Source organism: Pseudoduganella lutea, from assembly GCF_004209755.1.
GTDB classification, from domain to species: Bacteria; Pseudomonadota; Gammaproteobacteria; order Burkholderiales; family Burkholderiaceae_D; genus Rugamonas; species Rugamonas lutea.
Genome location: NZ_CP035913.1, coordinates 172,015 through 229,685 on the forward strand (window position 1 = coordinate 172,015; position 57,671 = coordinate 229,685).

46 protein-coding genes and 1 pseudogene (2 of these 47 only partly in view) are annotated in these 57,671 nt (G+C 65.6%); 19 read left to right on the top strand and 28 right to left on the bottom strand.

The window, feature by feature from the left end:
• The 13 genes and pseudogenes from EWM63_RS00725 to EWM63_RS00780 form a co-directional block, all read right to left on the bottom strand.
• On the bottom strand, positions 1-207 hold the start of the coding sequence (locus tag EWM63_RS00725) for a DUF2325 domain-containing protein (protein ID WP_130184837.1). Its footprint begins 375 nt before the window's first position; 207 of the gene's 582 nt are visible here — the first part of the coding sequence; its start codon is at positions 205-207; its stop codon lies beyond the left edge, outside the window.
• Positions 208-471: 264 nt separating this feature from the next.
• The gene (locus tag EWM63_RS33035; RefSeq protein WP_371861232.1) at positions 472-930 is read right to left on the bottom strand and encodes a TonB-dependent receptor domain-containing protein; all 459 of its coding nucleotides are present in this window, start codon (positions 928-930) and stop codon (positions 472-474) included.
• 61 nt (positions 931-991) lie between these two features.
• A pseudogene (locus EWM63_RS00730) lies at positions 992-2,629 on the bottom strand (TonB-dependent siderophore receptor); the annotation flags it as partial.
• 219 nt (positions 2,630-2,848) lie between these two features.
• Positions 2,849-3,175: a DUF3325 domain-containing protein gene (locus tag EWM63_RS00735; RefSeq protein ID WP_165390706.1), complete on the bottom strand. Its 327-nt coding sequence runs from the start codon at positions 3,173-3,175 to the stop codon at positions 2,849-2,851.
• Entirely contained in the window at positions 3,168-4,733 is a 1,566-nt protein-coding gene (locus EWM63_RS00740) for a PepSY-associated TM helix domain-containing protein (RefSeq protein WP_130184840.1), read from the bottom strand. Before EWM63_RS00740 ends, EWM63_RS00735 begins: the two co-directional genes overlap by 8 nt.
• A gap of 6 nt (positions 4,734-4,739) precedes the next feature.
• A complete protein-coding gene (locus tag EWM63_RS00745) occupies positions 4,740-5,033 on the bottom strand; it encodes a hypothetical protein (protein ID WP_130184841.1) in 294 nt (97 codons plus the stop codon).
• Entirely contained in the window at positions 5,017-7,164 is a 2,148-nt protein-coding gene (locus EWM63_RS00750; RefSeq protein WP_130184842.1) for a TonB-dependent receptor, read from the bottom strand. The genes EWM63_RS00745 and EWM63_RS00750 overlap by 17 nt, the downstream gene beginning before the upstream one ends.
• A 153-nt stretch (positions 7,165-7,317) precedes the next feature.
• Entirely contained in the window at positions 7,318-8,082 is a 765-nt protein-coding gene (locus tag EWM63_RS00755) for an SDR family NAD(P)-dependent oxidoreductase (RefSeq protein WP_130184843.1), read from the bottom strand.
• The gene (gene fucP, locus EWM63_RS00760; RefSeq protein ID WP_229487653.1) at positions 8,075-9,379 is read right to left on the bottom strand and encodes an L-fucose:H+ symporter permease; all 1,305 of its coding nucleotides are present in this window, start codon (positions 9,377-9,379) and stop codon (positions 8,075-8,077) included. The genes EWM63_RS00755 and fucP overlap by 8 nt, the downstream gene beginning before the upstream one ends.
• A 136-nt stretch (positions 9,380-9,515) precedes the next feature.
• On the bottom strand, positions 9,516-10,388 hold the full coding sequence (locus EWM63_RS00765; RefSeq protein WP_130184844.1) for a fumarylacetoacetate hydrolase family protein: 873 nt from the start codon (positions 10,386-10,388) through the stop codon (positions 9,516-9,518).
• Positions 10,389-10,435: 47 nt separating this feature from the next.
• Complete coding sequence (locus EWM63_RS00770) at positions 10,436-11,479, bottom strand: aldo/keto reductase (RefSeq protein WP_130184845.1); 1,044 nt, start codon at positions 11,477-11,479, stop codon at positions 10,436-10,438.
• Positions 11,479-12,702 carry a UxaA family hydrolase gene (locus tag EWM63_RS00775; protein ID WP_130184846.1) on the bottom strand — a complete coding sequence of 408 codons (1,224 nt, stop codon included), beginning with the start codon at positions 12,700-12,702 and terminating at the stop codon, positions 11,479-11,481. The genes EWM63_RS00770 and EWM63_RS00775 overlap by 1 nt, the downstream gene beginning before the upstream one ends.
• A gap of 2 nt (positions 12,703-12,704) precedes the next feature.
• Positions 12,705-13,040, bottom strand: a complete 336-nt coding sequence (locus EWM63_RS00780) for a UxaA family hydrolase (RefSeq protein ID WP_130184847.1) — start codon at positions 13,038-13,040, stop codon at positions 12,705-12,707.
• Positions 13,041-13,263: 223 nt separating this feature from the next.
• Between EWM63_RS00780 and EWM63_RS00785 the strand changes: the two genes are divergently transcribed.
• From EWM63_RS00785 to EWM63_RS00795, 3 genes are all read left to right on the top strand, one after another.
• Positions 13,264-14,280, top strand: a complete 1,017-nt coding sequence (locus EWM63_RS00785) for a pectinesterase family protein (RefSeq protein ID WP_130184848.1) — start codon at positions 13,264-13,266, stop codon at positions 14,278-14,280.
• A 145-nt stretch (positions 14,281-14,425) separates the two neighbouring features.
• Positions 14,426-18,166, top strand: a complete 3,741-nt coding sequence (locus EWM63_RS00790; protein ID WP_130184849.1) for a TonB-dependent receptor — start codon at positions 14,426-14,428, stop codon at positions 18,164-18,166.
• Positions 18,167-18,532: 366 nt separating this feature from the next.
• Positions 18,533-19,627: a calcium:cation antiporter gene (locus EWM63_RS00795; RefSeq protein ID WP_130184850.1), complete on the top strand. Its 1,095-nt coding sequence runs from the start codon at positions 18,533-18,535 to the stop codon at positions 19,625-19,627.
• On the opposite strand, the gene EWM63_RS00800 is transcribed toward EWM63_RS00795, so the two are convergent.
• Together EWM63_RS00800 and EWM63_RS32780 are read right to left on the bottom strand one after the other, a co-directional pair.
• The gene (locus tag EWM63_RS00800) at positions 19,600-19,803 is read right to left on the bottom strand and encodes a hypothetical protein (protein ID WP_130184851.1); all 204 of its coding nucleotides are present in this window, start codon (positions 19,801-19,803) and stop codon (positions 19,600-19,602) included. The two genes, EWM63_RS00795 and EWM63_RS00800, sit on opposite strands and share 28 nt — an antisense overlap.
• 141 nt (positions 19,804-19,944) lie before the next feature.
• Positions 19,945-20,067 carry a hypothetical protein gene (locus EWM63_RS32780; protein ID WP_259772499.1) on the bottom strand — a complete coding sequence of 41 codons (123 nt, stop codon included), beginning with the start codon at positions 20,065-20,067 and terminating at the stop codon, positions 19,945-19,947.
• Positions 20,068-20,106: 39 nt separating this feature from the next.
• Between EWM63_RS32780 and glf the strand changes: the two genes are divergently transcribed.
• The 6 genes from glf to EWM63_RS00830 all read left to right on the top strand — a co-directional run bounded on the left by glf (position 20,107) and on the right by EWM63_RS00830 (position 26,538).
• Positions 20,107-21,261, top strand: a complete 1,155-nt coding sequence (gene glf / locus EWM63_RS00805) for a UDP-galactopyranose mutase (protein ID WP_130184852.1) — start codon at positions 20,107-20,109, stop codon at positions 21,259-21,261.
• A gap of 227 nt (positions 21,262-21,488) precedes the next feature.
• Positions 21,489-21,914 carry a MarR family winged helix-turn-helix transcriptional regulator gene (locus tag EWM63_RS00810; RefSeq protein ID WP_229487655.1) on the top strand — a complete coding sequence of 142 codons (426 nt, stop codon included), beginning with the start codon at positions 21,489-21,491 and terminating at the stop codon, positions 21,912-21,914.
• 6 nt (positions 21,915-21,920) lie between these two features.
• The gene (locus EWM63_RS00815; RefSeq protein ID WP_130184854.1) at positions 21,921-23,960 is read left to right on the top strand and encodes an FUSC family protein; all 2,040 of its coding nucleotides are present in this window, start codon (positions 21,921-21,923) and stop codon (positions 23,958-23,960) included.
• Complete coding sequence (locus tag EWM63_RS00820; RefSeq protein WP_130184855.1) at positions 23,957-24,166, top strand: DUF1656 domain-containing protein; 210 nt, start codon at positions 23,957-23,959, stop codon at positions 24,164-24,166. Before EWM63_RS00815 ends, EWM63_RS00820 begins: the two co-directional genes overlap by 4 nt.
• A complete protein-coding gene (locus EWM63_RS00825) occupies positions 24,156-25,085 on the top strand; it encodes an efflux RND transporter periplasmic adaptor subunit (protein WP_130184856.1) in 930 nt (309 codons plus the stop codon). The genes EWM63_RS00820 and EWM63_RS00825 overlap by 11 nt, the downstream gene beginning before the upstream one ends.
• 10 nt (positions 25,086-25,095) lie before the next feature.
• The gene (locus EWM63_RS00830) at positions 25,096-26,538 is read left to right on the top strand and encodes an efflux transporter outer membrane subunit (protein ID WP_229487656.1); all 1,443 of its coding nucleotides are present in this window, start codon (positions 25,096-25,098) and stop codon (positions 26,536-26,538) included.
• Positions 26,539-27,114: 576 nt separating this feature from the next.
• Here the strand turns inward: EWM63_RS00830 and EWM63_RS00835 are convergent.
• The 9 genes from EWM63_RS00835 to EWM63_RS00875 all read right to left on the bottom strand — a co-directional run bounded on the left by EWM63_RS00835 (position 27,115) and on the right by EWM63_RS00875 (position 39,011).
• Positions 27,115-29,175 (bottom strand): PAS domain-containing sensor histidine kinase, encoded by a 2,061-nt coding sequence (locus EWM63_RS00835; RefSeq protein WP_165390707.1) that lies wholly within the window; start codon positions 29,173-29,175, stop codon positions 27,115-27,117.
• Between the two features lie 154 nt (positions 29,176-29,329).
• Positions 29,330-30,442, bottom strand: a complete 1,113-nt coding sequence (locus EWM63_RS00840) for a protein NO VEIN domain-containing protein (protein WP_130184858.1) — start codon at positions 30,440-30,442, stop codon at positions 29,330-29,332.
• Between the two features lie 587 nt (positions 30,443-31,029).
• Positions 31,030-31,509, bottom strand: coding sequence for a hypothetical protein (locus EWM63_RS00845; RefSeq protein ID WP_130184859.1), 480 nt, complete (start codon positions 31,507-31,509; stop codon positions 31,030-31,032).
• Positions 31,510-31,587: 78 nt separating this feature from the next.
• Complete coding sequence (locus EWM63_RS00850; RefSeq protein WP_130184860.1) at positions 31,588-31,875, bottom strand: hypothetical protein; 288 nt, start codon at positions 31,873-31,875, stop codon at positions 31,588-31,590.
• 137 nt (positions 31,876-32,012) lie between these two features.
• Positions 32,013-33,623 (bottom strand): EAL domain-containing protein, encoded by a 1,611-nt coding sequence (locus tag EWM63_RS00855; RefSeq protein WP_165390708.1) that lies wholly within the window; start codon positions 33,621-33,623, stop codon positions 32,013-32,015.
• A gap of 210 nt (positions 33,624-33,833) precedes the next feature.
• Positions 33,834-35,465, bottom strand: coding sequence for an amidohydrolase family protein (locus EWM63_RS00860; RefSeq protein WP_165390709.1), 1,632 nt, complete (start codon positions 35,463-35,465; stop codon positions 33,834-33,836).
• Positions 35,466-35,604: 139 nt separating this feature from the next.
• Positions 35,605-36,444, bottom strand: coding sequence for an amidohydrolase family protein (locus EWM63_RS00865; protein ID WP_130184863.1), 840 nt, complete (start codon positions 36,442-36,444; stop codon positions 35,605-35,607).
• On the bottom strand, positions 36,441-37,571 hold the full coding sequence (locus tag EWM63_RS00870; protein WP_130184864.1) for a mannitol dehydrogenase family protein: 1,131 nt from the start codon (positions 37,569-37,571) through the stop codon (positions 36,441-36,443). Before EWM63_RS00870 ends, EWM63_RS00865 begins: the two co-directional genes overlap by 4 nt.
• 279 nt (positions 37,572-37,850) lie before the next feature.
• Positions 37,851-39,011 carry a hypothetical protein gene (locus tag EWM63_RS00875; protein WP_130184865.1) on the bottom strand — a complete coding sequence of 387 codons (1,161 nt, stop codon included), beginning with the start codon at positions 39,009-39,011 and terminating at the stop codon, positions 37,851-37,853.
• A gap of 260 nt (positions 39,012-39,271) precedes the next feature.
• Here EWM63_RS00875 and EWM63_RS00880 point away from each other — a divergent pair, with 260 nt between their 5' ends.
• From EWM63_RS00880 to EWM63_RS00890, 3 genes are all read left to right on the top strand, one after another.
• Positions 39,272-41,614 carry a DOMON domain-containing protein gene (locus EWM63_RS00880; RefSeq protein ID WP_207221212.1) on the top strand — a complete coding sequence of 781 codons (2,343 nt, stop codon included), beginning with the start codon at positions 39,272-39,274 and terminating at the stop codon, positions 41,612-41,614.
• Between the two features lie 121 nt (positions 41,615-41,735).
• On the top strand, positions 41,736-41,987 hold the full coding sequence (locus EWM63_RS00885; protein WP_130184866.1) for a hypothetical protein: 252 nt from the start codon (positions 41,736-41,738) through the stop codon (positions 41,985-41,987).
• 85 nt (positions 41,988-42,072) lie between these two features.
• Positions 42,073-42,570, top strand: coding sequence for an arsenate reductase ArsC (locus tag EWM63_RS00890; protein WP_130184867.1), 498 nt, complete (start codon positions 42,073-42,075; stop codon positions 42,568-42,570).
• A 20-nt stretch (positions 42,571-42,590) separates the two neighbouring features.
• On the opposite strand, the gene EWM63_RS00895 is transcribed toward EWM63_RS00890, so the two are convergent.
• Together EWM63_RS00895 and corA are read right to left on the bottom strand one after the other, a co-directional pair.
• The gene (locus EWM63_RS00895) at positions 42,591-42,878 is read right to left on the bottom strand and encodes a hypothetical protein (protein WP_130184868.1); all 288 of its coding nucleotides are present in this window, start codon (positions 42,876-42,878) and stop codon (positions 42,591-42,593) included.
• Between the two features lie 237 nt (positions 42,879-43,115).
• On the bottom strand, positions 43,116-44,084 hold the full coding sequence (gene corA / locus EWM63_RS00900; RefSeq protein WP_130184869.1) for a magnesium/cobalt transporter CorA: 969 nt from the start codon (positions 44,082-44,084) through the stop codon (positions 43,116-43,118).
• A 26-nt stretch (positions 44,085-44,110) separates the two neighbouring features.
• Between corA and EWM63_RS00905 the strand changes: the two genes are divergently transcribed.
• The 4 genes from EWM63_RS00905 to EWM63_RS00920 all read left to right on the top strand — a co-directional run bounded on the left by EWM63_RS00905 (position 44,111) and on the right by EWM63_RS00920 (position 50,540).
• Positions 44,111-44,320 (top strand): hypothetical protein, encoded by a 210-nt coding sequence (locus tag EWM63_RS00905; protein WP_130184870.1) that lies wholly within the window; start codon positions 44,111-44,113, stop codon positions 44,318-44,320.
• Between the two features lie 223 nt (positions 44,321-44,543).
• Positions 44,544-47,720 (top strand): TonB-dependent receptor, encoded by a 3,177-nt coding sequence (locus EWM63_RS00910; protein WP_130184871.1) that lies wholly within the window; start codon positions 44,544-44,546, stop codon positions 47,718-47,720.
• Positions 47,721-47,822: 102 nt separating this feature from the next.
• Positions 47,823-49,496 (top strand): glycoside hydrolase family 43 protein, encoded by a 1,674-nt coding sequence (locus EWM63_RS00915; RefSeq protein WP_130184872.1) that lies wholly within the window; start codon positions 47,823-47,825, stop codon positions 49,494-49,496.
• A gap of 12 nt (positions 49,497-49,508) precedes the next feature.
• Positions 49,509-50,540, top strand: coding sequence for a glycoside hydrolase family 43 protein (locus tag EWM63_RS00920; RefSeq protein ID WP_207221213.1), 1,032 nt, complete (start codon positions 49,509-49,511; stop codon positions 50,538-50,540).
• Positions 50,541-50,554: 14 nt separating this feature from the next.
• On the opposite strand, the gene EWM63_RS00925 is transcribed toward EWM63_RS00920, so the two are convergent.
• Positions 50,555-53,131 carry a family 20 glycosylhydrolase gene (locus EWM63_RS00925; protein ID WP_229487657.1) on the bottom strand — a complete coding sequence of 859 codons (2,577 nt, stop codon included), beginning with the start codon at positions 53,129-53,131 and terminating at the stop codon, positions 50,555-50,557.
• A gap of 24 nt (positions 53,132-53,155) precedes the next feature.
• Positions 53,156-54,484 (bottom strand): sugar MFS transporter, encoded by a 1,329-nt coding sequence (locus tag EWM63_RS00930; RefSeq protein WP_130184873.1) that lies wholly within the window; start codon positions 54,482-54,484, stop codon positions 53,156-53,158.
• A 302-nt stretch (positions 54,485-54,786) separates the two neighbouring features.
• On the opposite strand from EWM63_RS00930, the gene EWM63_RS32890 reads away from it, so the two are divergent.
• The 3 genes from EWM63_RS32890 to EWM63_RS00945 form a co-directional block, all read left to right on the top strand.
• Complete coding sequence (locus tag EWM63_RS32890; protein WP_130184874.1) at positions 54,787-56,334, top strand: methyl-accepting chemotaxis protein; 1,548 nt, start codon at positions 54,787-54,789, stop codon at positions 56,332-56,334.
• Positions 56,335-56,933: 599 nt separating this feature from the next.
• Positions 56,934-57,437: a hypothetical protein gene (locus EWM63_RS00940; RefSeq protein ID WP_130184875.1), complete on the top strand. Its 504-nt coding sequence runs from the start codon at positions 56,934-56,936 to the stop codon at positions 57,435-57,437.
• 27 nt (positions 57,438-57,464) lie between these two features.
• On the top strand, positions 57,465-57,671 hold the beginning of the coding sequence (locus EWM63_RS00945; protein WP_130184876.1) for a hypothetical protein. The gene runs 816 nt beyond the window's last position; 207 of the gene's 1,023 nt are visible here — the first part of the coding sequence; it begins with the start codon at positions 57,465-57,467; the stop codon falls past the right edge of the window.

A 57,671-nucleotide genomic window follows, 5' to 3' on the forward strand; every position in this document is an offset into this window, starting at 1 on the left:
GGCTCGATCCTCCTTCGCCCAGGCCAGCGCGGTATCCCGCCGGATCAGCTCCGCGCGCAGCCGCATCGCCTCGGCATCGAGCCGCCCGATCTCGCGGGCCTGCACCTGCAATTGCTCGGTGCAGCGCACCTGCACGGCGCCGTAGGCACGCAGCAGCGCGGCATGTTCCTGGAGCAGTTGGTCGAAATCGTCGGCGGTTACCTGCATCGTGTGTTCCTTTCTGAAGCCCTGGCCTGAATGCCCATACCATTCTAATTGCGAATGATTCTCATTACAACAACAATGATCATCATGCAAGCGGTACTTTAAATTCCCCTTAATGGCGTGCGAAATTGCGAATGACTGGCGTTCTGGCCACTGGCCGAGGTTCGCGCGTCCAGGCACGAAGGTGCCCGCGCGGTCGGGCAAGCACGGACCGAACCGCCCTTGTCACCATCGGCCCGATCCGTCGCGGACTCGATGCGTCTTGCCTTAATAGTCGAAGCGCGCGTTGACGGACACCTGGCGCGGCGCACCGATCTGCAGCGTGTTCGAGCTTGTCGAATACCAGTAGGCGCGATTCGCCAGGTTGTTCACCTGCACGCGGAACGTTACGTAGTGGTCGCGGATGCGCGTGCGGTACGCGCCGCCGGCGTTCACCAGCGTCACTGCCGGCACCTCGAACGTGTTGGCACTGTTCACCTTCTGCGCGCCGACGTAGCTGGCATCCGCATGCAGCGAAAGACCGGCCACTTGCGGCACTTTCGCGTTCACGCCCAGCACGGCCTGGAAGCGCGGCGTGCTCTCGATGCGGTTGCCCACGATCGCCGGCGTCGTGGCACGATACTCGGCATCGAGCCAGGTGGCGCCAGCGTTGACGGTCAGCCAGCGTTGCAGGTCGGCGTGGCCATTCACTTCCAGTCCCTGGTAACGCAGTTCGCCGGCCTGCACGTAGATGCCCTGCGGGTTGCTGCTGTAGTCCGCGTAGGCCGCCCCCCCGCTTGACGCGGAACACGGCCGCGGAAGCGCCCCAATTGCCCTGGTCGGTCTTCACGCCCAGTTCGGCCTGCCGGCTGGTCAGCGGCGGCAGCGACTCGTTGGCGTTGGCATACGTGGTGGCGACCGTGCCGCCATCTTCCAGCGCTTCCACGTAGCTCGCGTAGACAGTGGTGTTCGACGAGGGCTTGTACAGCAGCGCGACGGTCGGCGTGGTCGGTTTCTCGTGATAATCCGACGTCTGCGCCCCGGCCGCGTTCCAGTTCAGGTTGCGGTAATCCATCCAGCGCACGCCGGCCAGCACCGACCAGTGCTCGCCGATGTCGATGTTGTCGCTGGCGAACAGCGACTTCTGCGCGTAGTCCGAAATCTTGAACACGCGCGGGTCGTTGAAGGATGTGTCGACCAGTGCCGGCGGCGGCGCATACAGGTTGCCCACCGTGTTCGGACCGAACAGGCTCAATGCCGACTGCACGTTCAGCATGCGGGTCAGTGTCTGGCGGCCCGCGCCGAACGACACGCGGTGCCTCAGCGCGCCCGTGGTGAAGCCGCCTTCGACGAGCGCGTTCACCGCGTGGTAAGTCAGTTCCGGCCGGTAGAACGGATTCAGGCGGTTGCTGTAGTTGCCCGAGCGGCTCGTCAGATACAGCGTTTCGATCGAGCTGTCGATGCGCTTGAGCGAATAGCCGTAGTTGACGTTCAGCTTCCAGTCGCGGTTGATCCGCCAGTCCAGCGCGGTGGTGCCCATGTACATCGTCGAGTCGTAGTACGTGGTCGGGTAGGCGCCCAGGTCGGCCTGGCCGTCCAGCGCCACTGGCAGGCCAACGCTCGCCGCCGGATACGCCTGCAGCGACACGGTCGGCACGCCGCCCAGCAGGTCGCGCTCCTGGTACAGGAAATTCGCACTCCACGTGACGTCCTTCGCCAGCCGGGCACCCAGCGCCAGCGATGCCGCGTCGCGTTTCAGTGACGCGCCGTTATAGGTATCGCCTTCTTCGTGCGCCAGGTTCAGGCGATAGCCGAAGCGGTTATCCGCGCCGGCCCTTCCGCCAACGTCGATGTGCTCGCGCACCAGACCACCGCTTGTGTAGCCGGCGGAAGCGCTGAACGTACGCTCCTCGGTCGGCCGCTTCGTCACGTAGTTGATGATGCCGCCCGGCGCCGCGAAGCCGTACAGGAAGCCCGTTGCCCCCTTCAGCAGCTGCACCGATTCCACGGTTTCCAGCGGCAGTTCCACGCCATACATCTGGAACGGCTGGCCGTCGATCTTGTAGCCGTTCGTGAAGTCCAGCGTCAGGCCACGTACGTTGATCGCATACGAGCTTTGCGTGTAGGTGCCGCCTTTCGTGCTGACGGATGCATCTTCGGAAAAAACGTTGGCCAGCGTGGTGACCTGCCTGTCCTCGAGCTGTTCACTGCCGACGGTGGCCGTGGCGAACGGCGTTTCCAGGTCGGACAGCGAACCGAGCGCGCCGCGCGAGCGGGCCTGTTTCGCTTCGCTTTCACGCTCGCCGGTGACGGTCACGGTCACGGTCAGCATGGCGCCGACGGTGGCTTCCTGCGCAATGGCATGGAAATGCGGCACGGTGGCAAAGAGGCCGGCAACGAGCAGGCCAAGGCGCCGGCGAGGGACGCCCGGAAGGGATGCATGCATGGTGGTTCCTGATGATTGTTCTAACGGGATCGCCTGCCGGCGAAACGGCTGCGGGATTCGGCAGGCGCAACGCGGCGGAACACTCGTCAGGTGTGCGGCACGATCGCGACAGGCACGCAAACACGGGGGCGCATCCAGCGTGGATAACGCTGAGTGGCTTGACTGATTCGCATCATAAAAGGCCAAAACCCATTGATGAAGGAATAAAAACGAGGATTGTTATACCGAATCGCACATAAAGAAGGCCAGCGGCGCCAACCAGTGCGGTCGCCACGCCAGCGTGAAGGCGATGCCCTTTCCACCAGCAGCCACCAGCAGGATCCAAAGCAGCGTGCCGAAACCGGCGCCATGCCAGGCAATGCACGGAGCCAGCGCACCGGCAAGCAGCATGGACGCGACAACGCGTGCCCTGCGCACTGCACGGGGTGACGGGAAAGGCAGCAGCCCGCCAGCCTGGGACCAGTGCTCGCGCTGCGACAGTGCCAGCAGCGCACAGCCGGTGCAGCACATGAGCAAAGCGCCGAATGTGGCCAGCAGGTCAGCCATCGGCACTGCCCTGGCTTTTCGCGCCGATGCGTCGCGCGGCATGCCACGCAAGGCCTGCCAGGGCCAGCAGCGCCGTATCGATGCCCGCGACCGCATGCATGCCGTCCAGTAGTGCGCGCGGCACGTGGTCGCCCGTCGTGACCCAGTTCATCAGCACCGCGGCAACGGCAAGCGCCGCAATGGCCAGCAACTGCCCGCGCCAGGCCGCCGTGCGGCACAGCCACGCATGCGCGAAGGCCGCCAGCCACACACCGTAGAACGCGGCGCGTTCAAGTGCGGAACGGTCCCAGCCCGGCAGCATGGCATCCGCGGGCAGCACCCGGTTCGCTACGAGATACGCGAGCGTGGCCAGCACGATGCCGGTCATGCCGCCGATCGCCAGCGCTTCCACGAGCCTTACACCACCGAGCGCGTCGCGCGCATGCCGGCCGCGGCGCGCCTCGATCCAGAACAGAAAGCCGGTGGCGACCAGCACGCAGCCACCCAGGCCGCCGGCAAGGTACAGGGCGCGCAGCGTGCCATGGTCGAAGCGGGCGAAATGCACGCCCGAGAACACGCGTTGCACCGTCATCAGCGGGCCGGCTTCGAAGCGCCACAATGGCCTGCCGGTAGCGGCATCGAAATAGAGCTGGTCGAGGTTCATCGTTACCTCCCGCGCATAGGAACGCCGGAACTCGACGACGGCGGCCGCATCGCCCGGCTGCCACACCCGCACGAAATATGGCGCGCGCCCGCCCCACTCCCGTTCGGCAACGGCCCGCATCGCATCCAGGGAGGCCAGCGCACCGGGCTTGCCTTCCTTCTTGCGGGTATGGCGGCCGTATGCCTCCGCCATGAAGGCGGCCTTCGCCTTCGGGCCGCCGCCATAGACGCCCACGTGGGCCTGCGGGAAGTACACCGTGATGAAGATGACGAGGCCGGACAGCGCCAGCATGCAATGGAACGGCAGCAGCAGCACGCCGGACAGGTTGTGCAGGTCCAGCGCGCTGCGCGGCAGGCGCTTGCGGGGCCGGAATGTGAACAATTGCGCGACCAGCTTTCTGTGGATCACGATGCCCGACGCGAGCAGCGCCAGCATCGCCATCCCGGCCAGGCCCACCAGCCACTTGCCGGTGCCCCGCCACGACAGGTGCAGGCTGTAATGCAGCGGCACCAGGAAGCCTGAAGCCCCGTCCGTGCCCTGCTCCGGCAGCAAGCGATAACGCAAGGGGTCGACGAGCCGCGTGTGTTCTTCGCCGCCGGGCAGCCTGTAGCTGAACGCGGCCACGGGCGTGCGCGAAGTGGGCAGGTCGATGCGCCACTGCGTGGCGTCTCGCGGCAGCAGCGGCAGTACCAGCCGGGCCGCCCGGTCCAGCGACACGGGCGCCGCTGCCGTTGCCGTTGCCGTTGCCGTTACCGATACGGGCGCGAGGCGCGTATCCGGCATCATCCACTGGTCGATTTCGCCCCAATAGAGGATCAGCGTGCCCGTCCAGAAGACGGCGAACAGCACGGCGCCGAGCACCACGCCGGCCCACGTGTGCAGCCAGGCCATCGACTTGCCGAACGTCGATCCCATGCGCGTTCAGCCGGCGGCAAGCCCGGCCAGCGCCAGCGCGCCGGCCAGCGCGCCCAGTACGAGCCACAGGGTGCGCACGCGGCGCACCGCGAATCCCCACACCAGCAGCACCAGGTACAGCGGAAAACCCAGCATCGCCATCAGCACCACCGCTTCCGAGCGCACCATGCCGGCCCCGGCCAGCAGTGCGGCACCCGTGGTCACCGCCAGCGCGGTGCACGCGTAGCCGCCGCCGATCGCGCCGACCAGGCGCAATGACAGGCGCAGCACCGGGCGCACCCCGTCAGAACCGCAGCGCATAGCCGAGGCTCACCGTGCGGCCACGCCCGGCGAAATAGCGTTTCGGCTCGACCAGCGCGCTTTGCGAGAAATACGTGATGTACATACGGTCGAATACATTGGACACCGCGAAGCGCAGTTCGCCATGTGGCACCTTTCCACCCTCCCGCAACTTCCAGTTCGCGCTGGCGTCCACCAGCGTGTAGCCGCCGAAGTTCATCGCAGGATCGTCGAACGTGTCGCTGAACGCATGCTGCGCCTGCACGAACGACGACAGCCGGCCGTTCCAGTCCGCCGTCCAGCTGGCGATCACGCGGTCGGGTGCCACGTTCAGGCCATCGAGCCTGGCGTCCAGCGTACCGTCGGCATCGCTGTCGTAGCGCCCATTGGTGCGGGCATAGGCGATGCGCGCGCGGTGCGCCTTGCCGAAGCGGTACCCTGCAGCGGCATCGAACCCGTCGATGCGGGTCTTTTCGCGCGCCATGACGAATGCGCCGTTGACGGTGGCCACGCGCGCGCCCAGGTCGGAGCGCGAGCGGAACCAGCTGGCATCCAGGTCCCACGCGCCTTCGCGTATCCGCACGCCGGCCTCCGCGCTGCGGGTGAGGATCGGCTGCAGGTCGCGCATGCGGGCCACGCTGACACCGGGCGTATTGATCGAACGGAGCACGCGGCCGATGTCCGGCATGCCGAAACCTTCCGAATAGCTGGCAAACAGACTGACCGGCTGCAACGGCTTGAACACGAGGCCGGCGTTCTTGAGCGTTTCGTTGAAATCGAGCTTGCCGCCCTCCACGGCCACGCGGCGGAACGAAGCCAGCGTCGTGTAGCTGTCGATGCGCACGTCGGAGCGTTCGCGGCGGATGCCCGCGTGCAGCGCCAGCGCATCCGTTACCTGCGCTTCGCCCTGCAGGAACAGCGACAGGTTACGGAATGCCGATGGCGGAACGTAGTTGCGCCCAGTGCCGTACAGATCCTGTTCGCCCTTGTCGTACAGCGTGTCGAAGCCGCCGGTCAGCTTCAGCCGGCCGTCCAGCAGGTCGGATTTCGTCAGCCCCACCTTGCTGCCGTACTTCGACGCCACGATGCGCGACTGGTCGTACAGCGTGCCAGCGGGCGCGATCAGCGGATCCTGGAACGTGGCCGAGTTGTCGGCGCCAAACAGGCCCTCGAATTCCTGGTTGAAGACCATCGCCGACAGCTCCATGCCGGCGAGGCTGGCGTGGCGGTAGGTCAGCGCGGTCGTCCACACGTCGTTCCACGGCGGCGTGCCGGGAGGGTTGCCTTCCACCGACACGGTCGGGATGCCGCGCGCGCGGTCGCCCGCCACCGCCAGGTAGCCCGCCTTCGATTTCAGCCGGTAGCGGTTGACCGACAGCTGCAGGCGCTGGTCCGCGTCGATGTCGTAGCCCAGCTTGGCCAGCACGTCGTAGCTGCGCGAGTCCATCAGGTCGCCCTGGGTATTGTCCGTGCCGAGCGGCCTGCCCTGCCCATCCAGGTGCAGGCCCTGGTCTTCGTAACTGAGCGCGAAGAGGTAATCGAAGGCATCGCCGCGGCCTTCCAGGCGGTACGCGGCCTTGTAGTTCATCGTGTTATTGCCAATGCTGCTGCCGATATCGGTGGTGGGCAGCGTCGCCTGCACGTCGAGGGACTGGCTGAGCGTATCCTTGCCTGGCCGGCGCGTGACGATGTTGATCGTGCCGCCGGTCGCCCCCAGGCCGTTCACGGCGTTGGCGCCCTGGATCACTTCGATGCGTTCGACCAGCGCATAGTCGATCGTGTGCGCTTCACGCCCGGTGGGCCGCAGCGGGTTCGATTGGGGAACGCCGTCGACGAGGATCAGCGGTGTGCGCCCGCGCAGCGTTTCGGCGCTGCCCGTCATCTTCCCGCGGCTGGGCGCGAACGAAGGCAGCAGGCTGGCCAGCACGTCGGAGGAATTGCCGGAGATGGCCAGTTGCCGCGCGATGTCTTCCTTGCCGATCACGAGCACCGTCTGCGGCGCATCGTCGGCGGTGAGGTTGGAGCGGGTGGCGGAAACGACGACGGTCGCGGCCTCCGGGTCGGCCTGGGCGAATGCGCCCTGGGACACGAGCACCGCAAGCACGGCGGCGAGCTGCGCGCCGCCGTGGCGCGGCAAAGATGATGACGGCATGCGTTTCCTCAGCGGACATCCACGACGAACGACCCGGTGTCGGACGGCGGTGTGGATGGTCGATTGTCGGCTGGCGGAAGCTGGAGGCTGGCTGAATCGGCGATGTTAGCGCAAGCAATGCTTTTTCGTCAACGCTTCCATCGAGGGAGCCGGTCAGGAATTGAGCGTGATGAACCCGCCGTCGATCGGGTAATCCGTGCCGGTGATGAACGATGCCTCGTCGCTGCACAGGTACAGCGCCAGCGCCGCCACCTCGTCCGGCTGCGCCATCCGCCCGATCGGCTGGGTCTTCGACAGCTTGTCGAACATCTCCGCCTCGCGGCCCGGATAGTTCTTCGCCAGGAACCCGTCGACGAATGGCGTGTGGACGCGGCCCGGCGAGATCGAATTGCAGCGTATGCCGTCGTGGATGTAATCCTTGGCCACCGACAGCGTCATCGCCATCACCGCGCCCTTGCCGGTGGAATAGGCGAAACGGTCTGCCACGGCGACCCGCGCCGCGACGGACGCCATGTTCAGGATCACTCCGCCGCCATTGGCCCGCAACTGCGGGATGGCCGCGTGCAGGCAGTTGTAGACACCCTTCACGTTGACGGCCATCACCCGGTCGAAGTCCGCCTCGGCGGTCGTGTCGGCCTTGCCGACGTGGGCGATGCCGGCGTTGTTGACGAGGATGTCGAGCGGGCCGATGGCGGCAAAGGTGGCCAGCACGTCGGCCTGCGACGTCACGTTGCACGCGTGGACCGTGGCCGTGCCGCCATCGCGGCGGATCTCTTGGGCCACCTCGCGGGCGGCGTCTTCGCCGATGTCGAGCACGTGGACGGCGGCGCCGCGAGCGGCGAACGTTTTCGCGATGGCGCGGCCGATGCCGCTGCCGGCGCCGGTGATGACCGCCTTCTTGTCGTTCAGGTTAAACACGTTTCAAGGCTCCGTTCGTAAGGGGTGGAATGGGCGCCAGGCGGTCCGCGGCCAGCACCGTGCGGGCAAACCAGGCGACAACGAGGAAGCATGCCAGCGGCACGCCGTAGGCCAGCTGCAGGCTGTGCGTGGCATCGCTGACGAAGCCGAACGCCAGCGGCAGCAGCGCGCCGCCGACGATGGCCATGATGATCAGGCTGCTGCCCATTTCCGTGCTGGCGCCCGCATCGGCGATGCCGAGGGCGAAAATGGTGGGGAACATGATCGACATGAAGAACACCATGCCGATGACCGCCGCCACGCAGGCCATGCCACTGGCGAACATCGTCACCACCGACAGCAGCGCGCAAAGCAGCGCATAGACGAGCAGGAGGCGCGCCGGCGCCACGTATTTCATCGCGCAGGTGCCGGCAAAGCGGCCGACCACGAACGCGACGCCGCACCCCCAGCCCAGGTAATCGGCGGCGGCGACCTGCGACAGCCCGGCCGCGCTGGCGGCAAACAGGATGAAGAAGCTGAACACGCACACCTGCGCACCCACGTAGAAGAACTGGGCGATGACGGCCCGCCGGATCGGCCCGTGCCGCCAGGCGCGCCCGATGGCGCCGGCCACGCGTTCATCCGGATCGGCCGCCTTGCGCTCCGGCTCGGGCAACCGGATAAAATAGAACACGACGGCGATGGCGAAGATGACGAGGCCCAGCACCAGGTAGGGGCCCTTCACGCTGGCCGCTTCGGCCGCCAGCGCGGCCTGCTGCGCGGTTGCCGTCATCGCCTGCAACTGCTGGTCGCTCGCCCCTTCGACGAGGATCAGCCGCGCCCCCACGATCGGCGCGACGGCGGCGGCCAGGCCGTTGAACGACTGCGCCAGGTTCAGGCGCTGCGTGGCCCGTTCCGGCCGGCCGAGCAGTGAAGCATACGGATTGGCGGCCGTTTCCAGCAAGGTCAGCCCGCAGGCGATGATGAACAGCGCGGCCAGGAAGACCGCGTAGCGGTGCGTGTCGGCCGCCGGCAGGAACAGCAGCGAGCCGATGCCGAACAGCAGCAGGCCGGCGATGATCGTGCACCGGTAACCGGCCCGGCGGATCAGCAGCCCGGCGGGCAGCGCCATCACGAAGTAGGCGATGTAGACGGCTGAATCGACCAGCGCGGCCTGCAGCACCGTCAGGCTGAACGAACGGCGCAGGTGCGGGATCAGGATCGGATCGAGGTTATGGACGAAGCCCCACAGGAAGAACAGCGTGGTGAGCATCATGAAGGCGAACTTGTAGGAACGCCGGGCGGTCGGTACGGTCATGTCTGATGTCTCCAGTGGGGCCGCGTACATTGCGCGGCCTTGTTTTCGTGTCAGGACAGGCACCCTGCGGCTGCCGCGCCGGTGCCACGGCGCGGCGGCGGGACGTCATGCGTCGATCATGTCATGCTTCGATACGTCATGCATCGAGCAATTCCTCGTTCCAAGCATGCACGACCTGCCGCTGTTCGCCCAGTCCGGCGATCCCCAGGCGCATCACGTCGCCGGCGCGCAGGTAGACGGGATCGGGCTTCTGGCCAAGGCCCACGCCGGGCGGCGTGCCGGTGCTGATGATGTCGCCCGGGTACAGCGTCATGAAGCGGCTGATGTAGCTGACCAGCTGCGCCACCGTGAACACCATCGTGCGCGTGCTGCCCTGCTGGTAGCGCTTGCCATTGACCTCGAGCCACATGTCGAGGTTCTGCGGGTCCGGCACCTCGTCGGCCGTTACCAGCCACGGGCCGACCGGGCCGAACGTGTCGCAGCCTTTGCCTTTATCCCACTGGCCGCCCCGCTCCAGCTGGTACTCACGCTCGGACAGGTCGTTGACGACGCAGTAGCCGGCCACGTAGTCGAGTGCCTTGTCCTCGTCCACGTAGCGGGCGCGCGTGCCGATGACGACGCCCAGTTCCACTTCCCAGTCGCTCTTCACGGAATCGCGCGGCAGCACCACCGCGTCGTTCGCGCCGACGATCGCGCTGGTGGCCTTCATGAACAGTACCGGTTCGCTCGGCACGGCCATGCCCGATTCGGCCGCGTGGTCCGAGTAGTTCAGGCCCACGCAAATGAGCTTGCCGGTGTCGGCAACGATCGGTGCCAGCCGGGCTGCCGCTGCCGGCGCCACGGCGGGCAGCGCGCGCCAGTCGAGCGCCTTCAGGCGCGCCAGCGACTCCCTGCCCAGGTAAGCCGATTCCACGTCCGGAATATAGCCGGACAGGTCGCGGATCCGCCCTTCCGGGTCCAGCAGGCCGGGTTTTTCATCGCCCTTCGGGCCATAGCGCAGCAATTTCATGGGTTTCCTTTACGGGTTACTGGTCACATCGAATGATTCAGAAAGGTTCAAGCCGGCACCGGCGCGCGTGGGTCGATCAGGCCGCGACCGGCCAGCGCGCCCCACAGGTCGGCCGGTATCGGCTGCGCAAACCAGGCGGCGTTCTGGCGCAACTGCGCCACGCTCTGCGCGCCGGGAATGCACGACACCACGGCCGGGTGCGCCATCGGGAACTGCAGCGCGGCCGCCGGCACCGACACCCCGGCCTCGCGGCACGTTGCGTCGATCGCCTGGACGCGGGCGACGACATCGGCCGGCGCGTCTTCGTAATTGAACTTGCGGGTGCCCGCCAGGATGCCGGAATTGAACGGCCCGCCGATCACGATGCCGATGCCGCGTTCGGCGCAGCGGTCCAGCAGCGGCTCCCTGGAAGCCTGTTCCAGCAGCGTGTAGCGCCCGGCCAGCAAGGCGCAATCGAGGTCGCACGCATCCATCGCATCGGCCACCGCTTCCCACTCGTTCACGCCCAGCCCGAAGGCCCGCACGCTGCCCTCGTCGCGCAACTGCGTCAGGGCACGAAAGCCGCCGCCATCGGTCAGCTGGTTCCAGTAGTGCTCGTGGCGCCCGTGGCCGCCGTGTGTCGTGCGGCCGATGTCGTGCACATACAGGATGTCCACGCGGTCCATGCCCAGGCGCTGCAGGCTGTCCTCGTGCGAGCGGCGGATGCCGTCGTACGTGTAGTCGAACACGGGGCGGAACGGCAGCGGCGCGCCCCAGCCGCAGTCGCCCGGGTTCACGGTGGGATCGGGCCGCATCAGGCGCCCGACCTTCGTGCTGACCACGTAGTCGGCGCGCTGCCGCTGCCGCAATGCCGCGCCGAGCCGGTGCTCGGACAGCGTGAAACCATAGTACGGCGCCGTGTCGAAGTAGCGGATGCCAAGATCCCAGGCCGCGTCGACGATCGCCCGGGCATCGGCATCGTCCATCGGCTCGTACAGGCCGCCGAGCTGGGCGCAGCCCAGGCCCATGCAGGTCAGTGGCAGGGGCCCGGCACCGCGCCCTGCACTGCGCCCTGCACTACGCCCAATCATGCGCGTGTCATGGACATTCATCAGGCGGCCTTCAACGGGTAGCATCCGGGGCCGGACGGCTCGAACTGCTTGTAGGTGAGGATGAATTCCTGGTGGCCGAGCGCTTCCGAGCAGGTTGGCTCGCCGTTCGCCACGCGCGCCACCAGGTCGACGATCTCGTCGCCCACCTGCCGCAGCGACGCCTGGCCAGTCAGGATCCGGCCGGCGTTCACGTCCATGTCCTCGGCCAGCCGCTCGTAGGTGGCGGGATTCGCGCACACCTTGATGACGGGGGCGATCGCCGAACCGACCACCGAGCCGCGCCCGGTGGTGAACAGCGTGACGTGGGCGCCGCAGGACAGCAGCTCCACGATCTCGGCGTTGTCCGAAATGTTCGGAAAACCAAAGCGCACTTCGCCGTCGGGCACCACGTCCAGCAGGTACAGGCCGCCGACCTCTGGCAGGTCCCCCGGCTTGAGGATGCCGACGATCGGCGACGCCCCGCTCTTCGCATACGCACCCAGCGATTTTTCTTCCTGCGTCGTCAGCCCGCCATCCGCATTGCCGGGCGCGAAGCTGCCATGGCCCAGCACCGTGTAGTAGCGCGCCGCCTTGTCCACGCAACGCACGATCGCGTCGCCCAGTTCGGGCGTGGCGGCGCGCCGTTTCATGTGGAATTCGCAGCCAACCAGTTCGCCCGTTTCCTCGAAGATGCAGGTGGCGCCGGCGCCCACCAGCTGGTCGAACGCCACGCCCACAGCGGGATTGGCCGTGATGCCGCTCGTGCTGTCCGAACCGCCGCAGATCGTGGCCACCACCAGTTCCTCCATCCCCATCGGCACCCGCGGCTGCGCGGCCAGCGCCTCGAGCGCCCAGCGCACCCATTCCACGCCATCGGCCACGCTGGTGCGCGTGCCGCGGTTTTCCTGGATCGTGATGGTGTGCACCGGCCGGCCGCTGGCCGCCACGGTCTCTTCCAGGCCGCGGCGATTGAAGCTCTCGCAGCCCAGCGATACGATCAGCGCGGCACCCACGTTCGGGTGCGTGACGAGCCGCTTCATCATGCGGTCGGCGTAATCGTTCGGATAGCAGCCGGGAAAGCCGATCAGGTGCACGGGCTGGCCGTGGAAGGCGTTGACGACGAGGCGCGCAACGTGGTGCGCGCATTCGACCGTGTACACAACGACCACGACATTGCGAATGCCCTTTCGGCCATCGTCGCGCAGGTAGCCGGCCAGTGCCGGCGGTGAGGAACGATCGTTCATGATCAGTGGGAGCTCCCGATGAAGGACTTGCTGTCGTCGTCCAGGGTATAGGTGGGAATGTAGTCGCTGGCGAGGTTGTGCGTGTGCAGGATCGCGCCCTGCGCCACCGGCGCCGTGACGGAGCCGATCAGCGCGCCATAGCGCAGCACCTTGTCGCCGGGGTGCAGCGCCACGCGGGCGACCTTGTAGCCCAGCGGCACGGCTTCCGGCAGGATGACGCGGGCCCCGTCGATCTCCACGGCGTCGCCGGCGGCAAGCTGCAGCCGCGCGATCAGGCAATTGTCCTCGGGGGACATCAACAGCAGATGGGGCGCCGCCGGCGCGGGATCTGGATGCATCGCAAGCTCTCCGTTGGAGTCGATGCCATCAAATGTATTAAATATATTCAGTACCGTCAACGAATTTCTGCGGCGATGGTTACAGCAATCATTCGCGTGATTGATTGCGCAAACATATTTACGACACTGTTGCACGCGAAGCCAGAAAACGTTTTACTTCAGCGGGACATCTTCCTAGAATAAATAGAACAAACACAACGAACCATCCCCCTTCGGAGGAGACATGAATATCGCAACCACGCGCGCCCTCGTCGGCGCTTCCCTGCTGCTGTTCGGCTGCCTCGACGCGCTCGCCGGGGGCCGCACGATCGTTGTCGCCGCGGACGGCAGCGGCGACGTGCGCACCGTGCAGGAAGCGTTTACCGCGGTACCGGACAACAGCGCCGAACGCACGGTGATCCTCGTAAAGCCGGGCGTGTACGACGGCCAGAAAATCCTGCGCAAGGAAAAGAAGAACGTGACCCTGCAGGGCGAGGTGGCGGACGCCACGATCCTCACCTGGCACGTCAACACGAACGAGGAACAGCCGCCCGGTACCGATCCGCGGCACAAGGGCACGGCGCTCGTCGTGCTGGCGGATGACTTCCGCGCCGACAGGCTGACGTTCCGGAACACATCGGGCGACCATGGCCAGGCACTGGCCTTGCGCATCGACGGCGACCGCGCGGTGGTCACCAACAGCCGCCTGCTGGGATGGCAGGATACGGTGATGCTGAACCATGGCCGCCACTACTTCCGCGACACGTACATCGAAGGCCGCGTCGACTTCATCTACGGCAGCGCCACGGCGGTGTTCGAGCGCTGCGAGATCCGCAGCAAGAACGGCGGCTATGTCACGGCGGCCAGCACGCCGCCGGAACGCCGGCACGGCTTCGTGTTCATCGACAGCCGGCTGACGAACGATCCGGCGCCCTGGGTCGACCCCACGGGCAGGATCGAAGCGAAGGCACCCACGCCGCTGGCCTACCTGGGCCGGCCCTGGCGGCCGCACGGCGCCGTCGCATTCATCGACACCGAGATGGGGGCGCACATCCGGCCCGAGGGCTGGAACAACTGGGGCAAGCCGGACAACGAAAAAACCGCCCGCTACGTGGAATACAACAGCCGTGGCGACGGCGCCAATCCCGGCAAGCGGGCCGGCTGGTCGCGGCAGCTGACGGATGCCGAAGCGCGGGAGTACACGGCCGCGAACATCCTTGGCGGCAGCGACGGCTGGCGGCCGCTCCATGGGTTGAAGTGACCTGCCCGGCGCCGCCATGAGCGGCGCCGTGACGACACGGCCGCGCACCGGCGGCCCACCGATCCGTTTCACCGAAAAAAGCAGCGCCATACGCGGCCGGCCCCGGCACGCCCGCACACAACATCAAACCGCATTGGAGGAGACCATGTACCAGCACAGCAGCCGCAATCCCGGTAGCACGCTCAGGGTTAAACGTTTAACGCACGCCGTCTCGCTGGCGCTTGTTTCGCTGGTTGCCAGCCAGGCTGCGCTGGCCCAGCAAAGCACAGGCGCGCCGGCCGAACCGGCCGCGAACGGCGCGATCCAGCGCGTCGAAGTGGTGGCGACGCGCGCCTCGCAGCAGTCGGGCATCGAGCGCAAGAAGAATGCCGCCACGGCGATGGATTCGATCGTGGCCGAGGACGTGGGCTCGCTGCCCGACCGTAACGTGGGCGAAGCCATTTCGCGCATGGCGGGCATCGTGCTCGACCGAGGTGACTATGGCGAAGGCGTGACGGTGTCCGTGCGCGGCAATGGCGCCGACCTGACCCGCGTGGAACTCGATGGCCAGAGCGTGCAGTCGGCCGGCGGCACCGATGCCGGCGCCACAGGCGGCGCGAACAGCCGCGGCACGGAATTCCGCCAGCTGTCCGCCGATCTGATCAAGAGTGTCGACGTCGTGAAGGGATCGACGGCCGACATGACCGAGGGCGCGCTGGGCGGCGGCATCGTCATCAAGACCCGCACCGGCCTGGACTTCAAGAAGCCGTTCGCCTCGCTGCGGCTGGGCGGCAGCCACAATTCGCTGGACAAGAAATGGAAGCCGGACGCCAACCTGATCCTGGCGAACAAATACCTCGACGGGCGGCTCGGCCTGATCCTGAACGCCTCGCACAGCACGCTGAACAACGAGGCGCATTCGATGCAGGTGTCGCAGACGGCCCAGCAGGGTTATTACCGCCTGCTGGATTTCGACGGTTCACCGGAGAAGACGTACAGTTTCCTGCCCAGCACCGTGGCCAGCGACGACAGCACGGCCACCACGCCGATCCTGCGCACGCCGATGGGCGGCACGAACTTCCTGAATTCGGAATCGCCGCTGTCGCTGATCACCAAGTCGGCGGGCGCGCAGACGAAGCAGGATTGCCACAACCTGTTCCCCGACCTGTCGGCCGCGCAGCTGGCACTGATTCCTTCCGGCAGCCAGGGCGCGGCGCGGGCGCAGCGCGGCAACGAGCTGCTCACCTGCCTGAACCAGTGGAACGACTACACGCCGTCGAACGTGCGCTACTTCATCAAGAAGGAACACGACCGCAAGGACAACCTGGACCTGCGCGGCGACTTCAAGGTGAACAACAAGCTGACCGTCTATGCCAAGGGCAGCTTCAACCGCCGCGAAACGCGCATCGAGCAGATGACCTACCAGCTGGGCCTCGTGAAAAATCCGAACCAGCTGCCCAACCCGCTGGTCACGCCGGGCTACACGGGCGCGGTCTTTGCCGACGATGCCATCAACAACGTGCGCAACGTGGTACTCGGCTCCGGCTTCTTCCATTACCCGGGCGGCTACTCCACGCGGTCGAACAACTACGTCATTCCCGGCGCCGTCACCAACATCGATCCGGCTTCCGTGCTCGTCGACCCGAGCCACCACCTGACCCGGTTCACGGTCTCCGATGGCCAGGCGATTCCCGACCAGACGCTGGAATTTGCCCGCACCATCAGCCGCTACCTGCAGACGGGCGGCACCTACCGGAACGATGGCCTGACCGCCGAATTCTTCTTCGCCGACGCGCGTTCCGACTTCCGCCGCGTGCAGCAGCGCATGAGCTATACGCTCAACACGGGCCCGACCACGTTCGAACTGGACCCCAGCGGCCTGTGGGGCTTCAATTTCCCGGCCGGCGTCAACCAGGCCGACCCAGCCGGTTACGCGGCGCTGTTCCCGCGCACCGTCGGCGGCGCCGCGCTGGGCAACACCAACACCATCTTCCGGCCGAACTATGCGGCCGCCGTGCAGCCGCTGCGCACGATGGCGACCGGTATCCTGTGGCTGCCGCAGATCCGCGAGACGGGCGAGCGCACGGCCAAGCTGGACGTGACGTACATGACGCCGGAAGGCATTCCGTTCTTCAAGCGCTTCAAGGCCGGCTTCAACCTGCGCGACAGCTACAGCAATTCCTGGGAAGGCGGTGCCGGCGACCGCATGGTCAAGGCACCGATCGGCACCTATGGCAAAGAGGGTTACGTGCCGGGCGTATACTTGCCGCAGGCCCGTGTCGACAACCGCTTCGAAGGCTGCCAGAACACGCCCGCGTCGCTGGCGCCGGGCGGCGACGCCTGCCAGTACGGCATGAATCCGCCGGGCGACCCGCGCAGTGGCCGCGACAGCACGCTGGTGCTGTCGCAGCAGGATTTCCTCAACATCATCCAGCAGACGCTGACCAAGCCGGCCACCGGCACTTCGTTCTTCCACGGCGCCAAGGACCGCCCGGCAATCCTGCCGCAGAACTGGATGGGCATCGACATCGCGAAGGCCGTCGAGCTCACCAACTTCGCCAACCGCAACTGGGATTGCGTGCAGACCTGCACCGGCACCGACGGCAAGGTCTACGACCAGCCCGTGAACAAGCTGCAGGAACGCATCGATGCGTTCTACCTGATGACCGATTTCGGTCTCGACCACGTACCCTTCACGAACCGCGCATTGCCGTTCGGCCTCGAATTCGATGGCAACATGGGCGTGCGCTACGTGCGCAGCCGCGTCAGCGGCACCGGCACGATGACGTTCACGTCGTATTCGAAGACGGCGCTGTACGATCCGGAAGACCCGAACAACTCCGCGGGCTACGTGCAGTCGTCGATCGTGCAGAACACGGCGGTCGATGCCACCACGACGGACGTGCTGCCCAGCCTGAACCTGGCCACCTGGCTGCGGCCGGACGAACTGGTGCTGCGCTACAGCGTGGCGAAGACCGTGGCGCGCCCGCCCATCCAGCAACTGCTGCCGGCCAGCACCTGCATCTACGACGAACGCGCCGCCGACCTCGATGCCGATGGCACGCAACGCTGCAACGGCACGATCGGCAACCCCGCCCTGCAGGCGCGCAAGAACGTCAACCAGAACGTGTCGCTGGAGTGGTACCCGAACCGCGACACGATGTTCAGCCTGGCCTGGTTCAACCAGAAGGGCAAGGTGGGCCAGTTCATCACCGAGGGCGTGAGCGGCGGCCAGCTGTTCGCCGGGTCCGACCTGGTGGACCCGCAGACAGGTGTCAAGCTGTCCGACCTGCCGTTCAACTATTCCACGTATGTGAACGGCCCGGTCTCGACGCGCAACGGCGCCGAGTTTTCCACGAAGACGGCCTTTACGTTCCTGCCTGGCCTGCTGAGTTTCACCGGTTTCGATGCCAACTACACGAAGGTGAAATCGAAGCACGTGACCGCGTCCATCGTCGACCTGCTGACCGGCACGGCGCTGCCGCCGGCGCGCGAATCGGAGTCGCAGTACAACGTGGCACTGTGGTACGACGATGGCCGGCTGTCGGCCCGCGTGGCACTGCAGGGTGCCGCCGCCTGGTTCACCTGCATCTCGCCATGCGGGCAGGCGCCGCGCGAGCTGATCAACTATCCGGCGCAGGGCGTGAACGTGAACAATTCCACGCCGAAGATCTATTCGCCCGGATCGCCGAACTTCAAGGACGCCACGCGCTTCGTCGACGCGAAGATCGCCTGGAAATGGCGCCCGGACGTGGAGTTCTTCCTGGAAGGCCGCAATATCGGCAACGCCACCACGTCGAACAGCCAGGCCCACTACGCCCCCCTCAGCAACGGCGTACCGAACCTGCTGGACTACGCCTATGCCGGCCGGCGCATCATGGTCGGCGTGTCGTTCCGCACGCTGTAAGGATCTGCGGGAAGGAAAGCCCGATCGCGTCACCCGGTAGCCGTTGGCTGCCGAACACCGGTGTCTGACATTTTTTTCGGGCGCTCCATCCGGAAAATGTGTCAGACCGCTGCGGCGGACCGACCGGTTCTCCCATGCCGCCTGCCCCTTCAGGCGCAGGCATCTATCACGCTGCCCAGCGTCGACGTTCCATTCCCCTGCCCTGTTTTCGAATCCTGCTCGCGCCCCACTAGCCGCTGGCCATCTGGCCGCCGCCTGCCGGCGCGGCCGTAAAGATGCCCATGGCCGAGCGTGTACACTGCGCCCTGCCAGCCTTGCATTGCCAGGGCGGCCACTGACGTCAACGAAACGACCACGAGACTGCCCATGAAAATATCGAATTCCCTGCCCGCGTGGACGATCGCGGCGCCCATCGTCGCCTGGCTGCTGTTGGCCGGCAAAGCCGCCGGCCTTGGCGACGCGCTGGGCGGTGTGTACGTCGCGCTGCTGGCCGCCGGCCTGTTCGGCGGCGTGCTGGCCGCCGTGTTCCATGCCGAAGTGGTGGCGCACCGGATCGGCGAACCGTATGGCACGCTGGTGCTCGCGGTGGCGGTCACGTCGATCGAAGTGGCGCTGATCGTGTCGCTGATGATCGCCGGCGGCGAATCGACCACGGGGCTGGCGCGCGATACCGTGTTCGCAGCCGTGATGCTGATCCTGAACGGCATGGTCGGCATCTGCCTGCTGGCCGGCGGGCGGCGCCATGGCGAGCAGCGCTTCAACCAGGGTGGCGTCTCCGCCGCGCTGGCCACGCTGTCCGCGATCGCCGTGCTGACGATGGTGCTGCCGAACTACACGACGACGACGCCGGGCCCTTCCTACAGCAGCAGCCAGCTGGTGTTCATCGCCGTGGTCTCGCTCGTGCTGTACGGCACCTTCGTGCTGGTGCAGACCGTGCGGCACCGCGATTACTTCCTGCCCGAAGTGGCCACCGCCGACGAGGCCGTGCACGCGCCGCCGCCATCCGCCAAAGTCATGTGGTGGAGCAGCGCACTGCTGCTGGCCTGCCTGGGCAGCGTGGTGCTGCTGGCCAAGTCGCTGTCGCCGCCGCTGGAAGCGGCCGTGCTGGCGCTCGGCGCGCCGAAGGCGCTGGTGGGCATCATCATCGCGGCCGTCGTGCTGCTGCCCGAAGGGATCGCCGCGTTCCAGGCGGCGCGCGCGAACCGGCTGCAAACGAGCCTGAACCTGGCGCTCGGTTCCGCGCTGGCCAGCATCGGCCTGACGATCCCCGCGGTGGCCATCGTGTCGCTGCTGAACGGCTGGACGCTGTCGCTGGGCATCGACGTCAAGTCGACCGTGCTCCTGCTGCTGTCGGTCATCGTGGCCACCATCTCGCTGGGCAATGGCCGCACGACGATCATGCAGGGCATGGTGCACGTGGTGATCTTCGCCGTCTACCTGTTCATCACGATCGTGCCCTGACCTCGGGGCTCGCTGGCGAGCTTGCGCACGAGCCACGTCAGCCCGTCGAACCCCGCCACAACGGTTTCCGTGAACAGCACGCCGGCCAGGCCGAGCCGGGCCATCGACAGATTGTCGGGCATCGTCAGGCGCGGCGCGGGCAGCCCGCCAGCGATGATCAGTACGTCTCCATTCACGTGGACTCCGCTCGTAATCAAGTCAAGCAGCGGGCCGATCTTATGCGACGGCCGGGGCGGCCTATGTGCGGCCACGTACGAAACGGACCACGCGGCGCGCGTTTGTGAATTCGCCACGCTAACGTGCAACGCTTGTTTTTTTTACATGGTAAAGTTGCCACGTCGTCCGGCATCCGGAGCCGCAAAGGCGACACCGTATTCAGGCATGCAGTTCAGGCATTCCAGTTTCAGGTATTTCTTCAGGTGTTTCTTCAGGTATTTCATTAACTACGCATTTCAACCACCCTAAATCAAGTGAGCGTGATGACAAAGAACGTAGCTATTATCGGGGCAGGCTTCTCCGGCGCGGTTATCGCGCACCAGCTCGCGAAAGCGGGCTACCAAGTCGAAGTGTTCGAATCACGGTCGCATATCGCGGGCAATTGCCATTCCGAGCGCGATGCCGAAACCAATGTGATGGTCCACATCTATGGCCCGCACATCTTCCATACCGATAACGAGCGGGTATGGAAGTTCGTTAACGAGTTTTCCGAATTCAAGCCTTACGTGAACCGCGTGAAGGCGATCACGAACAACCGCGTTTACACGCTGCCGATCAACCTGCTGACGATCAACCAGTTCTTCAACAAGACGTTGCGGCCGGCCGAGGCGCAGGAGTTCCTGGCCGAACAGGGCGACAAGACGATCGAGAACCCGGTCACGTTCGAGGACCAGGCGCTGCGCTTTGTCGGCAGGGATCTGTACGAGGCCTTCTTCAAGACCTACACGGTGAAACAGTGGGGCCTCGACCCTACCGAGCTGCCGGCCAGCATCCTGAAACGGCTGCCCGTGCGCTTCAACTACGACGACAATTATTTCAGCCACAAATACCAGGGCATGCCGAAGGATGGCTATACGGCCATCGTGGAAAAGATCCTCGACGTGCCGGGCATCACCGTGCACCTGAACACGCCATTCAAGCCGGAACAGAAGTCCGATTATGCCCACGTGTTCTACAGCGGCCCGATCGATGCCTGGTTCGGCCACCGCGAAGGCCGCCTGCCTTACCGCACGCTGGACTTCGAAGTGCACCGCGACCAGGGCGACTACCAGGGCAATGCCGTGATCAACTATTGCGACAATGCCCAGCGCTACACGCGCATCACCGAGCACAAGCACTTCTCGCCGTGGGAACAGCATGAAGGCACCGTCTGCTACTTCGAGTACAGCCGGCAGTGCGAGGAAGGCGACACGCCGTACTACCCGATCCGCCTGGCGCGCGACAAGGTGCAGCTGGAAAAATACGTGAACCTGGCGAACGACGAACCCAACGTGACCTTCATCGGCCGCCTGGGTACCTACCGCTACCTCGACATGGACGTCACCATCGACGAGGCATTGAAGACGGCCGACAAGTTCCTCGAATGCGCGAACGAGAAGGCACAGATGCCGGCGTTCGTCATCAACCCGCTGGGTTGATCCGCCGCTGACAGCCACGGCCGGTCGCTGAACCGGCCTGGCTTTTCATGCGCAGGCACCCTGCGCATGACTCTTCTCTTTCCGCTTTTCGCCTTTCCCGTTCTCTCCTTCCTTCCCTTCGATCGTCACGCTCTCCTCGCCGGTACATTGCAAGCTTTTACTTAGGATGCTAAACTTTCGTATCCTAATCGAAAGCCAGCGCAATGCCCGATCTCGACAAGACCCTGATGTCCCTCACCCACACGCTGATCCACTCGGCGCGTGCCTACAAGGCGGCGGCGGACCGGGTGGCCGGCAATTTCGCCCTGTCGCACGCCAGTGGCTGGCCCGTGGTGATGATTGCCCGGCTCGGCGATGGCGTGCGGCCGGGTACGGTGGCCGAGGCGCTGGGCGTCGAGCCGCCGTCGCTGGTACGCATCATCGACCAGCTCGTGACGGCCGGCCTCGTGACGCGCCAGGACGATCCGGCCGACCGGCGCGCGAAGACGCTGCACCTGACGGCCGAGGGGCGCCACTGCGCGGCCCAGCTGGAAGAATTGCTGCTGCCATTCCGCCGCGAGCTGTTCGCCGGGCTGCCGCAGGCCGATATCGAAGCCTGCGTGCGCGTGCTCACCCATCTGGACGGGCTGCTGGCAGGCCGCGCGAAAGGCTGAGCGGCGATGCTGTTGCAATGCCCACAGCCGCGCGAACTGCTGTTCTCGGCCAAGTGTTTCACGGCATCGATGCTGGCGCTGTACGTGTCGATGGCGGCCGGCCTGCCGCGACCATTCTGGGCGATGATGGCCGCGTACATCGTGGCCAGCCCGCTGGCCGGCGCGGTGCGCTCGAAGGCGCAGTTCCGCGTCTGCGGCACGCTCGTCGGTTCGGCCGCCACGGTGGCCATGGTGCCGAACCTGGCCAACGCCCCCGAACTGCTGTCGCTCGCCCTGGCCTGCTGGGTCGCCGTGTGCCTGTACGTTTCGCTGCTCGACCGCACGCCGCGTTCCTATGTCTTCATGCTGGCTGGCTACACGGCCGGGCTGATCGGCTTTCCGTCGGTGGCCGATCCCGGCACCGTGTTCGACACGGCGCTGGCCCGTGTCGAGGAAATCGGTGTCGGCATCCTGTCCGCCACGCTGGTGCATTCGCTGGTCTTTCCCCAGGGTGTCGGGCCGGCGCTGCTGGGCCGGCTGGACCGCGCGATCGGCGACGCGCGCGGCTGGATGCTCGACGTGCTGCGGCCCGCCGCCGGAAGGAAAGATACGCACGTGCGCCTGGCGCTGGCCGCCGAGATCAGCGACATGCGCGTGATGTCCACGCACCTGCCGTTCGATACGTCGCACCTGCGCTGGACCGGCGCGATGGTGCATGCGCTGCATGACCGCCTGGCCGTGATGGTGCCGCTGCTGCTCGCTGTCGAGGACCGGCTGCAGGCGCTGGCGGAAATTGGTCCCGTCGAAGCCCACTGGCAGGCCATGCTGGACGACGTGGCGAGGTGGATCGAGGAAGGCCGCGCCGCCGATCCCGCCCGCGCGGCGGCTTTGCGCACACGGCTCGCCGCGCTGACGCCGGCACTGGCGCCCGATGCGGCGTGGCGCGCGATCCTGCAGGTGAACCTGGCGCAGCGCCTCGGCGCGCTGGTCGCCGCCTGCGAGGAAAGCCTGGAACTGCGCGACAGCATCGACGCCGTGCTGCACGGCGCACCGCCGGCCACGCCGCCCCACCTCACGCCGGCGGTGTTGCACCGCGACCATGGCATGGCGCTGCGCTCCGCGCTGGCGGCGGCGATCGCGATCCTGGCCTGCTGCGCGTTCTGGATCGTGACCGGCTGGCCGGCCGGCGCCGCCGCGCCGATGCTGGCCGGCGTGGCCTGCTGTTTCTTCGCCACGATGGACGATCCCGTGCCGGCGATCACGGGCTTCGTGAAGTTCACGCTGTGGTCGGTGCCGGTATCGGTGTTCTACATCCTCGTGGTGCTGCCGGCCGTGCACAGTTATGAAATGCTGGTGCTGGCGCTGGCACCGGTATTCCTGCTGCTGGGCGTGTACATGGCGCGCCCGGCCACCTATGGCAACGCGCTGACGTTCGTGATCGGCATCGCCAGCACGCTGGCATTGCAGGACACGAACCAGCTCGACATGGCGTCGTTCGTCAATGGCCTGCTGGCGCAGATGCTCGGCTACATTGCCGCCGCGGTGGTCACGCGCATGATGCGCACCGTGGATGCGCCATGGATGGCGCGCCGCATGCTCGCTCGCGCCCGCGCGGAACTGGTGCGGATGGCGCGGTCGCCCCGTGCACCGGCGCTGCTGGAAGTGTCGGCGCGCGTGGTCGACCGCGTCGCGCTGCTGATGCCCCGTCTCGCGCTGGCAAAGGCGGCACCGGAAGTGCGTGCCGCCGCGCTGGAAAACATGCGCGAACTGCGCGTGGGCCTGCACATCGCGCAGCTGCGTGGCCTGGGCGCGCGGCTCGAACCGGCCGGCGTGCCGCTGCGCGCGCTGCTCGATCAGGTGGCTGCGCATTTCAGCCTCGCCGCGTCGTCCCGCGACAGCCTGCTGGCACAGCTCGACACTACGCTGCGTGCCGTCTGCCGCGCGGTCGAAGGCCATGCGCTGGACGACACCATGCGCGCCACGGCTGCCGCCGCGCTGGCCAGCATGCGGCGCGACCTGTTTCCCCATGCCGCTCCTTATGAACCCTTGCCCATGGAATTCCGATGATCGCCGAAGTCAGCCTGCACGGCCTCTACGTGCCCACCCTGCTGCTGCTCGCGCTGGCCGCGCTGGTGTGCACCCGCGTGCTGGGCAAGCTGCTGCTGCGCGTTGGCTTCTACCGCTTCGTGTGGCACCCCGCTCTCTTTGAATTCGCGCTGTTCGGCATTGTGCTGGGCGGCTTTTCCCTGTTGATGACCCGTTATGGCTACTGAAACCACCCTCAAGACCTCCGCGCTGGCGCTGGCGCGCTTTCTCGTGACGATGGCCGCGCTGGCCGCGGCCGGCGCCCTCGCCTGGCGCCTGTGGCAGCACTACGAAGTGGCACCCTGGACGCGTGATGGCCGCGTGAAGGCCGACGTGGTGCAGGTGGCGCCGGACGTGACCGGGCAGGTGACGAAGGTGCTGGTGCGCGACAACGCGCAGGTGAAGGCGGGCGACGTGCTGTTCGAGATCGACCCGTCGCGCTTCGCACTGGCGTTGCGGCAGGCCGAGGCGGCGGTGACGGCCCAGCGCGTGGCGCTTGGCCAGGCCGAGAAGGATGCGCGCCGCAATGCCGAACTGCGCGACCTGGTGGCGCAGGAAGTGCGCGAGCAGTCGTCCGCGAAAGTGGACGAGCTGCGTGCCGCGCTGGCACAGGCGATCGTCGGCCGCGACGTGGCAAGGCTGAACCTGTCGCGCACGCGCGTCGTCTCCACCGTCAACGGCACCGTCACCAACCTCGACCTGCGCGCCGGCGGCTACGTGACGGCCGGCCACGCCGTGATGGCGCTGATCGACCGCGATTCGTATTACGTGGAAGGCTATTTCGAGGAAACCAAACTGGCCGTGATCGGCATCGGCGACCCGGTGCTGGTAACGCCGATGGGAGCAACCGGTGTGCTGCATGGCCACGTCGAGAGTCTTGCCGGCGGCATCGCCGACCGTGACCGCAGCACGTCGCCGAACCTGCTGTCGAACGTGAACCCCACGTTCAACTGGGTGCGGCTGGCGCAGCGCATTCCGGTGCGCGTGAAACTCGATGCGCTGCCCGCCGGGACGCGCCTTGTTGCGGGCCAGACGGTGACGGTCGACGTGAGGCATGCGGCGCCACCCGCAAGCGCCACCGTCGCCGTGCACGCCACGCGGTCTTGAGGAGTAAACCATGGAGGAGGAAACCATGCGCAACCTGATGCGACTGCCGCTGCTTGCATCGCTGGCCGTGCTGGCGGCCTGCGGCACCGTGGGCCCCGACTACGAGCTGCCCGCCAAGGCGGTGATCGAGCGCCCGGCCGCCGCTGCGCCGTTCGTCAGCGCCGGAGAACCCGCGTTCCGCGGCGAACCTCTGCCGCCCGGCTGGTGGCGGCTGTACCGCGACCCGGCGCTCGACGCGCTGGTCGGCAAGGCGTTCGCCGCCAATACCGACCTGCGCGTGGCGGCCGCGAACCTGGCGCGGGCCCGCGCGGTACAGCGTGAAGTGGCCGGCGCCGCCGAACCCGTGATCGGCGCTTCCGGCGGGCCGGCCTATGGCCGCGCATCGGCCGCGGCGAAGGGCTTGCCCGAGCCCCTGGCGGACGGTTACAGCCATGACGCGGGCGTCACCGTGTCGTACCAGCTCGACCTGTTCGGCAAGATCCGCCGCGGCGTCGAGGCGGCCGGCGCGGACAGCGAGGCCGCCGAAGCGGCGCTCGACCTGGCGCGCGTGACCGTGGCCGCCGACACGGCCCGTGCCTACGTGGACGCGTGCGGCGCCCGCCACCAGCTGGACGTGGCACGCCGGTCGGTCGACCTGCAACAGCGCTTCGTGGACCTGACGCAGCGGCGCATCCGCGCCGGCCGCGGCACGGCGCTCGAGGCCTCGCGCGCCCGCGCCCAGCTCGAACAGTTGCGCGCCGCGCTCCCGCCCCTGCTGGCGCAAACCCGCACCGCGCGGTTCCGGCTCGCCGCGCTGACCGGCCGCGCACCCGCCGACATGGCCGATGGCGAAATCGCCTGCTCCGCCGCGCCGCGGCTGGCGCAGCCCATGCCCGTGGGCGACGGTGCCGCGCTGCTGCGCCGCCGGCCGGACATCCGCGGCGCCGAGCGCAGCCTGGCCGCCGCCACCGCCCGCATCGGTGTCGCCACCAGCGACCTGTATCCCAGCGTGAGCCTGGGGCTGTCGGCCGGCAGCACGGGCGCGCTGGACCGCTTCGGCGCCGGCGACGCCATGCGCTGGAGCCTGGGTCCGCTGGTCTCGTGGACGCTGCCCACGAAAGCCGGCCATGCCCGCGTGGCCCAGGCGGAAAGCGCCACGGCCGCGGCGCTGGCCCGCTTCGATGGCATCGTGCTGAACGCCCTGCGTGAAACGGAATCGGCAATGACCGTCTACGCGCGCGAACTCGATCGCAATGCCGCACTGCGCGCCGCGCGCGAGCAGAGCGCGCTGGCCGCCAGCCAGTCGCACCGCCTGTACGAAGCCGGCAAGATCGATTTCCTGTCGGTGCTCGATGCCGACCGCACGCTGGTCACCGGCGACAGCGCGCTGGCGGCCTCCGATGCGCAGGTGGCCGCCGACCAGGTGGCGCTTTTCCTTGCGCTGGGCGGCGGCTGGGAAGGTTCCGGCGGCTGAACACGGGCTGCTTACGGCCTCTCGGGCGCCCATGCCGCCCTGTCCTGGTGCATTGGGACTGGCGCACTTCGCAAAGAAAAGCGAAAATGCGGTTCGCGCAGTGTTTTGGTGTTTTGCAGCGCCCATAAAAAAAGCGGCGGCCGGAAACCGGACCACCGCGAAGGGAAGCGCGCCATGGGGCAGGCGCTGTCGAAACACTGTGCGAGCTGTCTCGCCGGGGCTAGTGTAGAACTTCCTGGCGGAATAAATAAGGCGAACTAATTTGAACGTCGGTTCGTAAAATACGAACCATTCGCATTAACGCTCAGCTATAAGCCACCTACCCGGCCTGGCTGCGCGTCCCGATCGCGATTGCCCGCCCATTATCCTTCCCCGTGCTTTCATCTGGCTTTCACGAAGCCTCAAGGCATGCGCGCGGAAATCCGGACAAAAAAAAGCCGGCTTCGAGAGCCGGCAAATTCCAATTCTTGGGAAATTGGAGGAGACAGGTGCATCATGCCACCGTGTTTCCGGTCAGGCCAATTTATTGTGGCCATACCAATCATCACCAAAAGCCATATCTTGTCACAATCGGCTTCATGCGGGAGCGGGCATTTCGGCCAGCGCCGGCAGTGTCACCGTGAATGTGCTGCCCTGCCCCAGCCCCGCGCTGGCGGCGCACACGGTGCCGCCATGCAGCTGCACGAGGCTGTGCACGAGCGCGAGGCCGATGCCCAGGCCACCCTGCGAGCGGTCCGGCGTGCGTTCGGCCTGCGTAAACAGCTCGAACACGTGCGGCAGCACGTCCGCGGCGATGCCAACGCCGTTGTCGCACACGGCGATGGCCACGCTGCCCTCCCCGGCCGTGACCGACACGGCGATGCGACCGTTCGGCGGTGTGTACTTGGCCGCGTTGTTCAGCAGGTTGGTGACCACCTGCACGAGGCGCACGCGGTCGCCGTGCACCAGCGGCAGGCCGCCCGCCGCATCCGCCGCATCTGCCATATCCACCGCCAGCACATGGCCGCGCGCGTCGACGAGCGGGCGCACCTGCTCGATGGCGCTGGCCAGCACGGAGGGCAGGTCGACTACTTCACGCTCCAGCTCCACCAGCCCGCGCGTGACACGCGACACGTCGAGCAGGTCGTCGACGAGGCTCGTCATGTGCCGCACCTGCCGCACGATCACCTCGCTCGATCTGCGCGCCTGCTCCGCATCGAGGCGCCCCAGCGCCAGCATATGGGCGGCGGTGCTGATGGGCGCGAGCGGGTTGCGCAGCTCGTGGGCCAGCATGGCCAGGAATTCATCCTTGCGGCGCGACTGCGTGCGCAACTCCTCCTCGCCCGTCTTCTTGTCGTGGATGTCGGTCAGCGTGCCCAACCAGCGGGTATGCGGCCCGATGGCGTCCGTCGACGGCACGGCGCGGTTCAGCACCCAGCGGAACTGGCCCGTGTGGTGCCAGAGGCGATGCTCGATCTCGAAACGGTGGCCGGTGGCAAGGCAGGCGCGCCACGCCTCTTCCAGCAGCGGCAGGTCGTCAGGGTGGATCAGCGGCCGCCAGTCCCAGTCGGGCCGGCGCGGCAGCGGCTCGCCGGTGTACTCGAACCATCGCGTGTTGATGTAATCGTTGATGCCGGCGGCGTTGGCTGCCCAGACGATTTGCGGAATATCGTCGGCCATCAGGCGGAAGCGCGTTTCGCTGTCCTCCATCCTGCGCGCGCTCTCGGCCGCCCGCATGGACGCTTCGGCCGCCGCCTGCTCGCTCTCGATGCGGCGCCGCTCCGCCAGCTTGCGCTCGGTGACGTCGATGGCGATGCCGGCGAACTGGCGCCGGCCTGTTTCCAGGCTGGTGAACACCTTGCCGCGTGCATTGATCCACACGTCGAGCCCCGAGCGCTGTGGAATACGGTATTCGGTGTCGTACAGCGTTTCGTCGTTGATCGCCCGATCGATCGCGGCCAGCACGTGGGGCCGGTCTTCGGCGTGGATCATGTCGGTGAACCGCACCAGATCCGTGCCCGCCATCGCCACGGCCGCATCGAGCTGGAACAGGCGCGCGAAGCGTTCGTCGACATGCGTGGTTGCCGTCTCGAGGTCCACCGACCACGTGCCGATATTGCCGGATGCCTCCAGCGACAGCGCCAGCCGCTCCTCGGCCTCCTTGTGCCGGGCCAGCGCCAGCACCTTGTCGGTGACTTCGATCACGGTGCACAGCATGCCGCGCACAAGTCCCGCCTCGTCGCGCACGGGGCTGAACGAGAACGTGAACCAGGTCTGTTCCGGCGCACCGTTGCGGTACAGCGTGGTGGCGTAATTCTCGAAGAAGAACGATTCGCCGTCCTTCACGCGGGCCACGTAGGGCCCGAGGTCCGCCCACACCTCGCTCCACACCTGCTCGTATGGCTGGCCGAGCGTGCTGTCCGCCCGCTTGCCGAGCATCGGCAGGTAGGCGTCGTTGTGGAACAGGTAATTCGCCTCGCCCCATGTAACGAACGTGGGGAACGACGAGCCGAGCACGGTGCCCAGCGTGGTGCGCAGGGCCGACGGCCACTGCGCCAGCGCACCCAGCGGATGACCGGACCAGTCGCGTGCGCGCATCCGCGCGCCGGTGGCGCCGCCGTTGAGGGTAAAGGCGAGAAGCTGATCCTGGTCTGTCACGAAAGTGGCCGGTTGCGGGGAAGGCCAGATTCTACTGGATCGGCCGCGCCGGCGACGACAGCGCTGCTGCGCGTGCCAGCAATCATGCATGCGGCTGAGTGAAACGGTGAGTGTCGCGAACCGGCAATTCTGGCGCTGGCAGGAGGTGCCGGATCTATACCGCCTTCAACCTTGCACGAAAGTCGATCGCTTCCAGCTGCACATGGTCAGCCAGCGGCCCCCTCAGGACGAACAGTCTCGGTGCACTGGCGAATTCGAAAAGGCGATACAGGCAAAACGCATCCGGAAACTCTTCCGAGAACGTCAGTTCATTGCGCGTGACGATGAACGGTGCCAGCGGGCCGGCATTCGTTGTCTTCACCTCGATGAACCGCGTGACCTCGGACCGTTCATAGGACAGGATGTCGTAGCCGGCGCCATCACCCAGCCTGTCGCTGATCCAGTCGATTCTTCCGGCGAGGTCGGGCCTGCCTTCTGCGGCCAAGCGTGCCTGCTCGTAGTGAACGGTCCATGCTTCGCCGCCCCGTCCCAGTAAGCGGTTGCGCTCCTCGCGTGCCGCATAGTCGAGCTTGCGCGGCAAACGCGTGCGCTGTTGGGGTGCAGGTAGCTCCACCACCTGGGGGCGCTCGACAAGGACGCCAATGTAACGCTCCTCGCCGGGCTGCACCTGCGCATCAAAATTGTCCATCACGGCCTGCAATGCTTCGCGGTGCCGATCGACATGGCGCAGCACGGTTTCGCGCAGCAGTGCCTGCAGGTTCCCGCGCGGTTTGTAGCCGCGGATATAAGGCAGCTGCATCTGGTCGAGAACCGCCGAGATGTTTTGATGCTTCAGTTCGATTGACGATCTGCTGCGGGTGGTCAGTTGCTTACGCAACTGCTCATTATGCTCGGCCTTGCTGTAGGGTGCGCCGAGCGATTCGAGTTTCAGCATCTCGAAATAGTCAGCCACGGTCGCTTCCACTTCGGCCGAGCTCCAGTCGAGCCCGACGCGCACGACCTCGAAACCCAGGTCGACCAATAATTGCCCGGCATCATCTTCGCCGTTCGTTAGTACGTTGACCGGCTCACCGTTAAGACCGGCACTTCTTGCGACGGCCGCGGTGACCGCCAATACGTCGTACAGCTTGCCACTGACGGGTTCGCGCAGCATATATTCCCTTGAGCGAGGAACCGCATACTTCTCGTGGAAATAAGAGCGGCCGACATCGTCGAATTCCGCGAGCGCGCGACGGACGGCATCCGGTGAAATGGGCTTGTTCTTCATTGTACCTGCCGGTAGTTTTCGGCAGGTTACCACGGCTGAGGCCGCTCGCGCGCTCAAACCCGTGAGAACCATTTCGGGTGCCTGCCCTACAGCGCTCGGATGCGCGGTCTAAGATGATCTGCCTGAAGCGCCTTTCGTCTAAAGTTGTCGAGAAACACGGAGGTACTTCAACACTTAGACAGAAATCGACTACGCCTCGGTAACGCTAGCACTTAGTAGACGAGCCCCCATGACAGTCTAGACTATTGAGGGATTCCTGCCGAGCAGCTCATTAGTTGGTGCGCTGGCATATATTTGTGAGGGCCAGGTCGGGCTGTCGGCTATTTGGATCATCCAGAATCGATCGACCCGAATCAACTCAGGCAGATGCTGCGGGTCATCCCGATGAGTAGTAAGAATCGGCTGTTCAGTTGACCGAGCTGGGCGCTAAGTACATCGGCATTGAGCAAAACTAGCTGGCCACCTGCAAGCTGCACAAGATCATCATCTATGTTCGGATGGGGCGACTTACACAAGTTCGCCAGCGTGTCGCGCCTGCCGTCGCAGTCTGGCTTCTACGTCTGAGAGCGACCACTGCCCAGGGATCGTCAATCGGCACCGGTTACGAGCAAATTGCACTTGCTCATCACGCCGGCGTTTCCGTGATCTAGAGGGCCGACCATATCGATCGCCTTGACCGTATAAACCACCCTGGTATCTTTCTTGGTGAACGGTACCGCAATCACGCTGGTCGGAATTTGAGCCTCCCAATTGGCCGCGCGCCGCCGCGTGACCGGTTCGGATTGGCTAAAATTCAAGTGGCGCATAGTCGTATTCAAGCGGCCCTTTTCGTCGGTGCTCAGCGCAGTAACGAACACGAGCCGTTGCGGGCGGACTTCGGCGAGCGAGTGCAAAGCAAATCCCCGATTGTTCATCGTGATCCATTTACCGGCATGCAGGTACAGGCTAATGCGCAGACTATTGCTCTTCTCGTCAGGCAATTGCTGCTGTTTGCTCGTCGAAACAGATAACTTTAGTTCCTCCGCAGCAGATAAGATTGACTTCCTCGCAATCCATGCGGGCGACATGCCGCCTACTCCCTTTCAATTGGGATTGATGTCGAATTGGCTGAAGAATATCTTCCTGAAACCCGTAGCCTCTTCAAATTACAGGTTCTCGATTTGCTTGCGCTTAACGAACGTATCTTTACTATTTTTGAACACGCCAGTTTCCGCATCCGGAAACGCGATTTCGAGGCGCCTTGCGATTTCGCCCAGCCACGCACCACGATACGTCTGGTCGAGCCCGTTCCACTGTCCCCCGCAGCAAAAATCTTTGATATCCGTGCACAACGTATCGATATAGAATTGATTTGGCTTGCCGACTAATGTCTCCTTCGAGCATTTCAAGAGCCATCTGTATAGCATCTCAATGTTCTCTTGCTCCAGTGCCATATCGCCTCCGTGTGGCTGGGCCCGGGTGAGGCCGAACAAGACCAGTATAGGCGTGGTTGACATGACCACCAAGTATTCTGCTCGACCAGATGTTCGCTAACAGCTATGTATTCCGGAATGTACTCCGGCACGGCAAACTACGTTTGCGTTACCTGGGCAGCCAAATCCTCGTTTGCCTGCACGCCGTTCATCCGCTCGAGCGCAAGGCAGAGTTCGGCGAACGCCATCGGCTTGGCAAACAGCCATCCCTGCGCATACTGCACGCCGTTTTCGATCAGGAAGTCGGCTTGTTCCCGGGTCTCCACGCCCTCGGCGATCATGCGCAATCCCATTGCGCGCGCCATCGGGATGATGTGGCTGACCACCTGGCTGGTGGGGGCACGCGTGCCGATGGCTTCGATGAACGAGCGATCGATCTTGAGATAATCGAGTTCCAGCGACTCGAGGTAGGAGAGGCTCGAGTATCCGGTGCCGAAGTCGTCGATGGCAACCTCGATGCCACGCGCTCGCAGGTCGCAAATGACTTTCCGGGCAGGTCCGATGTCGAGCAAGGCCCGCTCGGTCAGTTCGACCAGCACGTTGCTCGGCCTGGCACCCGTCCGATGGAGCAATTGGTCGAGCAGATCGACGATGGTCGTCGTCAGGAGATCGGCTGCCGAAAGATTCAGGGCGACGTGGAATGTCGGGTGATCGGCCAGGAAGCGGCCGGTATCCTCCTGCACCAGGCGAAGCACGCGTTCGGTCAGCTTCGTGATGGCGCCGGTGCGCTCGGCGACAGGGATGAACAGGTCGGGGCCGATCAGTTCACCCGTGGCGCGGCGCCAGCGCAGCAATGCTTCGGCACCCACCCATTTTCCCGTTGCCAGCTCGACGATCGGCTGGTAGACAAGAAAGAACTCGTTCTTGCGCAGGGCATGCCTGATGGCGCTGGCCAACGACATCTGGCGCCGGGCCAGCAACAGGATCGCCAGGGCCAGCGCGATGCCGGCCACCACGCCGGCGGGGACCACCCGCATTGCGATGTCCATCGTGCGCCGGTCGAGGTGGGCGCGCGGCACGGCTGCGACACCCGCGTTCAGGTAGGACGGGGAACGGACCACGGCAACGAGGTAACGGTCGGTCAGGAAGGTGACTTCGCGCTTGTCGCCCAGCTGCTCCAGCCATCGCCGATCGACGTATCCCCGGTTGGTCATCGGCGTGCCGCTATCCTTCATCTCCAGGTGCAGCGCGGCGAGCGACACATCCGGGACCGTGGTCCAGGTATCGAGCGGCAGGTCGCGGTGAAACAGCACGGCATAATCACCGCGCTGTATGCCGATCAACGGGCTGGAGATATCGCCGGCAAGCGGCACGCGGGTGTGCACGACAACATTCCTGGAAGTACGAAATGTCTTGGCGCCCAGAGCGACGGGTTGCATACCCATCGAAGAGCATGCCAGCGTATCGCCACGGACGTAACCGATGGCCTGGATGTACGTGGACGACAGGTCGATACGACGCATCAGCGCCTGTGACTCTACTGAGCAGGGTGGGAAGCCGGATGCTTCAAGCTGATCGATGCCGCGAAATGCCTGCCGCCCCGTTTCGTCGGTCCGGCGCGTGATGTCACGTGCGTAGCCAAGCGCGAGGTCGGCCTCGGCCCGATGGGCCTGGTAATGCGCTTCCCTGTAGGCGAGCCAGGGCGCGACGCCGGCCGCGACTGCAGCAAGCAGCAGCAGGGTTGCGCTGGACACCGCTCGTCTGTTCATGTCGCCTCCGCGGTCGGCCGGGCGCAGGGCCGCCCGTTGCTCCCAATGAGCAGGCAGTATACTCCCACCCATCAGGCAGCTTCGCAGCAAAGGTGATTGCCATAGCAGAGTACCGTTTCACAAGCTGGTCAGGCACGCGGTCATCGGCGAAACCTCCAGCGGTGGCCGCCTTCTTCAGCCGTTTCCATGCCGGGGCGTGGCGCAGCAGCGCTACTGCCGCAGGCTCTTCCGCACATAGCCCGGCAGGTTCGGATTGCCCAGCAGGCGTTCGATGAACCGGTTGTCGTCCACCGCGGTGATCGGATCGAGGGCCATCCGCCGCACCGGCGTGTCGGCCGCGGCGCGCAGGGCGATGCCTGCCGGCGCGGCGTGGGCACGGGCGCCCATGTGCACATGGTCGTCGTGGTCTTCCATCTCCAGGTCCAGCCGCCATTCCGGGGCCGCGCCGCGCGCCATCGCCGGCGCCGGCTGCGCCGACTCTTCCGCGAGTTCTGGCAGGTGCGCCAGGCCATGCGCCAGCTTGTCCACGGCGGCGGCCAGCGTCATGCCGCCCATCGCGTCGTCCCCCTCTTCCACCAGGTCGATGTGGTATTCCTTGCCGCCGATGGTGAACGACTCGCTCGTCAGCGGATCGCCGACGGTGAACGCGGCGGCTTCGCCCACGCGGATACGGCCATCGATGAGGATGGCACGGATCGCGGACTCGCCGGCATCGATCAGGGCGGTGTACGGATCGGCGTGCGTGCCGTCGATGACGAGCAGGTCGGCGCGAAGGCCGGTGGCGATCGAGCCGATATGCTTCGCCCATCCCAGCATGGTCGCCGGCACCGAGGTCACCATCTCCACCAGCTCGCGTGGCGTGAACAGGCTGTCCCCGCCCGTGCTCCGCCGTGCGCTGACCGCCCGTGCCACTTTCAGCTCGCCGAGCAGGTTCTTGCACCCGCTCGGGCTCCAGTCCGCACCGAGGGCGATGGGCACGCCGCGCTTCTTCGCGGCGGCGACATCGGCCGTGCGGCCATACAGCAGCAGGTTGCTGGTGGGCGACCAGACCATGCCGGCCGTGCGCGCCATCACGCTGAAGTCGCGCGACTTCAGGCCCACGCAGTGGATGCAGATCATCGACTTGCCGACGGCCCAGCGGCCATCGTTCAGCAGCAGGTCGCGGAAACGCTGGCGCGCCAGGCGGTCCGTGCCCTCGCTCAGGTGGTAGAAGAACGGCATGCCGGTCGCCAGTGCCGGCACGAGCTTGCTCCTGATTTCCTCGGGATGGAAGTCCAGCGTCTGGCACCCTGCTATCGGCCAATCATGTTCGAGCGGCTGCTCGACGTTGCGCACCAGCCCCTCGAACAGCTTGCGCGTGCCGTGCGACGACGACAGCGACATGCCCTGCGCTGTCGTCACGCCGCCAAACAGGCTGCGGCATTCGGCATAGCGGATGATCGCCCGCGTATAGCCGGGATCGGGATGGCGGGCCAGCAGGCTGGCCGGCCGTGCCACGTCGGACTGGTAGCTCGCCTCCTGCGTGCGCCACTGGTTGCGGTTCGTGTACCGCTTCTGCACCTGCCACAAGGGCAGCATGTTGTAGGTGAGGTGGTTGTGCAAGTCGACCAGACCGGGAAAGATGGTGCCGGCCGTTTCCGTGACGTCGACATCGCCGAAGCCGGCCGGCAGCGGTTCACCTGGCGCGAGAACGGCCGCGATCGCGGCACCATCGATGCACACGCGCCCGTGCCGCACGATCCTGCGCCCCGCATCCATCGTGACCACGTCGCCGGCCAGGATTTTCCTGCGGCCCTGGTGCTGCGCACCGCCCTGCGGTTGCCCGCCGTTGAACTGGATCATCGTGTCCTCCATCGCGCTGTTGACCGACGATTGCCGGCGAATGGGGGCGAGGATGGCACGGGCAGGAAGATGAAAGTTCAGGTAAATTGTATTTTGATTGTCGCCATATGGTTGCAATAAGGATCAGCGATCCGGACGGCTAGCCTGCAATCCGGTAGAACCGCCGGGCATTTTCCCCGAAGACGGCCGCGCGGGCCGGCGCGTCCAGGTGCGCCAGCAGCGCCTCGCTGGCGGCGATCCAGCGGCCGTAATCGGCCGCCAGGTCGAGCACGGGCCAGTCGCTGCCCCACAGCACGCGGCCGGCGCCGAACGTTTCCAGCACGTGCCTTACGCAGGGCCGCAGATGCCCCAACGTCCAGCCCTGCCCCGCCTCGGTGACGATGCCGGACAGCTTGCAGTGCACCTGCGGCAGCGCCGCCAGCGCAGCGAGATCGTCGCGCCAGCGCGCGAGCGCTTCTGCCGCGCCGGCACCGATGGGCGGCTTGGCCATGTGGTCGATGACGATCGGCAGCGCGGGGTGACGCCGCGCGAACGCCAGCAGCGCGGGCAGGTGCCGCGGCAGCACCAGCGCATCGAACGCGAGGCCATGGCGCTGCATCGCCTCCACAGCCGGGTCGAGCGCGGCATCGTCGATCCAGCGCTCGTCCGCCAGGTCCTGCAGCATCGGCCGCAAGCCGCGCAGCTTGGCATGTGCCGCGAGCGCGGCGATCCGCTCCGGCGCATCGGGCGCCTTCAGATCCGTCCACCCCACCACGGCGGCGATGAACGGGAACCGGTCCGCGAGATCGAGCAGGAAGCGCGTGTCGGCTTCCTCCGGCAGCGACTGCACCAGCACCGTCGCGCCGATGCCGTGTTCGCGCAGCAGCGGCTCCAGGTCGGGTGGCGCGAAATCGCGGTGGATGGCGGCCAGTTCCGGCGGTGGCCAGCCGCCATGGCGCGCGGCCAGTTGCCAGAAGTGCTGGTGGGCGTCGATCCTCATGCGGCCTCCATGTGCAGCGCGGCGGACAGGCGCGGCTGGGGCAGGCCCAATGCCAGCTCGCTGGCCAGCACGACGATCGGCAGCAGCCTGCGGCGCTTTTTCTCGCCATGGTTCTGGGCGATGTCGGCCAGGCGGTGCGCAAGGAACGGATTGGCGAACCGGTCGCGCACCTCGGCCACGTAGGCGCGCGCTGCCGGCCCCTCGTTCATCGCACCGAACACGGGCAGGATCTCGTCTTCCCACAGCGCTTCCAGGTCGCGCCGCAGCGCCGGATCGGCCATTGCCCGGCCCACCGTTTCATCGGCCGCGCGGCCTTCCAGTAGCCAGCGTTCGGCGAGGAATGTGTGCGCGGCATTGAGGAGGAACAGCTTGCGCCGTTCGTAGGGTGCCAGACGGTCCGTCAGCACGATGCGCGGATGGCGGCACGGCAGCACCATGCCCGGCTGCGCCTGCATGACCCAGATCGCATAGGGCTCGGCCACCGCGCCGGCCGGCTCGATCGCCTCCGACACGATGCGGTCCACCAGCGAATCGACCCAGATGCAGCGGCCGCGCAGCCACGCGACGAATGCCTCGTCCAGCCGCCACGCGCGCGCCATGTTCGACACCACGTCGCGCAGCACGCTGCCGTTATGCGCGACCAGCTCGCACGGATACAGCGTGAGCGGCGCACCACCGGCTTGCCAGCGCCCGTGCAGCAGCACCAGCAGCTTGGCCGGAAAGCCGCGCGGCGGCGCATCGCCATCGAGCAGGTGCGGCCCATCCCCGGCCACTGGTTCATACCCACGATCGCCCGTGTTCGACACGATCACCTGCACCGACGTCGCCACGAGCGCACGGATTGCGGGCCAGTCCCGGTCGGCATCGAACCCCGCCGCGATCGCGGTAACTTGCCGCTCGTCCTCGACCACCCGGCCCTCCAGAAGACCGCGGATGCGCACCGGGTACCCGCCCGGCGCGGCCAGCGCGGCGATCCGGCGCAGGCTTTGCGGGTTGCCGGTGGTCTGCACCACGGCGATGCGGCCCAGGGCATCGTGCCGTTCCAGCGCTTCGTCGACGAACAGGTCGACGTGCGCCTGCAGGAAGCGGCTGGTCCCGAATTGCAGGATGGGGGTTTCGGTTGTCATCCGTAGCAGTCTCCAAGTCGTCTGTATTAAATATATACCATACCGACGAGACTGGTGCCACCACAAGTTTCAGCGCCCGCGTGCGCCCGATCCGCCCATGCTTTCCCTGCAGGCCACAACGCGGCAGCGGACGAAAGGAAACGGCATGGATAGCGAAACCTTGCTGGTGGCGGCGGAAGGCGGCGTGTTCAACCGCCAGCCGGGTCGCTGCGGTATAGCGGTTTCGGAGCCTGTACCAGCCATGCTTCCTCCATAGATGCGCTGGCGGATGGTCCGGTGTCACGCATTGACCTTGTTCATCGCCGCCGTGATGGCCTTGCTCAGGTCCGGTTTGAAATCGCCGTTGGCATTGATCGCTTCCGTCACCGACCGGCTGAAACCGCCCTTCGTGATGAAGTCCCCCGCCGTTTCGGCGATCGTGCCCACCGCGTTGGCGCCATGGATGGTGGAATCGTGGACACGCGCATCGACGACGGTCACCACCACGGGCGGGCTGCCACCCTGCTGGTAGGCGATCTCCAGGTTCACCAGCATCTTGAAGCCGACACGGAAACTGGGGTCGCCGTAGGAGCCGAATACGGTGGGCGTGGTCAGGTCGAACTTGATGTTGTTGCCCGGCGCCGCCAACCCGACCGCATACCGGTCCGGGGCCAGTTGCCGCACGGTCGACGTGATACTGCCGAGGTTCACATGGGGATCCTTGATGTTGACACCGTCCGCCAGGCCGCGGTTGCGGATCGCCTTGTCGATGTGCTCCGTCAGCAGCGCCTTGCCGCGCCCGTCCCACATGATCTGCAGCATTTCCTGCATGCGTGCCGGCTGTTGCGCAAGGGCCTGCAGCTTCTGCCGGTAATTCGTCGCGTGGGCCAGCACGAATACCAGGCCGGCCGCCGCATGCCCGCCCCCGGCGTTGCATTTGCCCTTGTCGGGAAAGCCGTCGTAGAACATCAGCATGCACTTGTGGCAGAAACGCCAGCTGGCCTGCGCGACGGGGGTTTCGGCGGCACTGTGCGGCAGCGTGAAGGTATAGCCGGCCGCGACGTGCGGTCCGCCATCCGCCGCGCACACACCCTTGCCGGGGAAGCCGTTGAAGAACAATGCCTGGCATTTGCCGCAGTAGCGCCAGTTGCTTTGGGCGGTGGCCGTTTCCGGCACGCCGTGCGGCAGCACGAAATTGAAGCCGGCCGCCTCGTGCGCGCCGCCGGCCTTGCACACGCCCTTGGCGGGATAGCCGTTGAAGAACATCGCATGGCACTTGTGGCAGTAGCGCCAGTCGCGCTGCTTCGGCGTTTGCGCCAGCGCCGGCCCGATGGTCAGCGGCGACAGCAGCCAGGCCGACGCGGCCAGCCAGCGCGCGCCCGTCATCAAGGAGCTGCGCCGCGATTGGTTGATGGAATGCGCGCCGTGCTGTGTCACTGCGCTCGACCGGTAGGCGATCATGAAAGTACCTCCATGGATCCCGGCGGTATCGGATGGCACCGCCGCATGCATTTGCAGATCTCCATGCTGCGCCGGACCGGCGAATGCGTCTGTCGCCGGATGTCGTGATTGTGTCCGCACGGCGTGCCGGAGTGTCACCGGATGTCACCCGTCATCACGGGGGCCACGGAGCCCTGGAATTATCAGAAAGTTAATGCTAGACTGCCGCCCCGCCCCGACTCGACTGTTTTAGGGCATCGTATTTACTCCACTGCCCATCCATGGACTTCATCAAGAAAGCTTCCTGCATCGCCTGCCTGTCCGTCGCCCCGTTTGTCGCCCCATTTGCCGCGCCATATGCCGCCGCGGCCGACAAAGGCGCGGTGCTCGCATCGATGCCCGCGCTGCTGCTGGACCGCCACCAGCTCGTCACGGTGGACGGCAAGCTGGATGAGGCGCCGTGGCGGGCCGCGCCCGAATTCGCCACGTTCCACCAGTTCTTGCCGGAGAACGGCAAGCCGCTGCCGGCAGGCCTGCGCACGAGCGTGCGCCTGCTGATCGATGGCGATGCGCTGATCTTCGGCATCCGCGCATGGGATGGCGCGCCGGACAACATGCGCAGCTCGCTGGCGCGGCGCGACAAGGTGGCGAACGACCAGGACTTCATCGGCATCTGGCTCGACCCCACCGGCCATGGCCGCGCCGCCCAGTTCGTGCGCGTGAACATCGACGGGGTGCTCACCGACGGCATGTACCGCGCCGACGAGGACGAGGACGACCTGGGCCCCGATTTTCCCATCGATGCGGCCGTGCGCCGCCTGCCCGACGGCTACAGCATGGAGATCCGCTGGCCGATGTCGAACCTGCGCTTTCCCTACGCGGACGGCAAGACGTGGCGCCTGATGGTGGAACGCAGCGTGCCGCATGCGGGCGGGCTGCGGCTCACGAGCACGCCGTTGAAGACGGGCTCCCTGAGCTACATCGATGCGCTGCAGGAGATCGGCGGCATGGGCGGCACCGTGCAGGCCGTGCGCGACCGCGCCTTCGTCGACCTGAAGCCGGAACTCACGGTCCGCGCCAGCCACGACCGGGACGATGCCGGCCGCCGCCACGGCAACGAGGCCAGCGTCGGCCTGGAGATCAATGCGCGGCCGCGCGCCGACTGGGTGTTCAACGCCACGCTCAATCCCGATTTCTCGCAGGTGGAAATCGACGAGCCCATGCCCACCGGCGCCAGCCGCATCGCCCTGTCGCTGCCGGAGAAGCGCGGCTTCTTCCTGGAGAGTGCAGACGTGCTGGGCCTGCCGCTGTCGGCCGTGTATTCGCGCACGGTCGCCAGCCCGCAGTGGGGCCTGCGTGCCACGTGGCGCGATGCCCGGGCCGACGCCACCGCGATGAGCCTGCGCGACGAGGAAGGCGGCGTGGTGCTGCGCGGCAGCGTGTATGAAACGGCGCAGCATGCGCAGACGCGCCGCACGTTGGCCAGCGTGGCGCGCGCGCGCTGGCATCGCGACGGCATGTTGCTGGGTGCCTTCCTGTCGCAACGCGATTATGGCGATGGCGGCAGCAACGAGGTGGCAGGGTTCGACGGCCAGTGGCGTGGCGGCGGCACGCAGGCATCAATGCTGCTGATGCACTCGCAAAACAGCGCCGGCTTCGTCGACGAGCCCCGCGAGGCCACCGTGAAAGTCCCCACGCGCAGCGGCAGCTACGGGCAGGGCCGGTACGTGCACATCAGCGACGACTGGTGGAACGAAGTGAAGGTGGAAGCGATCGGCCCCGGCTTCGTCAACGACAATGGCTTCGTGCCGCAGACCGGCGTGGTGAAGACGGACATCAACCTGAACCGCCGCCTGGGCGAGCACAACGTGCCCGTCCCGGCGCCCGGCATCGCGCCGCTGAAACTCTACGAACTGGAAGCGCACCTGGGCCTGCACGAGATCCGCACGCTGTCCGATGCCACGCTGGGCCAGCGGGCCAACCAGGTGGTGCAACGCAAGCTGCAGCCGGGGATCTGGTTCCGCGCGGGCCGCCAGACGGACCTGTGGGCCAACCTGGGCTTCGACCAGCAACGGGCGCACCGCCAGGGCAGGCTGCACGACACGCCGGCCCTGCACTTCGGCTTTGCCTCGTCGCCGCTGCCGTGGATGCCCGTACTGAAGGGCGAGGTCACACTGGGCCGGCAGCTCGACGTGGATGCCGACCGGGTCGGCCGCGGCGGCAATGTCGTCATCGATGCCGGCTTCCGCTTTCCGCTGGGCGCGCTGGGCGCACTGGCACGGGGCTGGGCGATGGAATCGGATGTGCGTGTGAACCGCGCGTGGATCGAGGGCACGCTCGGCCGCCCGGCATTCGCCGACAACGGCTGGCGCTGGCTCGGCATGCTGCACTTCACGGCCAGCGATTCGCTGCGGCTGCTGGCGCAGAACACCTCGTCGTCGCGGCGCGACGATGGCGTGTCCGGGCTGCCACTGTGGGCCGAGCGGGGCTCGCACCGCTCGCTGCTGTACCGGCACCTGTGGCGGCATGGCCGCTCGATGTCGGTCGGCTACGCGCGCGACCGGGCCAGCGAAGCCAACACGGTCAACAAGGCGCTGACCATCAAGATGCAGTGGGAGGTATAACGCCGCCGCCCCGGCTGCCGCCACGATGTCATCGTGCCGTCATACGCGTCCCCTACGCTGTGCGGATCGCAGGCACGCCGGATGACAGCGCGGGGGCCTGCTCATCAAGAGGCGGCCCACCATGCATCCAATCGCTTACGTATTTGCCGGCGCCGGCGACACCGCGGCATGGATCGCGCTCGGCGTCATTTCGGCCGTGGCGGCCTGGCTGTTGCGCGACGGCCTGCGGCTCGTCGTCCACCTGCGCGCTGCGGACAGCCTGATCGCGGCGGGCATGGCCGAGCAGGATGCGCTGCGGGCCGCCGGCTGCCTGTTCTGGCAACTGCCCTGGTACCGGCGCATCTTCAGGCGCTATCCCGAATTGGAGAGCTGACTGTCATCATGCGGTCAAGATCGCGGGTTAACGTTGGAAACCCTTGTGCCGGCATGCCGCGCACGGTTCAACCCCAAGGATTCCGATGACAGAAAAGGTTTACAACGTGCTGTTCCTCTGCACCGGCAACGCGGTGCGCAGCATCATGGCCGAAGCGCTCGTGACGACGATGGGCAACGGCAGGTTCCGCGGCTTTTCCGCGGGCAGCCGCCCTGCCGGCAGCGTCGATCCGCTGGCGCTCGAGCAGATCGCGCCGACCGGCTACCCGCTCGATCGCCTGCGCAGCAAGAGCTGGGACGAGTTCGCGGCGCCCGGTGCACCGCAGATGGACTTCATCTTCACCGTGTGCGACGACGCCGCCGGCGAATCGTGCCCGTTCTGGCCCGGCCACCCGATCACCGCGCACTGGAGCGTGGAAGATCCCGCTGTTGTACAGGGCACCGAGGAGCACCGGCGCGCCGCCTACCACCAGGCATTCCACCAGATCCGCGCGCGCATGAGCATCTTCGTGGCGCTGCCGCTGCACATGCTGGAAAAGAATGCCATCCACCAGGAACTGGCGGCGATTGGCCGGGCGGCCTGAACATCCGGGGCCAGCGCATCTCAGACTAGATTAACTGCCAGCACAAAGGAAATCTTGCCGACGTCGGCGCCCTTCTTCTCGACGCTGACCGAACGCAGGACGGGCATCACGAGCGAGGTACCAGGCTCATAGACCTCGCCGTGGTGGAGCAGGTAGCGCAAATCCGTTTCCGCTACCTGGAAGGGTTCCACCGAATAAGGCATGTCGGCCACAACACAACCCGCCGACACCAGTTTTTGCATCACACGCCGGCACGCCTCATCCACCGGCGCGTCCGTTACCGCCACATCAAGTACCGTTGTTCTCATATTCGACCTCCTCAGCGAGCGCCCGGGCGCGACCACGTTGCGTGGATAGTTCGCGCCTGAAGGGATCTTCCGAATGGCTAAGTGCTCCGTTGACCGGTGCTGCTAGCGTTATCAGTGCTGCGTCTGGAGCATTACTTGGAGGATTCGGAGTATGACGGATTTATGACAAATAGTAAATATTTCCTTACATCATGAAGGGTTATTTTCGTACTGGCCGGTACATGATCCGGGCCCGAATCAAAGCCAGCCTGCCTTCTTGAATCGCCGGTACAGGTAGCCGCACACGGCCGCTATCGTACACAGTGCGAACGGATAGCCGTATTTCCACTTCAGCTCCGGCATGTATTCGAAGTTCATGCCCCAGATGCCTGCAAACGCGGTGAATACCGCGAAGATCGCCGCATACGAGGCCAGCTTCTTGCTGATGTCGTTTTCCTCGATCGCCACCATCGACAGCGTGACCTGGATCGCCGTATTGATCGTGTCGCGCACCGCGTCGAGCCGGCCGGCGATGCGGAACAGGTGGTCGTGCACGTCGCGGAAGTAATCCTGGGTTTCCGCCACCACGGCGGGCACCCGGCCGCCGTGCAGGCGCCCCATCGCGTCCATCAGCGGCATCACCGCGTGGCGCAACACCAGCGCCTTGCGTTTCAGCGCATACAGGCGTTCCACGTTGGCGCGCTGTTCGTCCTTCTGGCTGAAGATGTGGTCCTCGATCGATTCGAGTTCCGATTCCAGCATGTCGACGATGGGGAAATAACGGTCGACCACGGCGTCCACCAGTGCATACAGCACGAAGCCTGCGCCCTTGCCCAGCTGGTGCGGTTCCCGTTCGGCGCGGGCGCGCACGCCGAGGAAATCTTGGGGCGAATCGCGCCGCACCGACAGCACATAGTTCGTCCCCGCGAACACGGCCAGCTGGCCGACCTTCAGCTGGTCCCCTTGCATTTCCACGATGTGCACGACGACGAAGATGTTGTTGCCGTACTCCTCCATCTTGGGCCGCTGGTGGCCGCGGGCCGCATCCTCGATGGCCAGTTCGTGCAGGCTGAATTCGTCCTGCATGAGGGCGATTTCATCCACGTCCGGGTCGCGCAGCGCGACCCACACGAACGTCTCGGGTTCCTTGAGGTATTCACTGATGTCCACGACGGGGACATCGAGCAGTTTCTTGCCTTCCTGGTAGGCGACGCAGTTGATCAGCATGTTGACTTGCAGTGTAGGTGACGCAAATGCATGAGCTTACAGCATTGTCGATGTTGCAAAAATACGTCAGGCGATGCAAGCAAACCACAACGACATTGGAAGCGCTACCAAATTTCATGTTTGCGCTATTCATTTATATCAGCCGCTTCACTATGATGGCCGCCTTTATCAGGCTTGCTGATACCATTTTGCATATCAGTGATGGCATAAAAGTTATTGGATTACGGGTAGGCTAAGGGCTAGATTCGCATTCAAGGGCAGCAAATATTTCAGCTGGCGCACGAACGATCACGTCCGTGATTGATGATTGCGCATATCATTTAGCGCTACCGAGTGAGACCACGAAGCTTGTACGTTGCTGTTGTTTCTTCCAGTAATACATTGATCCAGTAAAAAAACACGCGGCACGGGTCGAACCCGGCCGACCAAGGCCTCGAGCCAACAATAACGGAGACATGGATGAACAAAAAGTATGCAGGCGCGCCGCTGCGCCGGATGGGCCGCGGGCGCGATGCGCTCGTGATGAGCATGATGTCGGCACTCGTCGGCGGTGCCTGTGCGCAGGCGCAGACCGATGTGCCCCCGGGGCCCGTCCCTGCCGCGACAAGCACCGGCACCGCGGCCCAGGGATCCCCAGTGCTGCCCACGGTGACCGTCAGCGGCTTTCGCAGCTCGCTCGGCCTGTCGGCTGCGGAAAAGCGCGACAACATCGGCCTGTCCGATACCGTGTTCTCGGAGGACATGGGCAAGTTCCCCGACCCGAACATCGCCGATGCGCTGTCGCGCGTGCCGGGCGTGCAGGTGACCCGCGCCTCGATCGACGGCGAAGGCATGAACATCTCGATCCGCGGCATGGGCCCGGCCTTCACGCGCGTGCTGCTGAACGGCGCACCGATGGCGTCCGCGTCGGCCGGCAGCTGGGGCGGCAACATCAGCGCCAACCGCGAAGTGGACATGGACTTCCTGCCGTCCGAACTGTTCCGCAGCGCCAGCGTGTACAAGAGCCAGCAGGCCAGCGTGATCGAGGGCGGCATTGCCGGCACCGTCAACATGCGCAGCGTGCGCCCGTTCGACAAGCAAGGCCTGCGCTCGGCCTTCACGCTGTCCGGCAACTACCGCGACCGCGACGGCAAATGGGGCAACACGGGATCGGGCCTGATCAGCAACACATGGAACAGCAGCACCTTCGGCCGCTTCGGCATCCTCGGCGGCGTGGCGTGGGGGAACACGAAGTACAAGACCGACGCCTTCCAGACCGTGGACATGCGCAACCTGCAACTGAAATCGTTCCAGGCCAACGCGGCGGACAAGCCGAACAGCACCGGCGGCGGCTCGCAGTCGACACCGGATACCGTGCCCTCCGGCCTGCCGCTGGCCTCCCTGCCCTCGTATGCGCAATCGGTGCTCGTGCCCGGCAAGCAGATCGATCGCAACATGCTGCTGGCGCTGAACCCCGGCGCGACGATCCAGCAGATCGACAACGGCCTGATGGGCCGCCTGGGCCGCCACATCATCTACCAGGGCGAACGCAAGCGCGCCGGTGAAGTGATCAGCGTGCAGTGGCAGCCGAACGACCAGTGGGACATCTACCTGGACACGCTGTTCGCGCAAAAGGAAAACAGCATGCTGTCCGAAGGCATGAACGTGGGCACGCGCGCCAACACGCCGATCCCCATCGGCCTCGAATTCGACCGCAGCGACTGCACCATCGGCTGCGTGATCACCAAGGGCACGTTCGCCAACACATTCTGGTCGCTGGAATTCCGGCCGATGCAGGAGAAGACCGTGTTCCGCAGCTTCAACCCGGGCTTCGAATGGCGCCCGGCGGACAAGTGGACGGTCGACGGCCACGTGAACTACACGAAAAGCACCTTCTGGCGCGACATGCCGACCGTGCTGCTGGCCACCCGGTCCGCGAACTCGGTCATCGACTACGACAACACCACGCCGGGACAGACGCCCACCTACACGGGCAACCTGGACGTCAACGACCCGGCCAACTTCGGCTGGTACCAGGCCGGCCAGAACCTGTCCGGGCTGCGCATGGACCTGTACGAGCGCACCAACACCACCAAGGGTTCGCGCCTGAACGTGGCCTGGGGCGACAGCGACCTGTCGCTGAAAGTGGGCGCGGCGTGGGATGACATCGAACGGCGCTACCGCGGCTACAGCACGGCCGATGCGTGGATGAACGTCGCCTGCGGCAACAACGTCAACGCTCGGCTGTTCGGGCCGAACCCGCAGCTGCGCTCGCCCGGCTGCGACGGGCGCAGCACGCCGGGCCCGATCGCCGATGCCGCCACCGCCTATCCCGGCTACGGCACCGGCTACACGGCCGGCGGCGCGCCGCTGGCGTACCTGGGCTCCGTGGTGCCGAATGCCGCGGTACCGAACTACGCGTACTCCAGCAACCACGGCTTCATCACCGTCGACTGGCCGAAGTTCGCGAAGGATACGGATTACCAGTACTTCCGCGACAATATCTACAACGGCTTCAACAGCGGCAGCGGTGGCTACATCCGCGAAGTGGTGTCGTCCGCCTATGCGGAAATCAATGGCCGCGCCGAGGTCTTCGGCCGCACGCTGCGCTACAACGCCGGCCTGCGCCATGCGCGCACGAAGCAGACGATCGGCGACCTGTCGTCCGTGGCCGATCCGCGCAATGCCGGGCTGCAGGCCGGCGGGCTGTATCCGAACATCTCGTCATGGGCCTACGAGACGGTTCACTACAGCAATACCCTGCCGTCGATGACGCTGGCCTACAACATCACGCCCGACACGATCTTCCGGCTGTCCGGCTCGAAATCGCTGACGCGCGCCAACCCGGCCGACCTGCGCCAGACCCGCCTGTCCATCGGCGATCAGGGCGCCCGGCAGGGCAACCTCACGAACCCGAACCTCAAGCCCTTCGCCGCCAACAACTACGATGCCGGCATCGAGTACTACTTCAGCCGCGAAGCCTATGTGGCGGGCAGTGTGTTCGCCAAGGACATCACCAGCCGCCCCGGCCTGCGCGTGCTGCAGTACACGCTGGCCGAACTCGATGCGCTGTATGGCGAGATCGGCCTCACCGATGCGCAGCAGGTCGCCGTTGCCGCCAGCGGCGGCCGGGCCAACCACCTGGTCGAGATCACCGCGCCGTACAACATCGACACCAAGCTGAAGGTGCGCGGCGTGGAACTGACGTGGCAGCAGCCGCTCGACATGCTGCCCGTGAAGGGCTTCGGCTTCACCGGCAACTTCACGTACACGAAGCAGACCGACGAAGCGGCCAACGCGCCACCCGTGGCCGGCGTGCCGCCCCGCACCAACAACTTCACGCTGTACTACGAGCGCAACGGCCTGTCGGCCCGCGTGTCGCGCCAGTACACTGCGTCGCACGTGGTCAATACCAGCACAGGCCTGTCGGTGCCGGGCGGCGCCTATGCGTACACGACGGAACGCAAGCAGGTCGACCTGTCGCTGAGCATGAACCTGAAGCGCATGTTCAATTTCGCGTACAACACCGACCTCACGCTGTCGGCCTGGAACCTGAACAACGCGATCAGCCAGACCTACACGCAGTTCGGCAACGCGATCTACGACGAGTACAAGCCGGGCCGCAGTTACACGATGTCGCTGCGCACGGCGTTCTGATGGGCTGAGTTCAGTCGTCACGTTTCATGGTCTCGCTCCGGCGAGTTGGCGGCCCTGCTTGCGCAGGGTCGCGTTTTTTTGTTTTTCCTTCCAGGCTCTTTCATGCGACAGCCAACAGCTTTGCTTGCAGCACTTCTCCTCACCACCGCCGCGCAGGCTGCGGACAACCCGGCCGCCAGCGCGCGCTTCGAGCGTTTCAGCTACGCCGGCAAGGCGCCCGAACGGACGACAGCGCGGGCGGGCGAATACGCGAACCCGGTCCTCGCCGGCTACTATCCCGATCCGTCGATTGCCCGCAAGGGCGACGACTATTATGTGGTTGCCTCCTCGTTCACGAACTTCCCCGGCCTGCCGATCATGCACTCGAAGGACCTCGTCACGTGGACGCAGGTCGGCAACGCGCTGGACCGTCCCGGGCAGATCGACTTCACCGGCGTACGCGGCTCGCAGGGCATCTTCGCGCCGGACATCTCGTACCACGACGGCCGCTTCTACATCATCACGACCTGCGCCAGTTGCCCCGGCGGCGTGGGGAACTTCATCGTCACGGCCACCAACCCGGCCGGCCCGTGGTCCGATCCCATTACCGTGCAAGGGCTGAACGGCATCGATCCGTCGATCTTCCGCGATGGCGAGAAAATGTACGTGGTCCACAACGATGCGCCCGAAGGCACGCCCCGCTACGACGGCCACCGCGCCATATGGATCACGCAGCTCGATCCGGTGTCGCTGCAGCGCATCGGCACGCCGAAGGTGCTGGTCGATGGCGGCGTCGATCCGTCGAAGAAGCCGATCTGGATCGAGGCGCCGCACATCTTCAAGAAGGATGGCTGGTATTACCTCATCTGCGCGGAAGGCGGCACCGCCGACAACCACTCGGAAGTGGTGTTCCGCTCGAAAGACGTGATGGGGCCCTACGTGCCGGGCCCCGTCAATCCGATCCTCACGCAGCGCGACCTCGATCCGCAACGCCCGAACCCCGTGACGACGGCCGGCCACGCCAAGTTCGTGCAAACGCAGAACGGCGAATGGTGGGCCGTGTTCCTGGCCACGCGCCCCTACCCCGGCAACTTCTACAATATCGGCCGCGACACCTTCCTGCTGCCGGTGACGTGGAAGGATGGCTGGCCGATGATCCTCGAACAGGGCAAGACGGTTCCCTATACCCACCGCAAGCCCGACCTGCCCGCGCAGCCCGCGCCGGCAATACCGATGAATGGCGACTTCTCCTATGTCGACGAGTTCGATGCCCCGCTGGCGCCGGCCTGGATGGGCATCCGTACGCCACGCGAGCGTGTGTATGACTTGAAGAAAGGCGCACTGGTGCTGCATGCGGGCCGGCCGCTGGGCGACCTGGCCGGCGTGCCGGGCTTCGTCGGCCGCCGCCAGCAGCACCACGATGCGAGCGTGTCGACGGTCGTCGACTACACGCCCCGGCGCGATGGCGACCGTGCCGGCCTGCTGGCGATGCAGAACGATGGCGCCTGGATGTTCCTCGGCATCGCATGGGTGGACGGCAAGCGCGTCGTGGCGCTGGTCAAGTCCGAGGGCGGCAAGGAGACCCTGCTCGCGACGGCGCCCGCACCGGCGCCGAAAGGAAACGTCGAGCTGGCCATGCACATGCGCGGCGGCCAGTCGGACTACCGTTACCGCAGCGGCGGACAATGGAAGACCTTGAAGACGGGCGTGGACGTGACGTTCCTGTCCACGCAGAAGGCCAAGGGCTTCGTCGGCGTCGTGATCGGCCCTTACGTGCAGTCGCATAACCCCCAATAAAAAGGAGACACCATGAAATCATCCACGAAACATCCAGGAAGCCGGGCAATGCGCCTGGCCGTTACGGCGCTGTGCGCCGCCGCACTGGCCGCGCCGGCAGCCGCGCAGGTGAAGATGGGCAAGGCGCCCGGATCGAACCCGATCATCCGCGACAAGTTCACGGCCGATCCCGCGCCGCTCGTCGTCGGCGACACGCTGTACCTGTACGTGGGCCACGACCAGGCGCAGCGCGACGAGATGTTCAATATGCGCGAATGGCTCGTCTATTCGACGAAGGACATGAAGACGTGGCAGGACCACGGCCCGATCATGCACGTGAAGGATTTCAAGTGGGCCAAGGCGGACGCCTGGGCATCGCAAACGATCGAGAAGAACGGCAAGTTCTATTTTTACGCTGCCGTCGAGCATGACGCCACGCACCCCGGCAAGGCCATCGCCGTGGCGGTGTCCGACAAGCCGACCGGCCCGTTCCGCGATGCGCGCGGTTCGGCGCTCGTCACCAACGCCATGACGCCGAAAGGCACGCACAGCTGGGAAGACATCGATCCGACCGTGTTCACGGACGACGACGGCACCACGTGGCTGGCCTGGGGCAACCGCCAGTGCTACATCGCGAAGCTGAAACCCAACATGACGGAGATCGACGGCCCGATCCGCGAGATCACGCCGCCCCACTTCGAGGAAGGCCCGTGGCTGCACAAGCGCGGCAAGCTGTACTACCTCACCTACGCCTCGCTGGACCGCACCACCCAGCGCGACGAACACGTGTCGTATTCGACGGCGCCGAGCATACAGGGCCCGTGGACACATCGCGGCCTGCTCACGGGTTCGGGCAAGTACAGCTTCACGATCCACCCGGGCATCGTGCAGTTCAAGGACAACTGGTACCTGTTCCTGCACAACGCCACGCTGGCAGTGGGCGACATGAACGGCGCGATCGGCCGCCGCGCCGTGACCGTCGAGCACCTGCAATACAACGCGGATGGCACGATGAAACCGGTGGTACAGACCGAGGCCGGGGTGACGGTGCCGCCACCCCGCTGACGCTTTTACCCGGCCTAGCGGTTCTCCACGCTGGCGACCAGGCCAGGCCGGCCATTGCGGTCGAACGCGGCAACCTTGATGACACCGCGTTCCGCGATCGGCCCGCTCACCAGCGGGCTGGCCGCGGTGGGCGCGCTGCCATCGCTCGTGTAGCGCAGCGCCAGGCCGGGCAGCACATGGTTGGCCAGTACTTTTCCGCCTTCGACCAGCAGGCCGGGCGGCGCGATGCGGTAATCGACGCCAGCCCGTTCCAGGTCGAGGCGCGGCAGCACGCGCTGCCCCAGCGCGTTGACGAAACCGGACCACGCAGTGCGGTGCAGCGCGGCCGCCTTGCCCGAGTCGGCCTCGGTGGCCCAGGCCGGGTCCGGCGCCCATGCCCGCTCGGCCACTGCCAGCAGCCGCGGCATCACGAGGTAGTCGATGCGTTGGGCGTCGCGCACCGTTTCCGTGAACAGCGTGGCTTCCAGCCCACGGATGCGGCGCTTGCCGTAGTCCGTCAGGCCATCCTTGCCGATGCGCGCCTTGTCGGTGGCATTCTTCAGGTAGTCGAACGGGATGAAGTCGTACACGTCGTCCAGCTCCACGTACGCGCCCCAGTTGACGCCCGGTTCGTCGGGATTCTGGTTGTGCGCCATGTCCATGTACATTTTCGTGACCGGCGCGAGCACGATGTCGTAGCCCGCGTTGGCCAGGCGATAGGCCAGGTCCTCGGCGCCGACCGTGTTGTTCCACACGTAAGCGGAGAAGCCGCGCTGCGTGAAGCGCGGATTCGGGATCAGCTTGTGGCGCCCGTGCAGCAGCGTCTTGCGCGAAGCCATTTCTTCCCAGCCGGATGCGAACAGGCCGTGCTTCTTCACGATCGCATCGACGCGGTCATAGAAGTAATCCCACAGGTCGGCGGTGGTTTCCAGCTTTTCCTTGCGCATGCGCGCATGGCTCGCGGGTGACTTCTCCCACGCGCCATCCGGCAGCTCGTCGCCGCCCATGTGAATCGTGCGCATCGGCACGCCGGCGGCCTTGTGCAGCTTCACGACCTCCGCCACGACGTGATCGATGAAGGTGAAACTCGATTCGAGCCCGGGGTTGACGACGTGGTCGTTGAACATCTGCGGCGATTTATAGACGGACCGGTCGTCGAAGTCGTTCAGCAGATATTTCGCGGCATCCTTGCTGCCCGCCGCCTTGAGCCGGTGGTAACGCGCCTCCATCGCCTGCACGGCGGCGCGCGCATGGCCGGGCATTTCGATTTCCGGGATCACTTCGATATGACGGGCCGCCGCATAGCGCAGGATCTCGATGTAGTCGGTCCGGCTGTAATGGCCGGTGCCGGATGCATTCTTTGGATCGGGGCCGGACCCGTAGGCCGGCTGCAGCCGCACGCCCGGCTTCGCGCTGTGGCCGCGCACGGCCCCGATCGACGTCAGCTCCGGCAGGCCGGCAATTTCCAGACGCCAGCCTTCGTCGTCCGTCAGGTGGAAGTGGAACTTGTTGAGCTTGTGGCGTGCCATCAGGTCCAGCCACTTGAAGACAGTGTCCTTGCCGTGGAAATTGCGCGCCACGTCGAGCTGGAAGCCCCGATAGCCGAAGCGCGGCGCATCGACGATCGTCAACACCGGCAACGCCGGTTCGGTGGTGCCCGGCAGCGGCATCAGGTCGCGCAGCGTCTGCAGGCCATAGAACACGCCGGCCGCGCTGTTGCCCGTGATGGCGATGCCGTCGTTCGCATCGATGGTGAGGCGGTAGGCTTCGGGCGACGATTGCCCCGCCACCGTGCCAACCGCAAGCTTCACGGCGGCGCCGCCGGCGCCAAACAGCGTGCGCGCCAGTGCCGCTTCGGTGGCCAGCGCCGCGGGTGCGCTCACCGTTGCGCTGCCGGCCAGCCGCAGCGTGCCCGTGCCGGCCTGCAGTTGCAGCGGCGTGGGCAGCACGGGCGGAATCGCGGCCGGGGGCATCACGTCCGCGCGGGCATTGCGCCGATACGTGTCGGCCGGCGTCACGAGCGCCTTCAGGCCGTTGTCGCCCGTGTCCACCTGTTCGGGCCGCGTGACCGGCATCAGCGCGTAATCGGGAATGGCGACGCCCGTGTCGGGCGCCGCGTCGTAGACGAGGTAAGGCCCCGTGGGCGCCTTGTCCAGCTTGACGATGCGGTAGGGATACAGCAGGCTCACTTCGAGCGACTGCCCCGGCGCCAGTCCCTTGAAACCGTCCGCCGGGCGAAGCCGGAAGAACGGGCCCGCCACCTGCTCCAACACGAGGCCACTGCCCACGGCGCCCGTCTGCAGCTCATCCATGCTGTTGAAATACAGCGACCAACCTTGCGCCGGCAATGGCTGGCCGTCGTTGTTCCTGACGATGAGGCGCGCCTGCGTGCGGCCTTTCGGTGCGGCTGCGTCGAACACGTTGCGCTGCAATTCCCAGCGCAATTGCAGCCGGGCGCCGCTGGCCGCACCGTCCGGCGCCTTCGCCATGGTTTGCTGGCCGGCCTGCGTTGCCATGGCCGGCGTTGTCGCCGCTGCCAGCAAGGCCAGCACCAGCGCCGGCAGCAGCGGCGCGCCCAGTGCGCGGCCCCAGGCGTTCGTTCGATGTCCCAAGCATGTCTCCCTGTTCATGATTTTTCAGTGACCTGTCCGGCGCCAGCTGCGCAGCTTGTGGCCGCTCGCTGCATACCACAGGATCATCAGGTAGCACGGCAGCAGCAGCCAGTAGGCGTCCCGCGCGGACGCCAGGTCCGACAGGTGGCCGTACAGCAGCGGCAGCACCGCGCCACCGCAGATCGCCATGATCAGCACGGCCGAGCCGCTGGCCGTGTAGCGCCCCAGCCCCTGCAGGGCCAGCGGCCAGATGGCCGGCCACACGAGCGCATTGGCAAGACCCAGCAGTGCCAGGCACATGACGGTATCGGGCACCGGTGCGATCCCCGTCCAGCCCACCAAGGCCGTCGAGATGCCGGTCGACTGCATGGACCCGGTGACGACACCGATGGTGAACACGATGCCGGCCACGGCCGACAGCAGCAATGCGCGGTGCTGCGACAGGTAGCGCGGGATCGCCACCACGCCGACCAGGTAGCCGAGCACCATGCAGACCATCGTGTACGACGTGAGCATGCCGAAGTTGGCGACGTTCAGTTCATGGCCATACAGGCCGATGGTGTCGGCGGCGATGACTTCCACGCCCACGTAGGCGAACAGCGCCAGCGCCCCCAGTACCAGTTGCGGGAACTGCAGCACGCCCGTCCGCTCGACCTGCGCACCGGGTTCGTCGACTTCGGGCGGGATGTCGCGCAGGCTGGAAAAATGGATGAACACCATGATCGCGAACAGCACGCCGGCCATGCAGCCATACGGGAACGCGAGCCGCTGCGCCAGCACGGCGCGCGTGGCGGCATCGAGCGACGACAGCGCGGCGTGCGAAAAATTGTCGATATCGGCCAGCATCAGCGACGTGAAGATCAGCGGCACGACAACGCCGGCGCCCTTGTTGAACAGGCCCATGATGCTGATGCGCATGGCGGCGCTTTCACGCGGGCCGAGGCAGACGATGTAGGGGTTGATCGCCGTCTGCATCAAGGTCATGCCGGTGGCCAGCGTGAACAGCGCGGCCAGGAACAGTTCATAGCGGGAGCTGTAGGCGGCCGGAATGAACAGCAGCGCGCCAAGGCCCATGATGCCCAGGCCGATCGTCATGCCGTTCTTGTAGCCGGTGCGGCGCAGCACCGCCGCCGATGGCAGCGCCATCACCGTGTAGGCGATGTAGAACGCGAACGTCACCCACAGCGCCTGGAAGTTGTTCAAGCCGCAAACGATCTTCAGGAACGGCACCAGCGACCCGTTCAGCCACGTGACGAAGCCGAGGATGAAAAACAGCAGGCCGACGAACAGCATGCCGACCACCACTTCGCGCGAGCCATTGCCCGCGCGCCCTGCCCTTTCGCTGGCGCTCATTTCCATGCGGCGCTACTCGTGGACGTGATGGCGCGGGCTGGTGCGGCGAATGTGGCCGGTCGGGCGGCGGTGGGCTGGAGCATGCGATCCCCTTGGTAGCGTTTATTGTCCGTAAGGCATGCTAGCAGTAGTACCGCTTAAAGACCAGTGGCAAGTGGTATTGCCGCAGCCGCCCCGGTTTTCGCTTCGCTGGACAGTTTGCCAAGGCTTGAACGCAACACCCATGCAGTGAAACGCACCGTCGACGGCATGAATACCGGTAGACTTCGGCATTGCCCTAAATCATCTTTTCAATCCTCGATATGATTTCCCGCACTTCCATTGGTACCCGCCTCACGCTTGCCTTCGGCATTATCGTCATGATCCTGTGCGGCATCACGCTGTTGAGCATTTCACGGCAAGCGTCGCTGTATGACGATGTCGACCTCGTGGTGCGCGACCGCTATTCGAAAGTGGTATTGGGCACCCGGGCGCTGGACGGCATCCAGGATGCGGCCACGACGATGCGCGGCCTGGTGATTGCCGAGGATCCCGCGCAAGTGCAGGCCGAACGCGCGCGCCTGAAAGCGCGCGATACCGAAGCGCTGGCGACGCTGCGCGAATTCGAAGGCCGCATCACGACGGACAAGGGGCGCGCCGGCATGAAGGCCGTGATGGCCGCGCGTGAACGCTACGAGGCCGACCAGGCACGCTTTCTCGCCCTTCTCTCGGCCGGGAACAAGCCCGAAGCGACACGCCTGCTGCTGGGCCCCCTGTCCACGAGCCACGCGGCCTACATGGAGCTGGTGCAGAACATGAATCGCCTGGGTGGCGAGCTGATGGAAAAAAGCGCCGTGCAGGCGGGACAGACCTATGCCAGCGGTCGCACGCTGACGCTGGTGCTGGCCGGTGCCGGCCTGGCGCTGGCCGTCGCAATGGCTTACTGGCTGCGCCGCAGTATCACGCTGCCGCTGCGCGAAGCCGTCGACATCGCCAACACGATCGCCGCCGGCAACCTCTCCCGCCGTATCGTCGCCACGACGGACGACGAAACGGGCCAGTTGCTGCGCGCCCTGGCCACCATGAGCGACAGCCTGAGCGGCATCGTGCGCGACGTGCGCGCCAATGCCGACGCCATTTCCGGCTCGGCCGGCGAGATCGCCCACAGTTCGCTGGACCTTTCCAGCCGCACCGAGGAGCAGGCCAGCTCGCTGGAAGAAACGGCGTCGTCGATGGAGGAATTGACCAGCACCGTGCGCCAGAGTGCGGACAACGCGCAGGAAGCAAGCCGCATCGCCCGCGCGGCGGCCGACGTGGCGGCACGCGGCAGCGCCGAGGTGGCGCAGGTGGTCGAGCGCATGGGCGACATCAGCGAATCGTCGCGGCGCATCGGCGACATCACGGGTGTCATCGACGGCATCGCCTTCCAGACCAACATCCTGGCGCTCAATGCCGCCGTGGAAGCGGCCCGTGCAGGCGAACAGGGCCCTGGCTTTGCGGTGGTGGCGAGCGAAGTGCGCAACTTGGCACAGCGTTCCGCCGCCGCTGCAAAGGAAATCAAGGCCCTGATCGAGGAATCGGCCGGCAAGGTGGCTGCCGGCAACCGGTATGCGGGCGAAGCCGGCCGCACGATGACGGCCGTGCTGGCCGAGATCGAACGGGTCTCCACGCTGATGATTGAAATCGGCAATACCAGCCGCGAACAAAGCGATGGCATCGACCAGGTCAACCAGGCCGTGATCGCGATGGACCAGGTGACGCAGCAGAACGCCGCGCTGGTCGAACAGGCCGCACGGAGCGCCGAAGCGATGCAGGGGCGAACGCAGGATCTGCTGGCGGCCGTTGGGCGGTTCTCGATGGAACGCGCCTGACTGTCGATGCTTGCCGGTCGAACCGGCAGCACAAAGCACGCCTGCCATTGCTGAATGGACAGTGAATCGTGTCGATCCGAGCTATCGTGGCCTTACCCATGGCTGGACGGCAAGCAGCCTCGCGCCAGCAACGGCTGCCGGGACATAAAGCCGTTTGCGGCGATCAGTCATTCCAGGCGATGAGGCGCCGTCGGTGTTTCTCGCAACGCCGCCCTGGCCACTGACTGCCGCCATTTCCTATCGATATAAAAGCGACTTTGGATCATTGCCCGGTGATCCGAATCGATCCCGGTCGACCTTCGTGAAACGCCATTACGGATATTTCTGGCGAAAACCAGGCGATCGATGCACGCACGCCACACGACGCCGATCTTAGCATTTTCGTAATATTATCATTATAATGTTCAGTCCGAAGCCGGCTGAGCACGATCATCCGAGCTGCGGAAACCTGACTGTTGAACCTCTGCACCGGCATGTGGTGAGACTTATGCGCGCCGCACTCGAGTTGTTGAACAAAATGCGCAAGCACAACCGCCTGCTGCGCCTGAATTCCTCTGACGATGACGGACCCGCAATTGTGATAGCCACGAGAGCAAAAAATGGATATCGAAGAAGTAACCAAATTCGTGGGACTCCCTGCACAAAGCAAGGATTTTGATCGATATCTATCTGCGCATGGACTTGCCCACCGCCCCGTCTTTAAAGGAACGCCAGTCGATCGAATCAGTGTCAAGGCCGCTGGTATTTCGCTGGTTTTCGACACCGCTATTCGCTACGAAAAGATGCATGGCCCACTGCGCGAAGGTGGATCAATGATATTTTCTACGGCACAGATTTACAGCGACGCAAATAACAGCGGGTTTGAAGAGTATCGCGGCACTCTGCCTTATGGCCTGACATTCAAGCTTGCTTTGACAGATACAATCGGAATTCTTGGCACGCCAACGGTAAGTCACACCTTCGACGAAGAGCACAGTTACGTTTGGTACAATTTTCGCGGTAACACAATTGGCATCACGTTTCTATCAGACGAGCAAGGTATTTCATGGTTGGAGATCACGAGGGCAGCGAAGGAACCTCCGGTGCAAGTTGACTGGGATTGATGCGAACCGAATGAAAAGGATACAACCATGAGTAAAAATATTGTCCCCAGCGCCAACCTCCTCCTTTCGCACCTTGGTCTACCGCTGGAAACGCTTGACCAGTCTGTTTTCGCATACGCGGACTCACCGGATTTCGAGTTGCCGGATCACTCACCGATCGGAGGAGCATTTTTCAAGGATCATGGATTATCCATTACCTTCTGCGCACCGGACTTCTATCATGTGAACGATGCT

What these genes read in the sequence shown, in the direction of transcription:
- EWM63_RS00735 (WP_165390706.1), bottom strand. Translation starts at nt 3,175, where the DNA reads ATGGCTGACCTGCTGGCCACATTCGGCGCTTTGCTCATGTGCTGCACC.
- EWM63_RS00740 (WP_130184840.1), bottom strand. Translation starts at nt 4,733, where the DNA reads ATGGGATCGACGTTCGGCAAGTCGATGGCCTGGCTGCACACGTGGGCC.
- EWM63_RS00745 (WP_130184841.1), bottom strand. Translation starts at nt 5,033, where the DNA reads ATGCGCTGCGGTTCTGACGGGGTGCGCCCGGTGCTGCGCCTGTCATTG.
- EWM63_RS00750 (WP_130184842.1), bottom strand. Translation starts at nt 7,164, where the DNA reads ATGCCGTCATCATCTTTGCCGCGCCACGGCGGCGCGCAGCTCGCCGCC.
- fucP (WP_229487653.1), bottom strand. Translation starts at nt 9,379, where the DNA reads ATGACCGTACCGACCGCCCGGCGTTCCTACAAGTTCGCCTTCATGATG.
- EWM63_RS00765 (WP_130184844.1), bottom strand. Translation starts at nt 10,388, where the DNA reads ATGAAATTGCTGCGCTATGGCCCGAAGGGCGATGAAAAACCCGGCCTG.
- EWM63_RS00770 (WP_130184845.1), bottom strand. Translation starts at nt 11,479, where the DNA reads ATGAATGTCCATGACACGCGCATGATTGGGCGTAGTGCAGGGCGCAGT.
- EWM63_RS00775 (WP_130184846.1), bottom strand. Translation starts at nt 12,702, where the DNA reads ATGAACGATCGTTCCTCACCGCCGGCACTGGCCGGCTACCTGCGCGAC.
- EWM63_RS00780 (WP_130184847.1), bottom strand. Translation starts at nt 13,040, where the DNA reads ATGCATCCAGATCCCGCGCCGGCGGCGCCCCATCTGCTGTTGATGTCC.
- EWM63_RS00785 (WP_130184848.1), top strand. Translation starts at nt 13,264, where the DNA reads ATGAATATCGCAACCACGCGCGCCCTCGTCGGCGCTTCCCTGCTGCTG.
- EWM63_RS00790 (WP_130184849.1), top strand. Translation starts at nt 14,426, where the DNA reads ATGTACCAGCACAGCAGCCGCAATCCCGGTAGCACGCTCAGGGTTAAA.
- EWM63_RS00795 (WP_130184850.1), top strand. Translation starts at nt 18,533, where the DNA reads ATGAAAATATCGAATTCCCTGCCCGCGTGGACGATCGCGGCGCCCATC.
- EWM63_RS32780 (WP_259772499.1), bottom strand. Translation starts at nt 20,067, where the DNA reads ATGAAATACCTGAAGAAACACCTGAAGAAATACCTGAAACTGGAATGC.
- glf (WP_130184852.1), top strand. Translation starts at nt 20,107, where the DNA reads ATGACAAAGAACGTAGCTATTATCGGGGCAGGCTTCTCCGGCGCGGTT.
- EWM63_RS00810 (WP_229487655.1), top strand. Translation starts at nt 21,489, where the DNA reads ATGTCCCTCACCCACACGCTGATCCACTCGGCGCGTGCCTACAAGGCG.
- EWM63_RS00815 (WP_130184854.1), top strand. Translation starts at nt 21,921, where the DNA reads ATGCTGTTGCAATGCCCACAGCCGCGCGAACTGCTGTTCTCGGCCAAG.
- EWM63_RS00820 (WP_130184855.1), top strand. Translation starts at nt 23,957, where the DNA reads ATGATCGCCGAAGTCAGCCTGCACGGCCTCTACGTGCCCACCCTGCTG.
- EWM63_RS00825 (WP_130184856.1), top strand. Translation starts at nt 24,156, where the DNA reads ATGGCTACTGAAACCACCCTCAAGACCTCCGCGCTGGCGCTGGCGCGC.
- EWM63_RS00830 (WP_229487656.1), top strand. Translation starts at nt 25,096, where the DNA reads ATGGAGGAGGAAACCATGCGCAACCTGATGCGACTGCCGCTGCTTGCA.
- EWM63_RS00840 (WP_130184858.1), bottom strand. Translation starts at nt 30,442, where the DNA reads ATGAAGAACAAGCCCATTTCACCGGATGCCGTCCGTCGCGCGCTCGCG.
- EWM63_RS00845 (WP_130184859.1), bottom strand. Translation starts at nt 31,509, where the DNA reads ATGTCGCCCGCATGGATTGCGAGGAAGTCAATCTTATCTGCTGCGGAG.
- EWM63_RS00850 (WP_130184860.1), bottom strand. Translation starts at nt 31,875, where the DNA reads ATGGCACTGGAGCAAGAGAACATTGAGATGCTATACAGATGGCTCTTG.
- EWM63_RS00855 (WP_165390708.1), bottom strand. Translation starts at nt 33,623, where the DNA reads ATGAACAGACGAGCGGTGTCCAGCGCAACCCTGCTGCTGCTTGCTGCA.
- EWM63_RS00860 (WP_165390709.1), bottom strand. Translation starts at nt 35,465, where the DNA reads ATGATCCAGTTCAACGGCGGGCAACCGCAGGGCGGTGCGCAGCACCAG.
- EWM63_RS00865 (WP_130184863.1), bottom strand. Translation starts at nt 36,444, where the DNA reads ATGAGGATCGACGCCCACCAGCACTTCTGGCAACTGGCCGCGCGCCAT.
- EWM63_RS00870 (WP_130184864.1), bottom strand. Translation starts at nt 37,571, where the DNA reads ATGACAACCGAAACCCCCATCCTGCAATTCGGGACCAGCCGCTTCCTG.
- EWM63_RS00875 (WP_130184865.1), bottom strand. Translation starts at nt 39,011, where the DNA reads ATGATCGCCTACCGGTCGAGCGCAGTGACACAGCACGGCGCGCATTCC.
- EWM63_RS00880 (WP_207221212.1), top strand. Translation starts at nt 39,272, where the DNA reads ATGGACTTCATCAAGAAAGCTTCCTGCATCGCCTGCCTGTCCGTCGCC.
- EWM63_RS00885 (WP_130184866.1), top strand. Translation starts at nt 41,736, where the DNA reads ATGCATCCAATCGCTTACGTATTTGCCGGCGCCGGCGACACCGCGGCA.
- EWM63_RS00890 (WP_130184867.1), top strand. Translation starts at nt 42,073, where the DNA reads ATGACAGAAAAGGTTTACAACGTGCTGTTCCTCTGCACCGGCAACGCG.
- EWM63_RS00895 (WP_130184868.1), bottom strand. Translation starts at nt 42,878, where the DNA reads ATGAGAACAACGGTACTTGATGTGGCGGTAACGGACGCGCCGGTGGAT.
- corA (WP_130184869.1), bottom strand. Translation starts at nt 44,084, where the DNA reads ATGCTGATCAACTGCGTCGCCTACCAGGAAGGCAAGAAACTGCTCGAT.
- EWM63_RS00905 (WP_130184870.1), top strand. Translation starts at nt 44,111, where the DNA reads ATGCATGAGCTTACAGCATTGTCGATGTTGCAAAAATACGTCAGGCGA.
- EWM63_RS00910 (WP_130184871.1), top strand. Translation starts at nt 44,544, where the DNA reads ATGAACAAAAAGTATGCAGGCGCGCCGCTGCGCCGGATGGGCCGCGGG.
- EWM63_RS00915 (WP_130184872.1), top strand. Translation starts at nt 47,823, where the DNA reads ATGCGACAGCCAACAGCTTTGCTTGCAGCACTTCTCCTCACCACCGCC.
- EWM63_RS00920 (WP_207221213.1), top strand. Translation starts at nt 49,509, where the DNA reads ATGAAATCATCCACGAAACATCCAGGAAGCCGGGCAATGCGCCTGGCC.
- EWM63_RS00930 (WP_130184873.1), bottom strand. Translation starts at nt 54,484, where the DNA reads ATGAGCGCCAGCGAAAGGGCAGGGCGCGCGGGCAATGGCTCGCGCGAA.
- EWM63_RS32890 (WP_130184874.1), top strand. Translation starts at nt 54,787, where the DNA reads ATGATTTCCCGCACTTCCATTGGTACCCGCCTCACGCTTGCCTTCGGC.
- EWM63_RS00940 (WP_130184875.1), top strand. Translation starts at nt 56,934, where the DNA reads ATGGATATCGAAGAAGTAACCAAATTCGTGGGACTCCCTGCACAAAGC.